Source organism: Enterovibrio calviensis DSM 14347 (genome assembly GCF_000621165.1).
Taxonomy (GTDB): Bacteria; Pseudomonadota; Gammaproteobacteria; order Enterobacterales; family Vibrionaceae; genus Enterovibrio; species Enterovibrio calviensis.
This window is the reverse complement of record NZ_JHZA01000022.1, coordinates 1-57,223: the sequence shown is the minus strand read 5'-3', so window position 1 is coordinate 57,223 and position 57,223 is coordinate 1. Positions and strand designations below refer to the sequence as shown.

Annotated in this window: 57 protein-coding genes and 7 tRNA genes (1 of these 64 cut by a window edge); 43 read left to right on the top strand and 21 right to left on the bottom strand. The window is 48.4% G+C overall.

The window, feature by feature from the left end; genetic code table 11:
* Positions 1-1,082 carry the 5' portion of a DNA polymerase III subunit beta gene (gene dnaN, locus Q365_RS0116845; protein ID WP_028024444.1) on the bottom strand. It extends 19 nt beyond the left edge of the window, so the window shows 1,082 of its 1,101 coding nt (coding positions 1-1,082); it begins with the start codon at positions 1,080-1,082; the stop codon falls past the left edge of the window.
* 1 nt (position 1,083) lies between these two features.
* Positions 1,084-2,472 carry a chromosomal replication initiator protein DnaA gene (gene dnaA, locus Q365_RS0116840; RefSeq protein ID WP_028024443.1) on the bottom strand — a complete coding sequence of 463 codons (1,389 nt, stop codon included), beginning with the start codon at positions 2,470-2,472 and terminating at the stop codon, positions 1,084-1,086.
* A gap of 544 nt (positions 2,473-3,016) precedes the next feature.
* On the opposite strand from dnaA, the gene rpmH reads away from it, so the two are divergent.
* From rpmH to Q365_RS0116685, 32 genes are all read left to right on the top strand, one after another.
* A complete protein-coding gene (rpmH, locus tag Q365_RS0116835; protein WP_002540783.1) occupies positions 3,017-3,151 on the top strand; it encodes a 50S ribosomal protein L34 in 135 nt (44 codons plus the stop codon).
* Between the two features lie 13 nt (positions 3,152-3,164).
* On the top strand, positions 3,165-3,524 hold the full coding sequence (gene rnpA, locus Q365_RS0116830) for a ribonuclease P protein component (protein ID WP_028024442.1): 360 nt from the start codon (positions 3,165-3,167) through the stop codon (positions 3,522-3,524).
* Positions 3,488-3,748, top strand: coding sequence for a membrane protein insertion efficiency factor YidD (gene yidD, locus Q365_RS26520; RefSeq protein WP_081796284.1), 261 nt, complete (start codon positions 3,488-3,490; stop codon positions 3,746-3,748). Before rnpA ends, yidD begins: the two co-directional genes overlap by 37 nt.
* Positions 3,749-3,750: 2 nt before the next feature.
* On the top strand, positions 3,751-5,370 hold the full coding sequence (gene yidC, locus Q365_RS0116825; protein ID WP_028024441.1) for a membrane protein insertase YidC: 1,620 nt from the start codon (positions 3,751-3,753) through the stop codon (positions 5,368-5,370).
* Positions 5,371-5,487: 117 nt separating this feature from the next.
* Positions 5,488-6,852 carry a tRNA uridine-5-carboxymethylaminomethyl(34) synthesis GTPase MnmE gene (gene mnmE, locus Q365_RS0116820; protein WP_028024440.1) on the top strand — a complete coding sequence of 455 codons (1,365 nt, stop codon included), beginning with the start codon at positions 5,488-5,490 and terminating at the stop codon, positions 6,850-6,852.
* 99 nt (positions 6,853-6,951) lie between these two features.
* A complete protein-coding gene (locus Q365_RS0116815) occupies positions 6,952-8,079 on the top strand; it encodes a GGDEF domain-containing protein (protein ID WP_245621571.1) in 1,128 nt (375 codons plus the stop codon).
* Positions 8,080-8,146: 67 nt separating this feature from the next.
* Positions 8,147-8,593, top strand: a complete 447-nt coding sequence (gene mioC / locus Q365_RS0116810) for an FMN-binding protein MioC (RefSeq protein ID WP_028024438.1) — start codon at positions 8,147-8,149, stop codon at positions 8,591-8,593.
* A gap of 417 nt (positions 8,594-9,010) precedes the next feature.
* Entirely contained in the window at positions 9,011-10,900 is a 1,890-nt protein-coding gene (mnmG, locus tag Q365_RS0116805; protein WP_028024437.1) for a tRNA uridine-5-carboxymethylaminomethyl(34) synthesis enzyme MnmG, read from the top strand.
* A gap of 6 nt (positions 10,901-10,906) precedes the next feature.
* On the top strand, positions 10,907-11,521 hold the full coding sequence (gene rsmG, locus Q365_RS0116800) for a 16S rRNA (guanine(527)-N(7))-methyltransferase RsmG (RefSeq protein ID WP_028024436.1): 615 nt from the start codon (positions 10,907-10,909) through the stop codon (positions 11,519-11,521).
* Between the two features lie 22 nt (positions 11,522-11,543).
* On the top strand, positions 11,544-12,344 hold the full coding sequence (locus Q365_RS0116795; RefSeq protein WP_028024435.1) for a ParA family protein: 801 nt from the start codon (positions 11,544-11,546) through the stop codon (positions 12,342-12,344).
* Between the two features lie 9 nt (positions 12,345-12,353).
* The gene (locus Q365_RS0116790) at positions 12,354-13,247 is read left to right on the top strand and encodes a ParB/RepB/Spo0J family partition protein (protein ID WP_028024434.1); all 894 of its coding nucleotides are present in this window, start codon (positions 12,354-12,356) and stop codon (positions 13,245-13,247) included.
* A gap of 180 nt (positions 13,248-13,427) precedes the next feature.
* Complete coding sequence (locus tag Q365_RS0116785) at positions 13,428-13,817, top strand: F0F1 ATP synthase subunit I (RefSeq protein ID WP_017010589.1); 390 nt, start codon at positions 13,428-13,430, stop codon at positions 13,815-13,817.
* 8 nt (positions 13,818-13,825) lie between these two features.
* Positions 13,826-14,629, top strand: coding sequence for a F0F1 ATP synthase subunit A (gene atpB, locus Q365_RS0116780; RefSeq protein WP_028024433.1), 804 nt, complete (start codon positions 13,826-13,828; stop codon positions 14,627-14,629).
* Positions 14,630-14,698: 69 nt separating this feature from the next.
* Positions 14,699-14,956, top strand: a complete 258-nt coding sequence (gene atpE, locus Q365_RS0116775) for a F0F1 ATP synthase subunit C (protein WP_005372317.1) — start codon at positions 14,699-14,701, stop codon at positions 14,954-14,956.
* A gap of 47 nt (positions 14,957-15,003) precedes the next feature.
* A complete protein-coding gene (gene atpF / locus Q365_RS0116770) occupies positions 15,004-15,474 on the top strand; it encodes a F0F1 ATP synthase subunit B (protein WP_028024432.1) in 471 nt (156 codons plus the stop codon).
* Positions 15,475-15,489: 15 nt separating this feature from the next.
* A complete protein-coding gene (atpH, locus tag Q365_RS0116765) occupies positions 15,490-16,023 on the top strand; it encodes a F0F1 ATP synthase subunit delta (RefSeq protein ID WP_028024431.1) in 534 nt (177 codons plus the stop codon).
* A 16-nt stretch (positions 16,024-16,039) separates the two neighbouring features.
* Positions 16,040-17,581, top strand: a complete 1,542-nt coding sequence (atpA, locus tag Q365_RS0116760; RefSeq protein WP_028024430.1) for a F0F1 ATP synthase subunit alpha — start codon at positions 16,040-16,042, stop codon at positions 17,579-17,581.
* Positions 17,582-17,627: 46 nt separating this feature from the next.
* Entirely contained in the window at positions 17,628-18,494 is an 867-nt protein-coding gene (atpG, locus tag Q365_RS0116755; protein ID WP_028024429.1) for a F0F1 ATP synthase subunit gamma, read from the top strand.
* A 36-nt stretch (positions 18,495-18,530) separates the two neighbouring features.
* Positions 18,531-19,934: a F0F1 ATP synthase subunit beta gene (gene atpD, locus Q365_RS0116750; protein ID WP_028024428.1), complete on the top strand. Its 1,404-nt coding sequence runs from the start codon at positions 18,531-18,533 to the stop codon at positions 19,932-19,934.
* Between the two features lie 18 nt (positions 19,935-19,952).
* Positions 19,953-20,375 (top strand): F0F1 ATP synthase subunit epsilon, encoded by a 423-nt coding sequence (locus Q365_RS0116745; RefSeq protein ID WP_028024427.1) that lies wholly within the window; start codon positions 19,953-19,955, stop codon positions 20,373-20,375.
* A gap of 212 nt (positions 20,376-20,587) precedes the next feature.
* Positions 20,588-21,949 carry a bifunctional UDP-N-acetylglucosamine diphosphorylase/glucosamine-1-phosphate N-acetyltransferase GlmU gene (gene glmU, locus Q365_RS0116740; RefSeq protein WP_028024426.1) on the top strand — a complete coding sequence of 454 codons (1,362 nt, stop codon included), beginning with the start codon at positions 20,588-20,590 and terminating at the stop codon, positions 21,947-21,949.
* A gap of 125 nt (positions 21,950-22,074) precedes the next feature.
* Positions 22,075-22,149 (top strand) — tRNA-Gln (locus tag Q365_RS0116735).
* A gap of 2 nt (positions 22,150-22,151) precedes the next feature.
* A tRNA-Arg gene (locus Q365_RS0116730) sits at positions 22,152-22,228 on the top strand.
* Positions 22,229-22,272: 44 nt separating this feature from the next.
* Positions 22,273-22,357, top strand: a tRNA-Leu gene (locus tag Q365_RS0116725).
* Positions 22,358-22,392: 35 nt separating this feature from the next.
* A tRNA-Gln gene (locus Q365_RS0116720) sits at positions 22,393-22,467 on the top strand.
* An 11-nt stretch (positions 22,468-22,478) separates the two neighbouring features.
* Positions 22,479-22,555, top strand: a tRNA-Met gene (locus Q365_RS0116715).
* Positions 22,556-22,655: 100 nt separating this feature from the next.
* Positions 22,656-22,742: transfer RNA gene (locus tag Q365_RS0116710), tRNA-Leu, on the top strand.
* Positions 22,743-22,785: 43 nt separating this feature from the next.
* Positions 22,786-22,870: transfer RNA gene (locus tag Q365_RS0116705), tRNA-Leu, on the top strand.
* 199 nt (positions 22,871-23,069) lie between these two features.
* Entirely contained in the window at positions 23,070-23,831 is a 762-nt protein-coding gene (locus Q365_RS0116700; protein WP_028024425.1) for a DeoR/GlpR family DNA-binding transcription regulator, read from the top strand.
* 18 nt (positions 23,832-23,849) lie between these two features.
* Positions 23,850-25,685: a glutamine--fructose-6-phosphate transaminase (isomerizing) gene (gene glmS / locus Q365_RS0116695; RefSeq protein WP_028024424.1), complete on the top strand. Its 1,836-nt coding sequence runs from the start codon at positions 23,850-23,852 to the stop codon at positions 25,683-25,685.
* 311 nt (positions 25,686-25,996) lie between these two features.
* Positions 25,997-26,368: a helix-turn-helix transcriptional regulator gene (locus Q365_RS0116690; RefSeq protein ID WP_016960921.1), complete on the top strand. Its 372-nt coding sequence runs from the start codon at positions 25,997-25,999 to the stop codon at positions 26,366-26,368.
* Positions 26,369-26,596: 228 nt separating this feature from the next.
* Positions 26,597-26,968, top strand: a complete 372-nt coding sequence (locus Q365_RS0116685; RefSeq protein WP_028024423.1) for a helix-turn-helix domain-containing protein — start codon at positions 26,597-26,599, stop codon at positions 26,966-26,968.
* 50 nt (positions 26,969-27,018) lie between these two features.
* On the opposite strand, the gene ilvA is transcribed toward Q365_RS0116685, so the two are convergent.
* The 5 genes from ilvA to ilvG are packed head-to-tail and all read right to left on the bottom strand — an operon-like array spanning position 27,019 to position 33,295.
* Complete coding sequence (gene ilvA / locus Q365_RS0116680; RefSeq protein ID WP_028024422.1) at positions 27,019-28,578, bottom strand: threonine ammonia-lyase, biosynthetic; 1,560 nt, start codon at positions 28,576-28,578, stop codon at positions 27,019-27,021.
* A gap of 2 nt (positions 28,579-28,580) precedes the next feature.
* Positions 28,581-30,422, bottom strand: a complete 1,842-nt coding sequence (ilvD, locus tag Q365_RS0116675) for a dihydroxy-acid dehydratase (protein ID WP_028024421.1) — start codon at positions 30,420-30,422, stop codon at positions 28,581-28,583.
* Positions 30,423-30,443: 21 nt separating this feature from the next.
* A complete protein-coding gene (locus Q365_RS0116670; protein ID WP_028024420.1) occupies positions 30,444-31,379 on the bottom strand; it encodes a branched-chain amino acid transaminase in 936 nt (311 codons plus the stop codon).
* A gap of 30 nt (positions 31,380-31,409) precedes the next feature.
* Positions 31,410-31,652, bottom strand: a complete 243-nt coding sequence (gene ilvM, locus Q365_RS0116665) for an acetolactate synthase 2 small subunit (protein ID WP_028024419.1) — start codon at positions 31,650-31,652, stop codon at positions 31,410-31,412.
* Positions 31,649-33,295, bottom strand: coding sequence for an acetolactate synthase 2 catalytic subunit (ilvG, locus tag Q365_RS0116660; protein WP_028024418.1), 1,647 nt, complete (start codon positions 33,293-33,295; stop codon positions 31,649-31,651). The genes ilvM and ilvG overlap by 4 nt, the downstream gene beginning before the upstream one ends.
* A 457-nt stretch (positions 33,296-33,752) precedes the next feature.
* Between ilvG and Q365_RS0116655 the strand changes: the two genes are divergently transcribed.
* The gene (locus Q365_RS0116655) at positions 33,753-35,279 is read left to right on the top strand and encodes a YifB family Mg chelatase-like AAA ATPase (RefSeq protein ID WP_028024417.1); all 1,527 of its coding nucleotides are present in this window, start codon (positions 33,753-33,755) and stop codon (positions 35,277-35,279) included.
* Between the two features lie 179 nt (positions 35,280-35,458).
* Here the strand turns inward: Q365_RS0116655 and Q365_RS0116645 are convergent, their stop codons facing one another.
* The 6 genes from Q365_RS0116645 to Q365_RS0116615 all read right to left on the bottom strand — a co-directional run bounded on the left by Q365_RS0116645 (position 35,459) and on the right by Q365_RS0116615 (position 40,704).
* The gene (locus Q365_RS0116645) at positions 35,459-36,061 is read right to left on the bottom strand and encodes a thiol:disulfide interchange protein DsbA/DsbL (protein WP_028024416.1); all 603 of its coding nucleotides are present in this window, start codon (positions 36,059-36,061) and stop codon (positions 35,459-35,461) included.
* A gap of 36 nt (positions 36,062-36,097) precedes the next feature.
* Positions 36,098-37,084: a serine/threonine protein kinase gene (locus Q365_RS0116640; RefSeq protein ID WP_028024415.1), complete on the bottom strand. Its 987-nt coding sequence runs from the start codon at positions 37,082-37,084 to the stop codon at positions 36,098-36,100.
* A 126-nt stretch (positions 37,085-37,210) separates the two neighbouring features.
* Positions 37,211-38,638: a cytochrome c oxidase accessory protein CcoG gene (gene ccoG, locus Q365_RS0116630; protein ID WP_028024414.1), complete on the bottom strand. Its 1,428-nt coding sequence runs from the start codon at positions 38,636-38,638 to the stop codon at positions 37,211-37,213.
* A 290-nt stretch (positions 38,639-38,928) separates the two neighbouring features.
* Entirely contained in the window at positions 38,929-39,195 is a 267-nt protein-coding gene (locus Q365_RS0116625; protein ID WP_028024413.1) for a YihD family protein, read from the bottom strand.
* Between the two features lie 105 nt (positions 39,196-39,300).
* Entirely contained in the window at positions 39,301-39,474 is a 174-nt protein-coding gene (locus Q365_RS27070) for a hypothetical protein (protein ID WP_211254264.1), read from the bottom strand.
* A gap of 204 nt (positions 39,475-39,678) precedes the next feature.
* Positions 39,679-40,704 (bottom strand): GGDEF domain-containing protein, encoded by a 1,026-nt coding sequence (locus Q365_RS0116615; protein WP_028024412.1) that lies wholly within the window; start codon positions 40,702-40,704, stop codon positions 39,679-39,681.
* Positions 40,705-40,873: 169 nt separating this feature from the next.
* Here Q365_RS0116615 and Q365_RS0116610 point away from each other — a divergent pair, with 169 nt between their 5' ends.
* Complete coding sequence (locus Q365_RS0116610; protein ID WP_028024411.1) at positions 40,874-41,668, top strand: sporulation protein; 795 nt, start codon at positions 40,874-40,876, stop codon at positions 41,666-41,668.
* A 96-nt stretch (positions 41,669-41,764) separates the two neighbouring features.
* Complete coding sequence (gene trhA, locus Q365_RS0116605) at positions 41,765-42,415, top strand: PAQR family membrane homeostasis protein TrhA (protein ID WP_028024410.1); 651 nt, start codon at positions 41,765-41,767, stop codon at positions 42,413-42,415.
* A 92-nt stretch (positions 42,416-42,507) separates the two neighbouring features.
* Here trhA and Q365_RS0116600 read toward each other — a convergent pair whose 3' ends face one another.
* The 5 genes from Q365_RS0116600 to def form a co-directional block, all read right to left on the bottom strand.
* Complete coding sequence (locus Q365_RS0116600) at positions 42,508-43,953, bottom strand: TrkH family potassium uptake protein (protein WP_028024409.1); 1,446 nt, start codon at positions 43,951-43,953, stop codon at positions 42,508-42,510.
* A 15-nt stretch (positions 43,954-43,968) separates the two neighbouring features.
* A complete protein-coding gene (gene trkA, locus Q365_RS0116595) occupies positions 43,969-45,345 on the bottom strand; it encodes a Trk system potassium transporter TrkA (RefSeq protein ID WP_028024408.1) in 1,377 nt (458 codons plus the stop codon).
* Between the two features lie 76 nt (positions 45,346-45,421).
* Entirely contained in the window at positions 45,422-46,699 is a 1,278-nt protein-coding gene (rsmB, locus tag Q365_RS0116590; RefSeq protein WP_028024407.1) for a 16S rRNA (cytosine(967)-C(5))-methyltransferase RsmB, read from the bottom strand.
* 99 nt (positions 46,700-46,798) lie between these two features.
* Entirely contained in the window at positions 46,799-47,755 is a 957-nt protein-coding gene (gene fmt, locus Q365_RS0116585) for a methionyl-tRNA formyltransferase (protein ID WP_028024406.1), read from the bottom strand.
* Positions 47,756-47,762: 7 nt separating this feature from the next.
* The gene (gene def, locus Q365_RS0116580; protein WP_028024405.1) at positions 47,763-48,275 is read right to left on the bottom strand and encodes a peptide deformylase; all 513 of its coding nucleotides are present in this window, start codon (positions 48,273-48,275) and stop codon (positions 47,763-47,765) included.
* A 119-nt stretch (positions 48,276-48,394) separates the two neighbouring features.
* On the opposite strand from def, the gene Q365_RS0116575 reads away from it, so the two are divergent.
* From Q365_RS0116575 to Q365_RS0116560, 4 genes are read left to right on the top strand one after another with little or no spacing between them, the layout of a single operon-like run.
* Positions 48,395-49,426, top strand: a complete 1,032-nt coding sequence (locus Q365_RS0116575; RefSeq protein ID WP_028024404.1) for a LysM peptidoglycan-binding domain-containing protein — start codon at positions 48,395-48,397, stop codon at positions 49,424-49,426.
* Between the two features lie 2 nt (positions 49,427-49,428).
* Entirely contained in the window at positions 49,429-50,526 is a 1,098-nt protein-coding gene (gene dprA, locus Q365_RS0116570) for a DNA-processing protein DprA (RefSeq protein WP_028024403.1), read from the top strand.
* A 2-nt stretch (positions 50,527-50,528) separates the two neighbouring features.
* A complete protein-coding gene (locus Q365_RS0116565) occupies positions 50,529-51,005 on the top strand; it encodes a DUF494 family protein (RefSeq protein ID WP_028024402.1) in 477 nt (158 codons plus the stop codon).
* 36 nt (positions 51,006-51,041) lie between these two features.
* Complete coding sequence (locus Q365_RS0116560) at positions 51,042-51,605, top strand: DNA topoisomerase family protein (protein WP_028024401.1); 564 nt, start codon at positions 51,042-51,044, stop codon at positions 51,603-51,605.
* 77 nt (positions 51,606-51,682) lie between these two features.
* Here the strand turns inward: Q365_RS0116560 and Q365_RS0116555 are convergent, their stop codons facing one another.
* The gene (locus Q365_RS0116555; protein ID WP_028024400.1) at positions 51,683-52,828 is read right to left on the bottom strand and encodes a 5-(carboxyamino)imidazole ribonucleotide synthase; all 1,146 of its coding nucleotides are present in this window, start codon (positions 52,826-52,828) and stop codon (positions 51,683-51,685) included.
* 2 nt (positions 52,829-52,830) lie between these two features.
* A complete protein-coding gene (purE, locus tag Q365_RS0116550) occupies positions 52,831-53,316 on the bottom strand; it encodes a 5-(carboxyamino)imidazole ribonucleotide mutase (protein ID WP_028024399.1) in 486 nt (161 codons plus the stop codon).
* A gap of 229 nt (positions 53,317-53,545) precedes the next feature.
* On the opposite strand from purE, the gene Q365_RS0116545 reads away from it, so the two are divergent.
* Genes Q365_RS0116545 through Q365_RS0116530 form a run of 4 tightly spaced genes read left to right on the top strand, consistent with a single transcriptional unit; the run spans position 53,546 to position 56,153 of the window.
* Positions 53,546-54,103, top strand: a complete 558-nt coding sequence (locus Q365_RS0116545) for an L-threonylcarbamoyladenylate synthase (RefSeq protein WP_028024398.1) — start codon at positions 53,546-53,548, stop codon at positions 54,101-54,103.
* A 30-nt stretch (positions 54,104-54,133) separates the two neighbouring features.
* A complete protein-coding gene (gene hemF, locus Q365_RS0116540; protein ID WP_028024397.1) occupies positions 54,134-55,051 on the top strand; it encodes an oxygen-dependent coproporphyrinogen oxidase in 918 nt (305 codons plus the stop codon).
* A gap of 14 nt (positions 55,052-55,065) precedes the next feature.
* Positions 55,066-55,887: a shikimate dehydrogenase gene (gene aroE / locus Q365_RS0116535; RefSeq protein ID WP_028024396.1), complete on the top strand. Its 822-nt coding sequence runs from the start codon at positions 55,066-55,068 to the stop codon at positions 55,885-55,887.
* A gap of 2 nt (positions 55,888-55,889) precedes the next feature.
* Complete coding sequence (locus Q365_RS0116530; protein ID WP_028024395.1) at positions 55,890-56,153, top strand: DUF1488 family protein; 264 nt, start codon at positions 55,890-55,892, stop codon at positions 56,151-56,153.
* Here Q365_RS0116530 and Q365_RS0116525 read toward each other — a convergent pair.
* On the bottom strand, positions 56,150-56,689 hold the full coding sequence (locus tag Q365_RS0116525; RefSeq protein WP_028024394.1) for a gamma carbonic anhydrase family protein: 540 nt from the start codon (positions 56,687-56,689) through the stop codon (positions 56,150-56,152). The genes Q365_RS0116530 and Q365_RS0116525 overlap by 4 nt on opposite strands.
* Positions 56,690-57,223: the final 534 nt, after the last annotated feature.

Sequence of the window (57,223 nt, the reverse complement as noted above, 5' to 3'; positions counted from 1 at the left end):
ACCACATACATGGCATCGTCGCTGTTACAGTCTTCAACAAGCGTACTTGCGGTACCATCCGACATTGAAAAACGGACTTGGTCACACTTCAAGGTATTAAGCACGTCGAGCACGTAACTGACGTTGAAACCGATCTCGAGATCGTCACCTTGATAGTCGACATCAACAAACTCTTCCGCTTCTTCCTGCTCTGGGTTATGAGCCGAAATACGCAATTGACCGTTGCTAACGTTCAGGCGCACGCCACGAAATTTCTCGTTTGATAGGATTGCGGCACGAGACAAAGCTTGGCGCAATTCATCACAGCCTGCTTCCATCGTCTTGTTAGTCGATTGCGGCATCACACGACGATAATCAGGGAAACGGCCATCAACCAGTTTTGAGGTAAAGATAAACTGGTTAACTTGCGCGCGAATATTCGCACTACCAATTTGAATGGTCACTGGCGCTTCTGGTTGATCAAGCAAACGCATCAACTCAGTCACGCCTTTACGTGGCACAATGACTTGCTGATTATCCAAACTCGTTTCTAGCGCTGTCGTGCCCACCGCCATGCGGTGGCCATCAGTCGCGACACTACGAAGTGTTGTATCGTCAGTTTCAAGCAACATGCCGTTCAAGAAATAACGCACGTCTTGGTTTGCCATCGAGAACGCAGTGCTCTCAATCAAAGCGCGTAGCTTACCTTGAGCCAAGGTGAACTCGACCGTGCTTTGCCAATCTTCAATGTTTGGAAAATCGTCAGCCGGCAAAGTGGACAGCGTGAAGCGACTACGACCCGAACGAATAACCGCGCGATCACCTTCTGCAGAGAAGCTGATCGGTGCGCTATCAGGCAAGCCACGACAAATATCGAGGAACTTGCGAGAAGGTACGGTAACCGCGCCGTCTTCTGATTCCACATCTAACGCAATAGATGCAATCAGTTCGACTTCAAGATCGGTACAGGTCATCGACAGCTGACCGGACTGAACCTTCAAAAGAATGTTACCGAGGATCGGCAGCGTTGGTCGTCCCCCTAATGCACCAGATACCTGCTGCAGGGGCTTCAAAAATTGGTCACGTGTAAGAGTAAATTTCATATTAAGACGACAGAGTCCGGATCAAGTTGGAATAATCTTCTTTTATATCGTGGCTTTCTTCGCGCAGCTGTTCAATCTTTCGGCACGCATGAAGTACCGTAGTATGATCTCGACCACCAAATGCGTCGCCAATTTCTGGAAGACTGTGGTTGGTGAGCTCTTTTGACAGAGCCATCGCCACTTGGCGAGGACGCGCGACAGAGCGACTGCGTCGTTTAGACAACAAGTCAGCCATCTTAATTTTATAGTACTCAGCGACAGTCTTCTGAATATTATCGATAGTCACGAGTTTTTCTTGTAACGCTAACAAGTCACGCAAAGCTTCACGAACGAAATCGATGGTAATCGCTCGGCCGGTGAAGTTAGCATTCGCTATCACTCGGTTAAGCGCCCCCTCTAGTTCTCGAACATTTGAACGTAGGCGTTTTGCGATGAAAAATGCCACTTCATCAGGCAGGCGAATATTATGTCCTTCCGCCTTCTTCATCAAAATCGCGACGCGAGTTTCAAGCTCTGGTGGCTCAATAGCGACCGTTAAGCCCCAACCAAAGCGAGACTTCAATCTGTCTTCTACCCCACTGATCTCTTTTGGATAGCGATCAGAGGTCAAAATGATTTGCTGATTACCTTCCAACAGCGCATTAAAGGTGTGGAAGAACTCTTCTTGAGAGCGCTCTTTGTTCGCGAAGAATTGGATGTCATCGATCAGCAATGCGTCAACGCTGCGGTAGTAGCGCTTAAATTCTTCAATCTGGTTATTCTGAAGCGCTTTTACCATGTCTTGAACAAAACGTTCAGAGTGCATGTAGACCACTCGCGCATCGACTTTACGATCGCTAATGGCATTGCCCACGGCATGAAGCAAGTGTGTTTTACCGAGACCAGTACCACCATAAAGAAATAGCGGGTTGTACGCAGCGCCAGGATTATCTGCCACTTGACGAGCAGCGGCGAGCGCGAGTTGGTTCGATTTACCCTCTACAAAGTTCGTGAACTTATGCTTAGGGTTAACATTTGATCTGTGATTAACATCAGATTGAACAGGTGATGGTGCAGGTTCCCAAGTACGACCCACACTCGGCTTTGCCACTGGAGCTGCAGGCGCGGGAGCAACGGGTTGACTTGGCGGCGCAACAGCAGCAACAGGTTTACTGCCTACTTCAAAGCGCAACATCGGCAAATCATTACCACAAAATTCGTTCAATAACTGATTAATACTATTCAGGTATTTATCGCGAACCCAATCCAAAACGAAACGGTTAGGCGCGAACAAAGTCAAAGTATTGTCATTTAACTCCGCCTGAAGCGGTCGAACCCACATGCTGAATTCTGTTGCAGGAAGATCTTCCTGAAGGCGCTGAAGGCACTGCAACCAAAGCGAAGATGACACGTCTGACTCCACACTTGATAAAGAAAAGGGAAGCAATTTTATACTTCTACGACAAGGATCGCTAGCGTGAAGATCTCTTTTGCAGTGAATAAGATCGAAGTTATACACACAGATCGCACATTTAACTGGCCGATCAGCACAGTATCTCCCCTACTTACTCACAGAATTAATCGAAAATAATATAAATTTGTGATGATCCGATCCTTGGTCTTTGGCATCAAACCCAAGTGTATAGCGGCTTGATCACTGCTCATTTTGATCATAAAAAATAAGTTATGCATGCGTTATCCCCCTACTACCCTTATAAAGCACACAGCTAACGCACATAATAAAGTGGATAAGATCGGTAAAGGATCCTTGCGATTGGCATTTGACCACGTATAATTGCGCGCCCTGAGGGAGGTATAAAACCATTCGTGGTTTTAACATTGACTATAAGTCAGTCAATGATTACAATCCGCCCTCTTTGTTGAGAGGCGTCGGACTTTAGTCCCACGTCGGGTTAACAAACCTAAAAACTGATCAGTAATTTAAGGTAGAAACCATGAAACGCACTTTTCAACCTTCAGTTCTAAAGCGTAAGCGCACTCACGGTTTCCGTGCGCGCATGGCAACTAAGAACGGTCGTAAGGTTATCGCCGCTCGCCGTGCGAAAGGCCGTAGCAAGCTTTCAAAATAATCCTAAGTGATTTGTGAATAAGCTAGCTTTTTCTCGGGAGTTACGTCTGTTAACTCCCGAACATTTCAACTCTGTCTTCCAGCAACCTCATCGCGCTGGCTCTCCACACTTAACTATACTTGCCCGCAAAAACACTCTTGACTGTCCACGTTTAGGTCAGGCTGTGCCAAAAAAACAAATCAAACTTGCTGTCGACCGTAATCGCTTTAAGCGACTCGTTCGTGAAAGTTTTCGTCTGCGTCAGCACTCGCTGCCAGCGAAGGATTTTGTTGTGATCGCAAAGAAAAGTGCTAACGAGCTCAGTAACGAAGAACTGAGAGTGCTGCTCGATAAGTTATGGCAACGTTTATCTCAACCACCGCGAAAAAAATAGTCGTAGGGCTATTTCGCGGGTACCAACTCCTCATTAGCCCTCTGCTAGGGCCTCGCTGTCGGTTCACACCGACATGCTCCCAATATGCCATAGAAGCGGTCACCCATCACGGTGTTGCAAAAGGGTGTTGGTTAGCGAGCAAACGTTTATTAAAATGCCATCCTCTTAATCATGGTGGGTACGATCCTGTGCCCCCGCGTCATCCTAATAATCGAGACAATTAGCAATGGATTCTCAACGTAATATTCTGTTGATTGCCCTTACGTTTGTTTCATTCATGTTGTACCTCAACTGGAATGAAGCAACCAACCCTCAACCACAGGGTCAAGGCGTAACACAGCAAGCACAACACAGTGGTGATGTACCTGCCGGATCAGATGCGTCTCAGCCTCTGACGCAGGATTCCGTCTCTAATAAGCTGATCACTATCCACAGTGACGTGCTGACTCTGACCGTTGATACACAAGGCGGTGACGTTGTTCATGCCGAATTGAACAAGTACGACGCGGAATTCGACTCGGAAAACAAGTTCGTTATACTGAAAAATCAACCAAATCATGTTTTCGTTGCACAAAGTGGTTTGATTGGCCCTGATGGCGTCGACACAGTTGATGGCCGCGCAGAGTTTTCGGTAAACGGTTCTGAGTTTTCTCTGGCTGACGGTCAAGAAGAACTTCGTGTACCGATGACGCTAGTGAAAGATGGCATTACTTACACCAAGACATTCATCTTAAAACGTGGTGACTATGCCGTTGATGTTGACTACACCGTCGACAACCAAAGCGGAAAAGCAGCCACGGTTCAAATGTATGCACAGCTAAAACAAAACTTGATGGATGACGGTGGCAGCCTAACGATGCCGACATACACAGGTGGCGCGTATTCTGCTGATGACACCAAATACAAAAAATACAGCTTCGATGATATGCAGGATAAGAACCTTAACCTGACTATCGCAAAAGACGGCTGGGCAGCCATGATGCAGCACTACTTTGTTGCTGCGTGGATCCCACACGCTGAAGGCGAAGCGAATCTGTACACGCGCACTAGCAATGGCCAAGGCTTCATTGGTGTTCGTTACCCAACCATGACTGTTGCGGCTGGCACCTCTGCCACCATGGATGCAACGTTGTGGGTCGGTCCGAAACTTCAAGACCAAATGGAAGCAACCGCACTTAACCTAAATCTGACCGTGGACTACGGTTGGTTATGGTTTATTGCAAGCCCACTGCACTGGCTACTGGCTACCATCCATGGCTTCGTTGGCAACTGGGGTGTGGCAATCATCATCCTTACCTTCATCGTTCGTGGTGTGATGTACCCGCTAACTAAAGCGCAGTACACCTCGATGGCGAAAATGCGCATGCTGCAGCCAAAGCTGGCTGAAATGCGTGAACGCATTGGTGATGACCGCCAGCGCATGAGCCAAGAAATGATGGAGCTATATAAGAAAGAGAAAGTGAACCCGCTGGGTGGCTGTCTTCCTCTTATCCTTCAAATGCCAATCTTCATTGCACTTTACTGGGCATTGATGGAATCGGTTGAGCTGCGCCATGCGCCGTTCATGCTTTGGATTCAAGATTTGTCAGCGCCGGATCCATACTACGTGCTGCCACTTCTGATGGGTGCATCTATGTTCCTTATCCAGAAGATGAGCCCGAGCACTGTCACCGACCCAATGCAGCAGAAGATCATGAACTTCATGCCTGTGATGTTTACCGTGTTCTTCCTGTGGTTCCCAGCAGGTCTGGTACTGTACTGGTTGGTATCGAACATCGTGACACTGATTCAACAGACGCTGATTTACCGCGCATTGGAGAAAAAAGGTCTCCATACCCGCAAGTAATCGCTCTAACAGTGACTAAGGCGGCCAATGGCCGCCTTTCTTCTTTATGCATGCGACACTGCCAATTCGTATAATTGGTATACACTAAGCAACATTTTCCGCAGCAGGTTTAGCTTCATGACTCATTCAGACACTATTGTTGCGCAGGCAACCCCACCAGGACGCGGCGGCGTAGGTATCATTCGCGTATCCGGACCTAAAGCAAAAGAAGTGGCCATTGCTGTCACTGGACGTGAGCTTCCTGTTCGTCGCGCCGAATACCTTCCATTTAAAGATGTCGAAGGCAACGCGCTGGATCAGGGCATTGCACTCTACTTTCAATCGCCAAACTCTTTTACTGGCGAGGATGTGCTAGAACTTCAAGGCCATGGTGGCCCAGTCATCATGGACATGTTGATCAAGCGTATCGTCGAGATTGAAGGCGTTCGCACCGCACGCCCTGGCGAATTCTCAGAACGTGCCTTTTTGAATGACAAACTCGACCTTGCGCAAGCTGAGGCCATTGCGGATTTAATCGATGCCAGTTCAGAACAGGCTGCAAAAAGTGCGCTTCAAAGCTTACAAGGTGCTTTCTCCACCAAAGTAAATTCTTTGGTGGAAGCACTCATCCACCTGCGCATCTATGTTGAAGCAGCCATTGACTTCCCTGATGAAGAAATTGATTTTCTTTCTGACGGAAAGGTCGCCAACGATCTGGATGGCATCATTAATACACTCAGTGGCGTCCGCAAAGAAGCCAATCAGGGCGCTATTATTCGTGAAGGGATGAAAGTCGTCATTGCAGGCCGCCCAAATGCGGGCAAATCTAGCCTGTTGAATGCGCTTTCAGGCAAAGAAAGCGCGATTGTCACCGACATTGCGGGTACGACCCGTGATGTGCTTCGTGAACATATACATATCGACGGCATGCCGCTACATATCATCGATACTGCCGGCCTTCGCGACGCGTCTGACGAAGTAGAACGCATTGGTATTGAGCGCGCGTGGGATGAAATAGCCCAAGCTGATCGCGTGTTGTTCATGGTAGATGGCACGACCACAGATGCCACATCACCAGAAGAAATTTGGCCTGAATTTATTGACCGACTGCCGCCGAATATGGGAATGACGGTGATACGCAATAAAGCTGACGTCACCGAAGAATCGCTGGGAATTTGTCACGCAAGTCAGCCTACGTTAATTCGTCTCAGTGCTAAATCAGGTGCTGGCGTAGATGCACTTCGTGAACATCTAAAAGCTTGTATGGGCTTCTCTGGCGCAACAGAGGGTGGCTTTATGGCCCGTCGTCGTCACTTAGAAGCTCTTGATGCTGCGTCGCGCCATCTTGACATCGGAAAAGACCAACTCGAAGGCTATATGGCGGGTGAAATTCTCGCGGAAGAGTTGCGTATCGCGCAGCAATACCTCAGTGAGATCACTGGCGAATTTAGCTCAGACGACCTATTAGGGCGGATATTTAGCTCATTTTGTATCGGAAAATAAAGTCCCTAAAGCTGCCAATCGGCAGCTTTTTTTATGCCATCACGCTTCATTTTTCATTTGCTACACTTATGGCTAGCCATCCTTTAATCAAGCCACTAGATGATCAATACCTTAAACCCTATCCTCAATCTGGGGATAGCACGTTGCGATAAACTTCAAGTCCATCACTTGCGCATGGTTAACCTATTAGCGGGTTTGTGTGCGGGTGGTACACTGCTGTTTTCTGCCCTGTTTGCTTTTGCATTTGGTAATGAAATATCGGCCTTACTCAATGGCTTATATGCTTTTCTCTACTTCATTACCTTTGTGCTCACGCGTGAGGGAATGCTAAGACTCGCCAAGTATTGGGTATTCATTGTCTTTTTCCTTCAGCAATTTACGCTTCCTCTTTTTGTTCTTTCGGACAACTTTGAAACAGAGCTGTTATTGCTGGTGGTACCAACTGCCGTTGTTTTGGTGTTCGATCCGAGCGACCGGCTTCCACGTTACGGTTTATCGCTAATCGCCATTATTTTACTGTTCTTAGCCAAAACCGTGCCTTCAACCGATCCTATCCTATCGATGACTGATGCAGATGCACGTGCTGCCTACCTGTGTGTCATTTTGGTACTCGTCATGGCTTCAGTGGCACTAACTGATTTCTATCTTATTGATTTGCATAAAATTGATGAATCTTCTCGCAAACTGGTTCATGAGGATCTCCTTACTGAAACCGCCAATAGCCAAAACCTTTATAAACAGGCAGATGATGCATTTTTTCGCGTACAAAGAAAAAAAAATGCGCTGTCAGTCATCGCTCTAAATGTCGATGGTTTTCGCCAAATCAATGAGATGCATGGGAGAACCACTGGGGATCAGGTACTGATCCATATCGCGACACTGCTACAAGAAAACCTGCCTAAAACAGCGATATTGGGAAGAATGCACGCAGATACTTTTGTAGTACTGCTGCGAAATACGACCGCTAATGAAGCTCTGCATACTGCAGAACAACTTAAAACTGCGATAAGCCGCAGCGTCGTTCTGCTCGACAATACGGCGATAAAGCGCACAGCAAGTTTTGGTGTTTCTACGTCAAATGAAAGTTGTTTAGCAGGCTATCAATTGATAGATACCGCTCTGGTCGCGGTTAGTCATGCTAAGAAGCGTGGTAAAAACAAAATACAAACGCTATCCCCTCAAGGCAACCATACCCTCTATAGAGACGAGTTCTGTCAACCAAGCTAACTTGACTTGCCTAACCGCTCACTTCAATACTAAGAGCCCGTATCTACACTGGTTTTGAGAATTGTATATGAGTGAAATTACCCTGATCACAGGAAGTACGCTCGGTGGCACCGAATATGTGGGCGATCATTTAGCCGATTTGCTTGAACAACAGGGCGTCACCGTCAAGGTCATTAATGAAGCTGAACTTTCCGATGTAACTGGATGTAAGCGCCTGTTACTAATCACCTCTACACATGGCGCTGGGGACTACCCTGATAACCTACAAAGTTTGATGGATGCCTTAAACCTCCAAAAGCCCGATCTCTCTGGATTAAAATATGCTGTTATTGGAATTGGGGACTCTAGTTATGACACTTTCTGTGGTGCGGGACGAAATGCTGATTCACAACTAAAAGAGCTCGGTGCTGAACGAATTATTGAGCGACTGGAAATCGATATTCTCTCCCATCCACTGCCTGAAGAACCCGCTGAAACATGGTTATCCCAGAACAAAAACCAGATCTGTGAATAAAATCATCTGCGAGAAGAGTAAATTTTATTCCATTTTGTGACATTCGCTTTGTGGATAACTATAGATCTAAACGGTGATCAACCTATAGTTATCCCAATAATAACTTTCCTCCCCTCTCCCCCCTGTGAATAACTAGCCATTTTGATCCCAGCTAGTACAGCGCTTGATCCAAGCTCACGCACAGTTAACGATCCTCCTTAACTGAATGATCATGTTGATCATTTATCAGTTATCCACAGAGATCGGCTTCCTTAATAATGATCAATACAAAGATCTATATAAAGATCTTTATATATATTTAAGAGCTTCCCACTCGATCAAAGATCACACTTTTGGTTCTCACTTTTCTTGAAAAGCGGTAGAATGATCCTCTTTTTTGAAATACCCCAATCAACCATTCCTTTTTGAGGTCACACCATGTTTTACCAGGATAACTTTGATGTCATCGTTGTTGGTGGTGGTCATGCAGGTACGGAAGCCGCATTGGCTGCTGCACGTATGGGTCAACAAACCCTTCTGCTGACGCATAACATCGATACATTGGGGCAAATGTCATGCAACCCAGCCATTGGCGGGATCGGAAAAGGACATCTGGTGAAAGAAGTCGACGCACTTGGTGGCCTAATGGCACGTGCAATCGACAAAGGTGGGATCCAATTTAGAACACTCAATGCATCCAAGGGCCCAGCGGTTCGTGCAACACGTGCTCAGGCTGACCGTGCTTTGTACAAGGCTGCAGTGCGTGAGACCTTGGAAAACCAACCCAATCTGATGTTATTTCAACAAGCTGTGATTGATTTGATCGTGGATCAAGATCAAGTCACCGGTGTTGTCACAGAAATGGGCCTTAAGTTTCGTGCAAAATCAGTGGTTCTGACCGTAGGAACCTTCCTTGGCGGAAAAATCCATATTGGTTTAGAGAATTACTCCGGCGGCAGAGCGGGCGATCCACCGTCTATCGCGTTGGCGGATCGTCTCCGTGAATTGCCTTTCCGTGTTGATCGCTTAAAAACAGGTACTCCGCCTCGTATCGACGCGCGTACTGTCGATTTTAGTGTGATGGAAACACAGCATGGCGATACACCTAGACCTGTATTTTCCTATATGGGAAATGCGGCTGATCATCCGCGTCAGGTGCCTTGCTATATCACCTACACCAATGAAAAAACGCATGATGTGATTCGTAATAACTTGGATCGCAGCCCTATGTATTCAGGTGTCATTGAAGGGATAGGCCCACGTTATTGCCCGTCGATTGAAGACAAGGTAATGCGCTTTGCGGACAAAGATAAACATCAGATCTTTGTAGAGCCTGAAGGTTTAACTACACACGAGTTATACCCTAATGGGATCTCCACCAGCCTGCCTTTTGATGTGCAAATGGGGATCATCCATTCGATCAAGGGATTTGAAAACGCGCGTGTGATCCGTCCAGGTTATGCGATCGAGTACGATTTCTTCGATCCACGCGATCTCAAACAAACGTTCGAAACCAAATTTATCAAAGGCTTGTTCTTTGCTGGCCAAATTAATGGCACTACAGGCTATGAAGAAGCGGCAGCGCAAGGCTTGCTTGCTGGTGCCAATGCCGCGTTGTTTGCTCAGGACAAGGAAGGTTGGTGCCCACGCCGTGATCAGGCGTACATGGGTGTATTGATTGACGATTTGTCGACCATGGGAACCAAAGAACCTTACCGCATGTTCACTTCTCGTGCGGAATATCGCCTGCTATTGCGTGAAGACAACGCTGACCTGCGCTTAACCGAAACTGGCCGTCAACTTGGCTTGGTCGATGATGAGCGTTGGGCGCGTTTCAATCAGAAATTGGAAAACATGGAACAGGAAGCTCAACGTCTTCGTGGTACGTGGATCCATCCAACGTCTGAGCATGCGCAAGCCCTTAACCAGATTCTTAAAGCGCCGTTGGCTCGTGAAGCGAATGGCGAAGAGCTCTTGCGTCGTCCGGAAGTGACGTATGACCAACTGGTGTTAAACCCAGTATTTGGTCCAGCACATGATGACCAGCAAGCGCGTGAGCAAGTGGAAACGCAAATTAAGTACGAAGGCTATATCAATCGTCAAAAAGACGAGATTGAAAAGTCTGTTCGTCATGAGAACACCTCTCTCCCTATTGAATTAGATTATAAACAAATCAAAGGGTTGTCTAACGAAGTGGTCGCGAAACTGCAGGACGCTCGTCCTGAAACAGTCGGCAAGGCGTCACGTATTTCAGGTATTACACCGGCGGCAATTTCTATCTTGCTGGTCCACCTGAAAAAACAAGGCATGCTCAAGAAGGGAGCCTGATTTTCTGTGAAACAACAACTTTCGAAACTCATTGAACAAGCAGGGATGGATATCCCTGCTCACCAACAAGACCAGTTGATTGGCTATGTTGAAATGCTCCACAAATGGAATAAAGCCTACAATTTGACCTCAGTGCGCGATCCTAACGAAATGATCATTAAGCATATTATGGATAGCATTGTAGTGAGCCAACACCTAGAAGGATCCACCTTCATCGATGTTGGCACTGGCCCAGGTTTGCCTGGTATTCCTTTAGCGATCATTAATCCAGAGAAATCATTTACCTTACTTGATAGTTTGGGCAAGCGTATTCGTTTCATCCGTCAGGTTGTTCATGAGCTTAAAATTAACAACGTGACAGCGGTACAAAGTCGTGTTGAAGACTTTCAACCAGAGGTTGGTTTTGACGGTGTATTAAGCCGCGCATTTGCCTCTATGAGTGATATGGTGAACTGGTGTCATCACTTACCAGCGGCGCACGGACACTTCCTTGCACTCAAAGGGCAAGTTGATCAAGTCGAGATTGATGAGCTTCCTTCAGATTGTTCTGTGACCGGTATCAAACCTTTGACTGTTCCCGGATTGGAAGGACAACGTCATCTAGTAATCTTGGCTAGATAGGATTACTCGACGAGGTCTACTTGTGGGAAAAGTCATAGCAATAGCAAACCAAAAAGGGGGCGTTGGTAAAACAACGACCTGTATTAATTTGGCTGCGTCGTTAGCGGCGACACAGCGTAAGGTGCTTGTTATAGACCTTGATCCACAAGGTAATGCCACCATGGCCAGTGGGGTGGACAAATATGATGTTCACGCCACTGCTTATGAGTTATTGGTGGAAGAAACCCCGTTTAATGATGTCGTAGTAACGGAAACGACGGGTGGATACCACCTGATCGCCGCCAATGGTGATGTTACTGCTGCTGAAATTAAACTCATGGAAGTGTTTGCTCGTGAAGTCAGGTTACGAAATGCGTTAGCTGACGTTCGTGAAAACTATGATTTCATCTTCATTGATTGTCCCCCTTCTCTTAACCTTCTTACAATCAACGCCATGACAGCCGCAAACTCGGTTCTGGTTCCAATGCAGTGTGAGTATTTTGCACTTGAGGGGCTGACCGCACTGATGGATACCATTAGTAAGCTTGCCAGTGTTGTTAACGCGGATTTGCATGTAGAAGGATTACTTCGAACCATGTACGATCCTCGTAATCGATTGGCCACCGAAGTATCTGATCAGATTAAGAAACATTTTGGTGATAAGGTGTACCGCACAGTTATCCCACGCAATGTTCGTCTTGCTGAAGCGCCAAGCCATGGCAAGCCTGCCATGTATTACGACAAGTACTCCAGTGGCGCAAAATCGTATTTGGCGTTGGCGGGTGAAATGTTGCGCCGTGAAGAGCAAGCCAAGCAAGCTGCTGATATTGCCAATGCGTCTTAAGGAAATTTAATGAACGCGACGAAACGTGGATTGGGCAAGGGGCTCGATGCTCTTCTTGCGACCAGTGCAAAAGCGCAGGCGCGTGTTGATCTCAATGTCGATACCCGTGAAGCTGTTAATAACAGTGAATTACAGCACTTATCACTGAGTGTGTTGCGTCCTGGTGTCTATCAGCCTCGCCAAGACATGGCGCCTGAGGCTCTTGATGAATTAGCGGAATCCATTAAAGCGCAAGGTATTATTCAGCCATTGGTTGTTCGTCAACTCGACAATCACCAATATGAAATTATTGCTGGAGAGCGTCGTTTTCGTGCGGCTAAACTCGCTGGACTTACCCATGTCCCTTGTTTGGTTCGTGAACTTAACGACAAAGCGGCCAGCGCCATTGCCTTGATTGAGAACATTCAACGTGAAGATCTCAATGCGATGGAAGAAGCTGAGGCGCTTAATCGACTCATTCAAGATTTTACGTTAACGCATCAGCAATTGGCTGAGGCGCTCGGTAAGTCTCGCACCACGATCAGTAATCTATTGAGATTGAATGGATTGGAAGTCGGTGTGAAAAAGCTGCTGGCAGGCCGTCAGATTGAAATGGGGCATGCTCGCGCATTACTGTCGCTAGAAGGTGAGGCGCAAATTGAAGCTGCGCTTGTGTCTGTGAATAAGAAACTCACAGTGAGACAAACTGAAGCGCTAGTGAAGAAATTGCTAACACCTGAGATAGAAAAGACGTCCGAGCCGTTATCTGACGATTTCATTGCATTGCAAGATAGGCTGTCAAATAAGCTTGGAACCAAGGTTTCTTTGTCTCAAGGAAAAAGTGGTAGCGGTAAACTCGTTATCAACTTTGATCAAAACGAAAAACTTATGCAAATCCTTGCAATTCTCGAAGAGAAATTGTGACGCAACGCGTTGGGTTTTTGTTACATATTTTTGCTTACTGTGATCAGGTTACCCTGTTGTAAAATTTAGCCTCTCTTTTTGCTGTCATGAGATTGCATTCAAAAGGGTGACCCGTATAATTTTCGCAGTTTTCCCAGCACGACGAAGGTGCTAAGAGGAAAGGAATCGAGGAACGAATACATGGTATCGACGCTCACGCGACCAGGTCGCAAGCTTGCGAAAAGGTTGCTGCTGTTACAGGTGTGCGTCGTGTTAGCAACGGCAATCTTGATGGTGACCACCATCAATGTCGACTGGGGAATTTCCGCACTCATAGGCGGTGGCATCTTTGTGGTAGCCAACGCAGCCTTTGCATTGTGTGCATTCCTATTTAGTGGAGCAAGAGCGGCCAAGCTTGTTGTAGCATCATTCTACAGCGGTGAAGTCCTCAAAATTCTACTGACCGTCGTTTTATTTTCCGTTGTTTACCTGTATGCCGAGGTGGAACTTGTTCCCCTCAAACTGACCTATTTGCTGGTACTTGGAATTAATATCCTTGCGCCAGTTTTATTCATTAACAACAACAAATAGGATGAGTTATGGCTGCGTCAGGTGAAGCGCTTACACCGTCAAGTTATATCTCTCACCACTTAACTAACTTGTCTACGGACAAATTAGGCTTAGTGGAAGAAGGTAGTTTTTGGGCGGTGCACATTGATAGCCTGTTTTTCTCTGTTTTGATCGGTGCAGGCTTTTTGTGGCTGTTCCGCTCAGTAGCAAAGAAAGCAACAACCGGAGTACCAGGCAAGCTTCAGTGTTTTGTGGAAATGTTGGTAGAGTTCGTTGATGAGAACGTTCGCGAAACCTTCCATGGAAAGAATCCACTGATTGCACCTCTGGCTCTCACCATTTTCGTTTGGATATTCTTGATGAATACGATGGACCTTGTTCCTATCGATTTTATTCCTTATCCAGCGGAACAGCTCGGTATTCCTTACATGAAGGTAGTACCTACGGCTGATGTAAACATCACCTTGGCAATGGCGCTAGGCGTTTTCTTCTTGATGATTTATTACAGCATCAAGATCAAAGGCTTGGGCGGCTTCGCGAAAGAACTGGCACTTCACCCGTTCAATCACCCAATTATGATTCCATTCAACCTGCTTCTTGAAGTGGTATCGCTGCTAGCGAAACCAATTTCACTGGGTATGCGTTTGTTCGGTAACATGTTTGCAGGTGAGGTGGTATTTATCCTTATTGCGGCGCTTCTGCCGTGGTGGGCGCAATGGTTGGGTTCATTACCGTGGGCAATCTTCCACATTTTGGTTATTACCATCCAAGCGTTCGTCTTTATGATGTTGACTATCGTGTACCTGTCTCAGGCACATGAAGAATCACATTAATACGTTTTAGTAAGCAACTTTGTTCGACCTTCCGGCATATAAGCCGACAACAAGAAACTGGAGATAGTGATGGAAACTTTATTGAGCTTTTCTGCAATTGCCGTTGGCATCATTGTAGGTCTTGCTTCCCTAGGTACTGCGATTGGCTTCGCACTGCTTGGTGGTAAATTCCTTGAGGGTGCTGCGCGTCAACCAGAAATGGCACCAATGCTGCAAGTTAAGATGTTCATCATCGCTGGTCTGCTTGATGCTGTACCTATGATCGGTATCGTAATTGCTTTGCTGTTCACTTTCGCAAACCCATTTGTAGGTCAACTGGCTGGCTAATTTAGCTGAACGGATCCTGTATAGCTAACTAGTGAGGAGTCGCTGTTGTGAATATAAACGCAACTCTGTTTGGTCAGGCAATCGCGTTTTTTATGTTTGTTGTGTTCTGCATGAAATATGTATGGCCACCAATCATGCAAGCGATTGAAGAGCGTCAGAAGAAAATTGCTGACGGTCTAGCAGCCGCTGAACGTGCTGCAAAAGACCTGAACTTGGCCCAGGCGAATGCTTCCGATCAATTGAAAGAAGCAAAGCGCTCTGCAACTGAGATCATCGAACAGGCAAACAAGCGTAAAGCACAAATTATCGACCAAGCCCGCGAAGAAGCTACTGCTGAACGCGCAAATATCCTTAACCAAGGACAGGCTGAACTCGAAGCTGAACGTAACCGTGCCCGTGATGAACTGCGTAAACAAGTTGCAACTCTGGCCGTGATCGGTGCCGAGAAGATCCTGGAGCGCTCTATTGATGAGTCTGCTCATAGAGATATTCTCGATAAAATCACTGCAGAACTTTAAGAAGGAGGGGCCGCAATGTCTGAATTGACAACTATCGCACGCCCCTACGCTAAAGCAGCCTTCGATTTAGCAGTAGAGAAAGGCGAATTGGACCAATGGTCTGAGATGCTGACATTTGCTGCAGAAGTTGCCCGCAATGAAACCATCGTTGATTACATCGGTGGTATGCATTCAGCTGAGAAGTTGACTGAGATATTTGTCTCTGTGTGTGGCGAACAGCTCAATGAACTTGGCCAAAACCTGATTAAGGTAATGGCTGAGAATGGTCGCCTCAAAGCGTTACCAGAAGTATGTACCCAGTTTTTGGCTCTTCGCCAAGAATATGAGAAGCAGGTAGATGTTGATGTCTTTTCTGCTGTCGCGCTTGATCAAGCGCAACTGGATACTATCGCCGGTAAACTTGAAGCCCGCCTTGAGCGCAAAGTGAAGCTGAACTGTAGTGTAGACGAGACCCTGGTTGCCGGGGTTGTGATTCGAGCTGGAGACTTGGTCATCGATAACTCAGTAAGCGGTCGTATCCGCCGTCTGAGCGATGCATTGCAGTCTTGATTTGGGGAATTGGAGCATGCAACTTAATTCCACGGAAATTAGCGATCTGATCAAACAACGTATTGAAAAATTCAACGTTGTAAGTGAAGCACGCAACGAAGGTACCATCGTGTCAGTCAGTGACGGTATCATTCGCATCCATGGCCTTGCAGATGCTATGCAAGGGGAAATGATTGAACTACCTGGCAACCGTTTTGCACTCGCGCTTAACCTTGAGCGTGATTCTGTAGGTGCGGTTGTCATGGGTCCTTATGCCGACCTTCAGGAAGGCATGAAAGTGACCGGTACTGGCCGCATTCTTGAAGTGCCAGTAGGTCCTGAACTGTTAGGCCGTGTCGTGAACACTCTCGGCGAGCCTATTGATGGTAAAGGTCCAATCGACGCGAAATTGACTTCTCCTGTAGAAGTGATTGCACCGGGTGTAATCGCTCGTCAATCGGTCGATCAACCGGTACAAACTGGTTATAAAGCAGTCGATGCTATGATCCCAATCGGCCGTGGTCAGCGTGAGCTGGTTATCGGTGACCGCCAGACAGGTAAAACTGCAATGGCAATCGATGCGATCATCAACCAGAAAAACTCGGGTATCTTCTCTATCTATGTGGCTATCGGCCAGAAAGCGTCAACCATTGCTAACGTGGTTCGCAAACTGGAAGAGCACGATGCACTGAAAAACACCGTCGTTGTTGTTGCGTCAGCGTCTGAAGCTGCTGCACTGCAATACCTTGCTCCTTATGCAGGTTGTGCGATGGGTGAATACTTCCGTGACCGCGGTGAAGATGCGCTGATCGTATATGATGATCTGTCTAAGCAAGCTGTTGCTTACCGTCAGATTTCTCTATTGCTACGTCGTCCACCAGGCCGTGAAGCATTCCCAGGTGATGTTTTCTATCTCCACTCACGTTTGCTTGAGCGTGCAGCACGTGTAAATGCTGACTACGTTGAAAAGTTCACCAACGGTGAAGTGAAAGGTAAAACCGGTTCTTTGACCGCGCTACCTATCATTGAAACCCAAGCGGGTGACGTATCTGCATTCGTACCAACCAACGTTATCTCGATCACTGATGGTCAGATCTTCCTACAGTCTGAACTGTTCAACTCTGGTATTCGTCCAGCGGTTGACCCAGGTATTTCAGTATCTCGTGTAGGTGGTTCTGCTCAGACCAAGATCATTAAGAAACTGTCTGGTGGTATCCGTACGGCATTGGCACAGTACCGTGAATTGGCGGCATTCGCGCAATTCTCGTCTGACCTTGATGAAGCAACGAAGAAACAGCTTGATCACGGCCAGAAAGTGACTGAGTTGATGAAGCAGAAGCAATACGCACCAATGTCTGTTTTTGAACAAGGCGTGGTGATTTTTGCAGCAGAAAAAGGCTATTTGACAGACGTTGCTCTGGATAAGCTGGCTGATTTCGAAGCTGCTCTGCTTGCATATGCTAAGGCACAGTATGCCGAGCTGGTTGCTCTGATCGATGAGAAGGGTGATTACAACAGCGATATTGAAGCGCAACTGACTAAGTTGGTTGAAGACTTCAAGGCAACTCAAACCTGGTAATGCGTAGAAGGCCGCCTTTGCGGCCTTCTAACAACGGAGAGTAACGATGGCCGGCGCAAAAGAAATTCGTAACAAGATCGGAAGTGTGAAAAGCACACAGAAGATCACCAAAGCGATGGAAATGGTTGCCGCTTCTAAAATGCGTCGTTCGCAAGACGCTATGGAAGCCTCCCGTCCATACGCGACTACTATGCGCAAAGTGATCGGTCATGTCGCCCTTGGTAAATTAGAGTATCGCCATCCATATCTGGAAGAGCGAGAAGCCAAGCGCGTCGGTTACATCATCGTATCTTCAGATCGTGGTCTGTGTGGTGGCTTGAACATTAACTTGTTCAAACGTGCCATCAATGGGATGCAGGAGTGGACTCAAAATGGTGCAGACGTTGATACTGCCCTGATTGGTTCTAAAGCTTCAGCATTCTTTGGCAGCTACGGTGCGCAAGTATCCGCTCAAACTTCGGGTCTAGGTGATAACCCAGCACTTGAGGATTTGATTGGTACTGTTGGCGTTATGCTGAAGAAATATGATGAAGGCCAGCTGGATCGCTTGTATCTGGTGTACAACAAGTTTGTAAACACCATGACGCAAGAGCCAGTGATCGATCAATTGCTGCCTTTGCCTAAGTCAGAAGACGAAGAAATGAAACGCAGCCACTCTTGGGATTATATCTATGAGCCCGAGCCAAAACCGCTGCTAGATACCTTGTTGGTTCGCTATGTCGAATCTCAAGTTTATCAAGGTGTGGTTGAGAACTTAGCGTGCGAACAAGCGGCGCGAATGGTTGCGATGAAGGCTGCAACAGATAATGCAGGTGACATCATTGATGATCTGCAACTGGTGTATAACAAAGCCCGTCAGACTGCAATTACACAAGAGCTCTCGGAGATTGTCTCCGGTGCAGCTGCGGTGTAAGGCAAGGGCCAACGAAATATTTTTAGAGGAATAACGATGGCTACAGGTAAGATCGTTCAGATCATCGGTGCGGTAGTCGACGTAGAGTTTCCACAGGAGTCGGTACCTCAGGTATATGACGCCCTGGACGTGAAACGTGAAGGCGAGCGTCTGGTGCTGGAAGTTCAGCAGCAGCTGGGTGGTGGTATCGTCCGTACCATCGCGATGGGTTCGTCAGATGGTCTGCGTCGTGGACTGGAAGTAGAGAACACAGGCAAGCCAATTGAAGTACCAGTAGGTACTGCAACCCTAGGTCGTATCATGAACGTTCTAGGTGACTCAATCGACGAGCGTGGCGAGATTGGTGAAGAAGAGCGTTACTCTATTCACCGTGAAGCGCCAAGCTACGAAGAACAATCAAACGCGACTGAACTGCTGGAAACCGGCGTTAAAGTTATCGATTTGATGTGTCCGTTCGCCAAAGGCGGTAAAATCGGTCTGTTCGGTGGTGCTGGTGTAGGTAAGACCGTTAACATGATGGAACTTATCAACAACATCGCACTTCAGCACTCTGGTTTATCAGTGTTTGCAGGCGTAGGTGAGCGTACTCGTGAGGGTAACGACTTCTACTTTGAAATGCAGGAAGCCGGTGTTGTAAACATCGAGAACCCAGCAGAATCAAAAGTAGCCATGGTTTACGGTCAGATGAACGAGCCACCAGGTAACCGTCTGCGCGTAGCGTTGACTGGCCTGACTATGGCAGAGAAGTTCCGTGACGAAGGTCGTGACGTACTTCTGTTCGTTGATAACATCTATCGTTACACCTTGGCAGGTACTGAAGTATCAGCACTGCTAGGTCGTATGCCTTCTGCGGTAGGCTACCAGCCTACGCTAGCGGAAGAGATGGGTGTTCTTCAAGAGCGTATCACGTCAACCAAGAGTGGTTCTATCACATCTGTTCAGGCCGTATACGTTCCTGCGGATGACTTGACTGACCCATCTCCTGCGACCACGTTTGCACACTTGGATGCAACCGTTGTTCTTTCACGTAACATCGCCTCTATGGGTATGTATCCAGCAATCGATCCACTGGATTCAACATCTCGTATGTTGGACCCACTGGTAGTTGGTCAAGAGCATTATGATGTTGCCCGTGGCGTGCAGTCTGTACTGCAGCGCTATAAAGAGCTGAAAGACATCATTGCTATCCTAGGTATGGATGAGCTGTCAGAAGACGATAAGCTGGCCGTATCTCGTGCGCGTAAGATTGAGCGTTTCTTGACTCAGCCTTACCATGTAGCGGAAGTCTTTACTGGTCAACCAGGTGTTTACGTTTCGCTGAAAGACACCATCTCTGGCTTTAAAGGCATGATGAGTGGCGAGTATGACGATATCCCCGAGCAGGCATTCCTGTACTGTGGCGCTATCGAAGAAGTCCTCGAAAAAGCGAAGAACCTGTAACGGTTGTTAGGAGGCGATATGGCAGCGATGACCTTCCATCTGGATGTGGTAAGCGCGGAAAAGCAAATGTTTTCTGGTCGAGCTGAAGCTATTCAGGTAACTGGTAGCGAAGGTGAGCTGGGTATTTACCCAAGCCACACCCCGCTGCTGACCGCCATTACGCCAGGCATGATCCGCATCACTAAACAACATGGCCATGAAGAGGTAATTTACCTTTCTGGTGGTATGTTGGAAGTGCAGCCAAACACAGTCACTGTGTTGGCTGACACCGCGATTCGCGGTGACGATTTGGATCAAGCAAAGGCAGAAGAAGCGAAGCGCCGTGCAGAGGATCGCATCCTCAATAAACACGGTGATATGGACTTTGCTCAGGCGGCCAGTGATCTGGCCAAAGCGATTGCCCAGCTTCGAGTGATCGAGCTGACCAAAAAGGCACGCTAATATCCGGTCGGATAAACAAGCCAAAAATAAAAGGCGACCAAGTTGGTCGCCTTTTTTATGAACAAATGTCTCAAAGTTGCTGGTTTATTGAGACATAGTGACGGAAATATTTCTTATTTTTGTAATTTGAATCCCGTCTCTTACGCTAAATCGCTACAATGCACGACAATTAAACTTGAAGTTGATACTGAGCAATAAGGATACCTCTTCTCATGAATTTCAGCGCTGTGATTCTTGCCGCGGGTAAAGGAACCCGCATGTACTCTAATTTGCCTAAAGTGCTGCACACTTTGGCAGGCAAGCCTATGGTCAAACACGTCATCGATACGTGTTGCTCGCTTGGTGCTCAAGACTTGCATCTGGTTTATGGGCATGGTGGTGATGACATGAAAGCCGCTTTGGCAGAAGAGCCTGTCAATTGGGTGCTCCAGGCTGAGCAGCTGGGTACTGGGCATGCAGTCAATCAAGCCGCATCAGAATTTAAAGATGACGAACAAATCCTTATTCTTTATGGGGATGTCCCGCTGATTTCAGAGCAGACCGTTGAAAACTTGCTAGACGCCCAACCTAACGGTGGCATAGCGCTTCTGACTGTGGTGCTTGACGATCCGTCTGGTTACGGACGAATTGTTCGTCGTAACGGTCCCGTGGTTGCAATTGTTGAAGACAAAGATGCTTCTCAAGAGCAGAAGCTGATCAAGGAAATTAACACTGGCGTGATGGTCGCAACAGGACGTGATTTACGTCGCTGGCTATCGGCGCTTAAGAACGAGAACGCACAAGGTGAATACTACCTTACTGACGTGATAGCGATTGCTCACGACGAAGGTCGCGCTGTAGAAGCTGTTCACCCTGAAAGTGCCATTGAAGTAGAAGGCGTCAATAACCGTATTCAGCTTGCTCGTCTAGAGCGAGCTTTCCAAGCGGCGCAAGCCGAGAAATTATTGGAAAGTGGCGTGATGCTGCGTGACCCAGCGCGTTTCGATCTTCGTGGTCAGCTTCAATGCGGCACCGATGTTGAAATCGATGTAAACGTGGTCATTGAAGGCACTGTAACCTTGGGCGACAACGTGGTTATTGGTGCTGGCTGTGTGCTCAAAGATTGTGAAATTGATGATAATACCGTGGTTCGACCTTACAGCGTGATTGAGGGAGCCTCTGTGGGTGAAGAGTGCACCGTTGGGCCGTTTGCACGTTTACGTCCAGGCGCTGAACTGGTGGGCGACTCTCACGTTGGTAACTTTGTTGAAGTGAAAAATACACGCCTAGGCAAAGGGTCAAAAGCTAATCACTTGACATACCTCGGTGATGCAGATATTGGCGATCGTGTGAATATTGGCGCAGGCACCATCACTTGCAACTATGACGGCGCAAACAAATTCAAGACTGTTATTGAAGATGATGTGTTTGTGGGCTCTGACAGCCAATTGGTTGCCCCTGTAACCATTAAAAAAGGCGCAACGATTGGTGCTGGCACAACAGTGACCGCGAGTGTTGATGAAGGGCAGCTAGTCATTACACGCGCCAAGTCCCGAGCAATTGATGGTTGGAAGCGTCCAACGAAGCAAAAATAAGCCCGGTTAATACCCGAAAAACACCGCATTTGCGGTGTTTTTTTGTTTGGTTGTTCAAAACATCGGCAAACGAAAAATAGGGGGTTGACGCCTTTCCTATTCCGCAATACTATACGCGCCTCAGTTGGGATATCGCCAAGCGGTAAGGCAGCGGCTTTTGATGCCGCCATTCCCTGGTTCGAATCCAGGTATCCCAGCCAATGCGCGCGTAGCTCAGCTGGATAGAGTACCTGGCTACGAACCAGGCGGTCGGAGGTTCGAATCCTCCCGCGCGCACCATCTTTTTCCTTTATCGGAAAAGATGAGAGAGTAAAACTAGGTTTGCGGAAGTGGCGAAATTGGTAGACGCACCAGATTTAGGTTCTGGCGCCGCAAGGTGTGAGAGTTCAAGTCTCTCCTTCCGCACCATTTATTAAAGGGTCATGCTTTTAGCGTGACGCTGTTGGGATATCGCCAAGCGGTAAGGCAGCGGCTTTTGATGCCGCCATTCCCTGGTTCGAATCCAGGTATCCCAGCCATATTTTGGCAAGGCTACGTAGCTCAGTTGGTTAGAGCACATCACTCATAATGATGGGGTCACAGGTTCGAATCCCGTCGTAGCCACCATTTATTCTGAAAATAATGAGTCGATAGACTTATTACTTTCAAACAGACTGACACACTACCAAGTGTCTAGAGTGCTAAACTCAGAGTCTGAGCAAAACATGCGGTGGTGGCGGAATTGGTAGACGCGCTAGCTTCAGGTGCTAGTGTCCTAACGGATGTGAGGGTTCAAGTCCCTCCCTCCGCACCAGATTTACTATTCTTTTAGAGAAAGAATAGGCAAAAAGAAATACGCGGAAGTGGCGAAATTGGTAGACGCACCAGATTTAGGTTCTGGCGCCGCAAGGTGTGAGAGTTCAAGTCTCTCCTTCCGCACCATATTAAAGAGCAGGCTAATAGCCTGCTCTTTTTTTTGCCTATTTTTTGCGTCCAAATCCCTGCCTTCATTATGTAATCTCTCGGTATAATTATATTTTTTGTGGAGCCGATCATTGTAGTGGTGATTTGTCTCGCATTTCAGCCTTGAAATTTATTCTATTACGCATATTATCTTTCGAAACGAAAGTTTGGTGGTTACATGTCGAAACGTAACACTCAGCAACGTCGCCATATGATTGTCGCTAAGTTGAACGAACAGGGGAAAGTGAGTGTTGATGAGCTCTCATCGCTGTTTGAAACCTCAGAAGTCACGATACGCAAAGATCTTGCTGAGCTTGAGAAAAATGGAATATTGCTTCGTCGTTATGGTGGTGCAGTCCCTATTCCTCATGAAATGGTTTCGGAAAGCTCGATAAAAGTTTCGGATCAAAAGCTAGCCATTGCAAAAATGGCGGCAAGTCGGATCCGCGACCATAATCGAATAGTGGTGGATAGTGGTTCAACAACCGCTGCACTGATCCCGTTGTTAAACCAAAAACGTGGATTGGTGGTAATGACTAACTCTTTGAATGTGGCACAAGCTATCAAGGAGTTGGAAAACGAACCAACGCTTTTGATGACAGGCGGCACCTGGGATCCCCATTCTGAGGCATTTCAGGGACAAGTCGCAGAGCAAGCATTACGTGCCTATGATTTTGACCAGTTGTTTATTGGTGCTGATGGCATTGATGTGAATCGCGGCACGACGACGTTCAACGAGATTGTTGGTCTCAGCCGCGTCATGTCAGAAGTGTCCAGAGAAGTGGTGGTGTTGATCGAATCCGAAAAAATCGGTCGAAAAATCCCTAACCTAGAACTTCCTTGGGACGTTATTACAACGGTTATTACCGACAGCAGCATAGACTCCACCACCAAACTCGCCATTGAGAAAATGGGCACAGAGGTGATCTGCGCCCCCTAATTGAATACGGGGAAAGCTATGTGTGGAATTGTTGGCGCGGTGGCGCAAAGGGATGTGGCGGAAATACTTCTAGAAGGTTTACGCCGATTAGAATATCGCGGGTATGACTCCGCAGGTTTAGCTGTGATCGATGCCGATCATCAACTCAACCGCCTCCGCCGACTAGGCAAAGTAAAAATGTTGTCTGATGCGCTCGACGATCACCCGCTCGCTGGTGGCACAGGGATCGCACACACCCGCTGGGCAACACATGGCGAACCGAGTGAAGAAAATGCCCACCCACATATGTCAGGTGAGAACATTGCGGTGGTCCATAATGGCATTATTGAAAATCACGAATCGCTTCGAGAAATGCTTCAAGGCCGTGGTTATGAATTTACTTCGCAAACTGATACAGAAGTCATCGCTCATCTCGTTCATTGGGAGCTCGAGCAAGGTGGCTCATTGCTTGAAGCATTTCAACGCACCGTCAGTCAGTTGAAAGGCGCTTACGGCACCGTGGTGATGGACAGGCGTGACTCAGAAAGATTGATTGCCGCTCGCTCTGGTAGCCCATTGGTTATTGGTTTAGGGATTGGTGAGAATTTCCTTGCCTCAGACCAACTCGCCCTCCTTAACGTGACACGTCGTTTCCTTTTCCTTGAAGAAGGCGATATTGCCGAAATTACCCGCCGTAACGTGGATATCTATGATGTTGAAGGCAACGCTGTAGAACGCAGCATCAATGAATCGTCTGCAGAGCACGATGCTGCTGATAAAGGCATCTATCGTCACTACATGCAGAAAGAAACGTTTGAGCAGCCATCTGCGATTATCAGCACCCTTGAGGGACGTATTGATGCGAACTCTGTGCTAGTTGATAGCTTAGGGCATGGTGCAAAAGACATTCTTCAGAAAGCCGAACATATTCAGATCATTGCTTGTGGCACGTCTTACAACGCAGGTATGGTGGCGCGCTATTGGTTTGAGTCCATTGCTGGCGTGAGCTGCGATGTAGAGATTGCTTCTGAATTTCGTTATCGCAACTTTGTGACGCGTCCACACAGTGTACTGATTACACTGTCGCAATCGGGTGAGACGGCAGATACGCTTGCAGCACTTCGTCTAGCGAAAGAGCGCGGTTTTATGGCTGCAATAACAGTATGTAACGTGGCCGGTTCATCGCTCGTTCGCGAATCCGACATTGCGATTATGACGCGAGCAGGCACTGAAATCGGCGTGGCATCAACCAAGGCCTTTACGACACAGCTGACATCTCTTCTGATGATGGTAACGGCATTGGGTAAGCAAAAAGGCACGGTAAGTGCTGATAAAGAAGCTGAGATTGTAAAAGCATTGCAACGTCTGCCTGCACATATCGAACAGGCTCTGACGTTTGATAAGCACATTGAGGCGCTCGCTGAAGATTTTGCAGATAAGCATCACGCTCTATTTCTTGGTCGTGGTGAGTTTTATCCCATCGCCATGGAAGCGTCTCTCAAGCTCAAAGAGATTTCTTACATTCACGCGGAAGCTTATGCCGCTGGCGAGCTTAAACATGGTCCTCTTGCCTTGATTGACGCAGATATGCCCGTCATTGTCATTGCGCCGAATAATGAGCTGCTAGAGAAGCTTAAATCCAACATCGAAGAAGTGCGTGCACGTGGTGGTCAGCTGTACGTGTTTGCTGATGAATCTGCTGGGTTCCAAGAAAGTGATGGCATGACAATTATTCCTATGCCGTCAGTTGATGAAGTATGCGCTCCTATTTTTTATACGGTGCCAATGCAGCTGCTGTCATATCATGTCGCCCTGATAAAAGGGACAGACGTCGACCAGCCTCGTAATTTGGCAAAAGCAGTGACTGTCGAGTAGTTACCTGATTTTATACCGACGTTTGTGACAAAAAAGGAGCTCCGGCTCCTTTTTTGTCACATTATGCATGTTGTTTTACATCCGTTGCTATTTGCAACTTGGAAACCCATCACGATATTTGCATTTTGCAAATCATTTCGCATCTATAACAAGACACCTCGCCTAGAAAGATAAGCATGATAATTCGTAGTGGCTATAAATATATGATTTAAAAGGTTATTTTATTTGTCTAAATAGTTGGCGCACATTGTGCATATTGTCGATAAAGCAGCACAACAACAACCAAAGCTGTAAGTCGTAGGGAGTGAAGTATGATCGACTCGAAATCACAAGTAGCAAAACGCATCAAAGAAGCCCGTGAGTGGAAAGGGATCACTCAGGTGAAAATGGCAAAACTACTGGATGTAGCGCGCCAAACGTATTTAGACATTGAAACAGGCAAAACAGAACCTCGTGTTCGTATGTTGTCTGAAATCGCCGAGATTACCGAACGCCCACTGGTTTGGTTTGTGTATGGTGACGCGGACGTTGAGCTGCATGATGTGCAGTACAAGCAAGACGTTAACCGTCTTCTTGAGCACTTTTCAAAATTGCCTCACGAAGCGCGTACCGCGATTCTTAACCAGAGCGTTAACATGGCATCTTTCTTGGTTAATTACTCCAAGTCAGCTCAAAGAGGTTAAGCACTCACTTACTTGGTAGGCTTCGCCCAGCCTTGCCTGCCAAAATAGGTATTGCATTAAAGCCTTGTCATTTGGCTTAGGCAACAACAGCCTAGATTCACAATTCAACAATGCTTTACATGTGAACATGACTGCGCTGTGCATAATGCAGGATCTAGCAGTAGAGAGTGTGACGGTGAAAAGGGTTAAAACCTGACACTGTGACGAAGAGTTGTGGGGCAAGATACGATGTTGATTGTCAAATCTCACGTTGCACAGCGCATCAGAGAAGCGCGAGAGTATCGAGAGATCACGCAAGTGGAAATGGCGCAGCATCTTGATGTTGCGCGGCAGACTTATTTAGATATTGAGTCAGGCAAGACGGAACCTAAAGTCTCTTCACTTGCTACTATAGCCGACGTAACTGGTCGTCCGTTAAATTGGTTTTTATACGGCGAAAGTACGAGAAGTGATATCGCGTTTACACACAGAGATGACTTGAATAATTTGTTATTTTTATTCAATCAACTCCCGCTTTCGGCGCGTAATCTCGTGATGGATCAGGCTTTGTTGTTGGCAGAGTACATGGTGATCATGAAGTCATCGGATACCGATGCTTAAAAATAGAAAGCCCAGCGAATGCTGGGCTTTTTGCTAACGGCTTCTTCGGACTATTGCTTAGCAAGGAAAAAGCGATAGGACGGGTTTTCCGTCTCGTCTTTCCATGAATAGCCAAGCTCTCGCAAGTGAGCCGTAAACGACAGCAAGTCTTTTTCTTCCAGTTCGAATCCACACAATACACGGCCATAATCGGCGCCGTGGTTTCGATAGTTAAAGATACTGATGTTCCAGTGTGTGCCTAACGTTTCTAAGAAACGAATAAGCGCTCCTGGGTACTCAGGAAACTCAAAGCTGTATAGACGCTCTTTCATGGCTTTAGCTGGGCGTCCGCCAATCATGTAGCGTACGTGAACTTTTGCCATTTCGTCGTCTGACAAGTCTTCAACGTCATAGCCACCTTGTCGAAGATCGGCAATGATGCCGTCCAACTCTTGTTGCCCGTTCATTAAGCGAACACCAACAAAAATGTTTGCTAACGCGTCATCACTGTAACGGTAGTTAAACTCGGTAACGGCGCGTCCACCGAGTATCTGGCAGAACTCCAGGAAGGCTCCTGTGCGCTCCGGGATAGTCACTGCCAGTAAACCTTCACGTTTCTCACCAAGTTCAGCTCGCTCAGAGACGTAGCGTAGCGTATGGAAATTCAAGTTGGCTCCTGACAGGATAGCCGCCATGTTTTTCCCTTTAAGCTGGTGCAGCTCTCCGTAGCGTTTTAGCCCAGCGAGCGATAAAGCACCTGATGGCTCTGAGATAGCGCGAGTATCTTCGAAGATGTCTTTCATCGCCGCACAGATTTCATCACTGGATACCGTGATGATCGCGTCGAGGTGCTGCTGGCACACTCGAAACGTTTCATCACCAATGCGCTTAACCGCAACACCATCCGCAAACGTTCCCACATTGTCGAGGGTGACAGGCTCACCGGCGTCCATGGCCGCTTTCAAACATGCTGAATCTTCCGCTTCAACACCAATCACCGTGATATGGGGCATCAGTTGTTTAACGATGACTGATACGCCCGCAGCGATACCACCGCCGCCAACAGGGAGAAAGATGTAATCGAGATGGCCATTTTGTTGAAGTAACTCCAACCCAATGGTGCCTTGGCCTGCAATGATGGAAGGGTGGTCAAACGGCGCGACAAAGGTATAACCATGCTCATCAGCAAGTTCGATGGCTTTGGCTTTGGCTTCATCAAAATTATTACCATGCAGCACCACATTGCCACCAAACCCACGAACCCCAGAGACTTTAATATCTGGCGTAGTACGTGGCATGACAATGGTGGCGTTGATCCCAAGCTTTTGGCCAGACATAGCAACGCCTTGAGCATGGTTTCCCGCAGAGGCCGCAATAACGCCGGCCTTTTTTTGGTCTTCCGTAAGTTGCGCCATCATGTTGTAGGCGCCACGCAACTTGAACGAATGCACCGGTTGGCGGTCTTCACGCTTCAGTTGAATGGTATTACCCAATCGTTGGGAAATTCGCGGCATGTCCTGCAAAGGACTCACAATCGCCACTTCATACACTGGAGCGCGGAGAATATCGCGCAGGTAATCTGCATTACTGAGCGGTGCATCGTTTAGAGTCTGTTGGTGGGCCTGCGTCATGATTACCCCTCCAGTTTGCTTTTATCTCGAACAGCACCTTTATCGGCACTGGTCGCAAGGCTTGCATAGGCTTTTAGCGCTAAGGAAACAACACGTTCACGTGAAACAGGTTTCCAGCCACGTGCATCTGTTTCGGCGCGACGGGCAGCCAGTTCTGCGTCATCCACTTCCAGCACAATCGAACGGTTAGGGATATCAATGGCAATGATGTCGCCTTGCTTCACTAAACCGATCGTGCCGCCGCTCGCCGCTTCTGGTGAAACGTGACCGATAGACAAACCACTGGTACCGCCAGAGAAGCGACCATCAGTGATTAACGCACACGCTTTGCCTAAACCCATCGATTTCAGGTAGGTGGTTGGGTAGAGCATTTCTTGCATACCAGGGCCGCCTTTGGGGCCTTCGTAGCGAATGACTACTACTTCGCCCGCTTTCACTGCGCCTGACAGAATGCCGTTAACCGCATCTTCTTGTGCTTCGAAGACATGGGCAGGGCCGCGGAAGACGAGGTTCTCTTCGTCTACGCCTGCGGTTTTAACAATACAACCGTCTGCAGCGAGGTTGCCACTGAGGACAGCAAGGCCGCCTTCTTGGCTAAACGCATTTTCACGAGTACGAATACAACCGTTAACGCGGTCATCATCGACGGTGTCCCAACGACAACTTTGTGAGAAGGCTTTAGTGGTGCGAATGCCCGCAGGGCCAGCACGGAAGAAGGTTTTTACGTCTTCATCTTCGGTGACCATGATGTCGTATTGTGCAATGGTGTCAGCCATGGTTTGGCCCAATACGGTCGGTACATCGGTATTGAGTAGATCGGCACGTGCCAATTCGCCCAAGATGGCGATAACGCCACCCGCACGGTGAACATCTTCCATGTGGTATTGCTGAGTAGACGGCGCCACTTTACAAAGGTGAGGAACACGACGAGACATGCGGTCGATATCATCCATGTCGAAATCAATCTCACCTTCTTGCGCGGCAGCAATAAGGTGAAGCACCGTGTTGCTTGAACCGCCCATGGCGATATCTAGCGCGGTGGCGTTTTCAAACGCTGCACGGCTCGCGATGTTACGAGGCAGCACGGATGCATCGTCTTGTTCATAGTAACGCTTAGTCAAATCAACAATGCGCTGACCTGCTTTTAGGAACAATTGTTCGCGATCAGCGTGCGTTGCTAGCATTGAGCCGTTACCGGGTTGGCTAAGACCCAAGGCTTCAGTCAAACAGTTCATGGAGTTGGCGGTGAACATACCTGAACAAGAACCACAGGTTGGACACGCTGATCGTTCGATCTGCTCGCTCTGTTCGTCTGAGACTTTTGGATCGGCGCCTTGGATCATGGCATCCACCAGATCTAGCTTTAAGATCTGATCAGAAAGCTTGGTTTTACCTGCTTCCATTGGACCGCCTGAAACAAAGATCACAGGGATGTTGATGCGCATGGCAGCCATCAGCATTCCTGGGGTGATTTTGTCACAGTTCGAAATACAGACCATGGCATCAGCACAGTGTGCGTTGACCATGTATTCCACGGAATCAGCAATCAGTTCACGTGATGGCAGGCTATACAGCATGCCGCCGTGACCCATTGCGATCCCATCGTCGACGGCGATAGTGTTGAATTCTTTGGCGATACCGCCTGCTTCTTCAATCTCGCGTGCAACAAGTTGGCCCATGTCTTTTAGGTGAACGTGTCCCGGTACGAACTGGGTAAAAGAGTTCACGACGGCAATGATGGGTTTTCCGAAATCTTCATCTTTCACGCCAGTGGCACGCCAAAGGGCGCGTGCGCCGGCCATGTTACGACCGTGAGTGGTGGTGGCTGAACGATACTTAGGCATTTCCTTGTCCTCTTTTACTGCTTATTTGGCTTCCGGAGAGACCGGATCGAGCCATCCCCACTTGTCTTGTGTTTGGCCGTTGAACAGGCCAAAGAATGCGGATTGCACTTTTTCTGTGATTGGGCCGCGTGCACCTTCACCGACGGTGATTTGGTCAACGCTGCGAACCGGTACGATTTCAGCGGCTGTGCCTGTCATGAAGACTTCATCGGCAAGGTACAGCGCTTCACGTGCGATGTTTTCTTCGCGCACTTCATAACCCATGTCTCGTGCAAGGATCATGATGGAATCGCGAGTAATACCTGGCAATATTGCGCTGGTGGCTGGCGGTGTGGAAATCACACCATTTCGTACCACAAACAAGTTCTCGCCTGCGCCTTCTGATAGGTAGCCATCAACACTCAATGCGATACCTTCAGCATAGCCATGGCGACGTGCTTCACCACCAACGAGCAAGCTAGATAGGTAGTTACCGCCCGCTTTAGCTGCTGTTGGAATGGTGTTTGGTGCTGCGCGGTTCCAGCTTGAAATCATCGCATCTACACCATTTGCCAGCGCTTCTTCGCCGAGGTATGAACCCCAACCGAACGCCGCTATGATCAAATCCATTTCAGTTTCTGGCGGTGGGCAAACCCCTAAACCCACATTGCCTACAAAGCCTAATGGGCGAATGTAAGCCGAGTTCAGTTTGTTGGCACGAAGGGTTTCACGACAGGCTTCCATCAGCTCATCAACGCTGTATGGGATCGGGAAACGGTAGATTTTTGCACTGTCTTTCAGACGCTGCATGTGCTCACGATGGCGGAAAACGATAGGGCCGTTCGGCGTGTCGTAGCAACGAATGCCTTCGAACACCGAGGTACCATAATGCATCGCGTGAGTCAGAACGTGAACCGTGGCATCTTGCCAAGGAATGAGCTCACCGTTAGACCAAATATAATCCGCTGTGTTTGCCATGTATTAATCCTTTTTAGTAACGCACTACAGTTATTCTTGCGGGAGCAGACGTACGTGTGAGACATCCCATAATTTGTCTAATTGGCTGTGAAGGTTGGCAACAGGGCGAGTGCTCTCCACCTTCAAGGTAATTTCAACCACATCATTGCTGTCTGTATGATGCATGTCTAAGTGGGTGAGGCGAAAGCCACGGTGACGCACAATGCGAAGCAATCGCTCCAACAATTCTGGTTTATCTTCCGCTTCAATAAGTAGGGTATGTGATTGGCTCATGTTCTCTCCAACATATCCTGGTTGGCGGCGCCGGGTGGAACCAGCGGCCATACGTTCTCTTCCTCTGAGATAGCAACATGCAGCAAATAGGCTGTGTCACTGGCCATCATCTCTTGCAGGGCAGGGATGACCTCTTTTTTACAGGTAATGGTCTTGCCTGGGATGTTAAATGCGCTCGCGAGTCTGACAAAATCCGGGTTGTCAGACAAGTTGGTCTCACTGAAGCGTTTGTCGAAAAACAGCTCCTGCCATTGGCGAACCATTCCTAAGCGTTGATTATCCAACAGCACCATTTTGACCGGTATATTACGTCGTTTTAAGGTTCCTAGCTCTTGAACGTTCATCATAAATGAACCATCTCCCGAAACTAATACAACCTGATCTTCCGGGCGTGCCATTTTTGCGCCCATGGCAGCTGGCAAGCCAAACCCCATGGTGCCCAGACCCGCTGATGTCAGAAGATTTTCAGGGCGGCGAGGTTCAACATGTTGCGCCACCCACATTTGGTGTTGGCCCACGTCGGTAGCGACCACGGTAGAATCCGGCATTATGTCAGAAAGTTGCTTTAACAGCAGCGGCGCATAGATGGCATCGCCCGGGTGATCGTAACGCCAACCGAAATCTTTCATCATGGTGTCGATATTGTGCTGCCATTCAGAAATATCTGCTGGTTCGCCAAGCTGTGGAAGCACCGTATTGAGCTCGCCGCGAAGAGGCACATTGGCGCGGCGCAGTTTATTAAACTCTGCTGCGTCTATATCGATATGAACCACGGTCGCATTCGGGGCGAAAGTATCGAGTTTACCTGTCACGCGGTCATCAAATCGCGCGCCAATCGCAATCAATAGGTCGGATTGTTGAACCGCGAGGTTAGCGGCTTTGGTGCCGTGCATGCCTAACATACCCAAGTAGTACGGGTAATCGCGATGGACCGATCCTAGTCCTTTCAGGGTGCAGGTCGCTGGGATTTGGCTGTGATTAAGAAATTGGCGGAGCGTGTCTGTTGCGCGCGCCAATTGAACGCCACCACCAACATACACGATAGGCTGCTTGCTGGCAGCAATCAGTGCATTGGCTTCTTGCAGTGACGTGATGGACACTTCAGGTGCCGATGGCTGAGAAATAGCTGGTGCAACGGGGTTGTCTATTTGACCAAGTTGGACATCTTTCGCGATATCCACCAGCACAGGGCCGGGGCGGCCTTCTTTCGCTACCACGAAAGCTTCTGCTAGGGTTTTGGCTAACTCACGTTGGTCAGTCACCAGAAAGCTGTGTTTGGTACACGCAAGGGAAAGTCCGAGAACATCGACTTCTTGAAACGCATCGGTACCGATAAGGGGGCTGGCGACTTGACCTGTGATGGCGACGATAGGCACAGAGTCCATCATGGCATCCGCAAGGCCAGTGATCAGGTTGGTTGCGCCTGGGCCAGAAGTGGCAAGGCACACACCCACACCCCCCGTTGAACGTGCATAACCGATGGCCGCCATGGCTGCGCCTTGTTCGTGTCGACACAGAACATGGTCAACACCGCCATCATAAAGGGCGTCGTAGACGGGCATGATCGCCCCGCCTGGGTATCCGAAGATGGTTTCTACGCCTTGCTCGCGCAATGCGCTTACCACTAATTGTGCACCTGTCATCCTTGCTTCCTCCCTGTCGGCATTGGAGAGAAAAGCTGCTGCTCTGCTTCCTGTGGTGTTTCCATACCGCGTTTTCCTTATGCGTTTACAACCGGACTTCCAATGTTAAAAAGCCCCCGAACCTTTCGATGCGGGGGCTGGTTGCGATGTTGTTGTTACTTTCTAAACGTCGCTGCCCCTCGCGGTAGTACCACCACGATAATTGAAATAATAATGACGAGGGCGCGAGTTGATAAATTCATTTTTTCTCTTACGTTCGCCGCCAAATGTTAAGTGGCGGTCGTTTATGTCAACGTTTGTTTGCATACTTGTTGTCTGCCCTTAGTGGTATCACAGACGTTCGTCGCATGACAAGTAAAAACTGACCAGTTTTTACATTTTTAGCATCGTAATGCAGTAATACTATCTCTTTATGCATATAACTAGTTGATAGTTAAATAGATAGCTACAGAGTGTTATGAATCTTGCCATTATCCAAAGCCGAGCCTGTGTGGGCGTCGGCGCACCACAAGTGACCGTAGAAGTGCATATTAGTAACGGTCTTCCCGCGTTTAATTTGGTTGGATTAGCCGAGACTACGGTCAAAGAATCGCGAGATCGTGTTCGCAGTGCCATCGTCAATTCAGGCTTTGAGTTTCCTGCTCGGCGCATCACCGTCAATCTCGCGCCAGCTGATTTACCCAAAGATGGTGGGCGATTTGATTTGCCCATTGCGCTTGGTGTTCTGGCGGCTTCTGGTCAAATACCGATGACCACACTCAACCAACATGAATTTGTTGGAGAGCTGGCGTTATCTGGGCAGCTTCGTGCAGTCAAAGGCACATTGCCAGCCGCCGTTGTTTGTCGTGAAGCGGGGAGGCGTTTGGTGGTGCCTGATGATAACGGCGGTCAAGTTGCGCTGGTGGGGCGAGATACGCATTTATCCGCGCCTGATCTTAATGCCGTATGCCGACACCTCAGTGGTCAAGGTCACTTATCGTTAAAAGAGCCAGACAACATGGAAGCCGTCACGCACGAGAACCATCGTTGTCTGCAAGACATTATTGGCCAGCAACAAGGTAAGCGAGCGTTAGAGATCTCTGCGGCAGGTTCACATAATTTGCTGTTTTTGGGCCCGCCAGGAACAGGAAAAACCATGTTGGCCTCGAGAATGGCCGATTTGCTTCCGCCCATGAGTGATACTGAGGCGCTGGAAACGGCTGCCATTACCTCCCTGACCGAGCGTCCACTGCATGAAGGCAATTGGCGTCAGCGTCCGTTTCGTTCGCCTCACCACTCTAGTTCGATGGCTGCGCTGGTGGGGGGAGGTACGATACCGAAACCGGGCGAAATCTCTCTGGCGCATAACGGTATTTTATTTCTTGATGAAATGCCTGAGTTCGAACGAAAAGTCTTAGATTCGTTGAGAGAGCCGTTAGAGTCTGGCGAAGTCATGATCTCTCGCGCCAACAGTAAAACCCTTTTCCCTTCGCGGTTTCAGTTAGTGGGGGCGCTTAACCCAAGCCCTACAGGTCATTATGAAGGGCAAATGGCGCGCTCCAATCCGCAAGCGACGTTGCGCTATTTGAATCGTTTGTCTGGCCCGTTTTTGGATCGTTTCGATTTATCGATAGAGATCCCTGCTTTGCCTCGCGGCACCTTGGCGGAAGGGGGCGATCGCGGTGAACCGACCTGCGTGGTTAAAGCGCGAATCGAACGGGCGCGCGCAGTCATGCTAGCTCGTGCAGGTAAGGTCAATTGCTTGCTATCGAGTCGTGAAATTGAAACCTATTGTCCGTTATCAAAAGCAGATGCGGATTTTCTTGAAACCGCTTTACATCGCCTTGGGCTGTCAATTCGTGCCTATCACCGTATCATCAAAGTGGCGCGCACCATTGCCGATCTTTCTGGTGAGACTGATATTCAACGTGGGCACTTAGCCGAGGCGCTAGGTTATCGAGCCATGGATAGATTACTCAAGCAACTGACCTCATTGGCAAGCTAAAAAAACGAGCTGGGTATTGTGGGTCTGGGCAATGCTCAATCATAAAATGCCAAACCTGGCCTTTTCCGTAGAATGGGACGTGCAAGGCTCAGAATCTATTAGTAAAGATGGCGGGTACTTGCTGAACAAGATACAAAAAAAGGGCCAATCGGCCCTTTTTGCGTTTGCGTTGATGCTTCTTATTGCGTGAGCAGGAAGTTTACCAGCGCGAAGTAATCATCAGTAGATTTGATGGTCTTCGGCGTTACATGGTATTTGCCGTTCACGATAACAGCAGGAACGCCACGAAGGCCTGATGCTTGGAACGCTTTATCAAAGCGGTTTGCCATCGCATTGGCGGCAAAGCTGTTGTAAGTACCGTCAAATTTATCACCGTCGACACCTTCGTCGATGAACATTTGGCGCACTTCTTCTTCGCTACGAGGTGGCTTTTGAAGCAAATGAATACGGTTGAAAATCACCGGTACCATTTTGTCTTCCACATCAAGCATGACAGATGCCGCATAGGCTTTGCTCAAGGCTTTGCCCATGTTACCACCCATGAATGACACGTGGTTCTTTAAGAAGGTCGCGTTTTCAGGGATTTGCTTTTTCAGCTCCTCCATCAAACCTTGGCTTTTGTTGCAATGCGGGCAGTAGAAAGAGAAGAACTCAGTCACGGTTGGTGTGTCAGTTTTGGCGAGATCCAAAACTTGGTAATCTTCACCTGCATTAAAACGCGCTGCGTGTGCCGAAAAGGCCAGCATCGTTGCTGCCGCTAAGGCAAACAGTTTCTTCAACATAACGTTCTTTCTCCCTGAGTATTGTTATTAGTTGGTCTACCATTGAGGCGTCAGTGACAGCACGGGCTCCTCAAGTGCCGCCAATTGTTCTTTAAAGGCGAGGACCTGATTTTCCCAGTATTTTGCCTCAGCAAACCAAGGAAATGCACGAGGAAATGCAGGATCTTGCCAACGTTTTGCCAGCCACGCCATGTAATGCACCATTCTGAGACCACGTAAAGGTTCAATAAGTTGCAACTGTTGGTGCGGAAAATCGTGGAATTCCGAGTAGGCTTCCGCAATCGTGTCGAGTTGAGCAAGCCTATCCCCGCGATCGCCATTGAGTAGCATCCAAATATCTTGAACTGCTGGGCCGTTTCGCGCATCGTCGAGATCGACAAACATTGGGCCATCTCGCCACAAGATGTTGCTTGGGTGACAGTCACCATGAAGACGAATGCTCGGCCATTGATTGCTCCATTGCGATGTCAGTACGCCAATCAACCGATCGAGATCAGAAAAAAAACTGTTTTCGAGGTGCATTGGGATAAAGCTGCTGTTTTCGAGCTCGCGACGCGGCTGCAATACATACTCTTCTAGGCCCAATGTTGGGCGATGAATAAACGGATTGCTTGTGCCGACTTGGTGAATACGACCAAGAAAGCGGCCCACCATTTCGAGCTGATCCCAGTTATCCACTTCAAACGAACGTCCGCCCACACTAGGGAAAACCGCAAAGCGATAGCCATCATAGTTGAACAAGGTGGTGCCATTGAGCTTCATGGGTGCGGCGACAGGAATGTCAGCCTCTTGCAAGTCGAGCGCATATTGGTGTTCTTCGAGAATTTGAGCATCGCTCCAGCGCTGCGGGCGATAGAACTTGGTCACTAAACGGCGACGCTCTTCATCTTGGAACTGATAGACGCGGTTTTCATAGCTGTTGAGTGCCAGTAAGCCAGACTCTGGACGAATACCGACCGACTCCAGTGCATTGAGCAGCGTGTCGGGGGTCAGTTGTTGGTAGTTAAATTGCGCGTCGCTCATAGGATCACTTCGTGTTGGTGATGATACGTGATGGTATCAGAGAAAATGGAGCGGGTGACGATTGCAGTGAAAAATGTGCGGCAACAAAAAAGGGCGCATCAAGCGCCCTTTTTGTGGTCGTCGCGCTTACAGTTTGCTGAAGAAGCGGCTTTCCGTTTCAACGGATTTTTGATCGTCACCAGATTGTCGTTCCAGCACGAACATGATGTTGGTGACTGGAGTGGTGAGTTCATACGGGTCGATCGCGAGGCTGACAGGCAGGGTGAAGATTTCGCCTGCTTTGAGTGAGACCTCTTGTTTGCCATACCATTCAATGCCATCAATCCCAGTCACTGAAAGGTTGTAGGTTTCAGGTTGCTGGGTTTTATTGAGTATTTTCAGGGTATATGTATTTTCGATGAGTCCATCGCTGTTGGTCTTAAACAGCTGGGCTCTGTCTCTGATGACATCAAGGCGCATCGGCTGCACGGCAGACAACAGATAGAAGAACAATACGCACATTGCCACCATGACCGCGCCATAGCCCAAGAGCTTAGGTCGCATGATATCGACTTTGTGCCCTTCGAGTTTGTGTTCAGTGGTATAGCTGATCAGGCCTTTGGCGTAGTTCATGCGCTCCATGGTGGCATCACATGCATCGACACAGGCTCCGCAGTTAATGCACTCATATTGCAAGCCATCACGAATATCGATGCCGGTAGGACACACTTGCACACAGAGATTACAGTCAATGCAATCACCCAACCCAAGCTCTTTCGGGTCTTTCTTGCGAGGGCGAGGGCCACGACTTTCACCACGTTCAGTATCATAGCCAACAATAAAGGTGTCTTTATCAAACATCGCTGATTGGAAGCGGGCGTACGGACACATGTGAATACACATGATGGAACGCATCCAACCTGCATTGCCATAGGTGCACACGCTGAAAAACAGCACCCAGAAGGTCACCCAAAAGGCGCTATTTAATGTGAAAAACTCAATGAAAAGCGTTTTGACGGGTACAAAATAGCCGACAAAAGTAAGGCCCGTCAGCAGCGCCACGGCAAACCAGCAAAGGTGCTTGATGGTTTTTCTGACCAATAGGTTTGGTGTTATGGATTTTTGATCTTGAGCGCGCCGTTTGTTGGCGGGGCCTTCTAGTTTTTCTTCAAACCAAATATAGATGAAGGTCCACACCGTTTGCGGGCAAAGGTAGCCACACCAGACACGGCCTAAGAATGTGGTGATGAAGAAGAGGCCAAAGGCGGCAATCATTAATACCGATGCCAGCAATGTCAGATCTTGTGGCCACAAGGTTGTGCCGAAGAAATTAAATTGTTGTTTGCCAATATCAATCAAGATGGCTTGTCTATCGCCATATGAAATCCAAGGTGTTAACACGAACAGCAGCATGAAAAACCAGCCCATTTTCTGGCGGAGTTTCTGGTATACCCCTTTGGCTTCTCGCACATAAATACGATTACTGGGATTAAAGCGATCGCCCCCGCCTTTGTGGGTTTTGGGATTAAACTCTTTGGCCGTGACGTCTTTGACGTCTATTTTGTCCTTGCTCATGACACCTGCATTCCTTGGGTCAAACGGGTTTCCCCGATCAATCTGCGTAGGTACGTTGCCCACGCATCTTTTGATTGAAATGTACTTCAATATTAGACCGTAGATTATACCGTAGTGGATGCAAGGATTTCTGTGCGGATGGTGGAAAATTGGCCGATGTATGTGCAGATGACGTGTAACAAATGATTGTATACCCAGACAATCCTCCAACATCAGGTTGCTTGGAGATGTAGAAATAAAAAAGCGAAGCCATATGGCTTCGCTTTTCTGTCTGGAATTCTTGAGCGTGATTAGCTGATGATGCCACGCGCTCGCAAGATGGCGGTTTTGAAGTCGTTTTCGCAGTCTTTAGCAAGACCTGGGATCATTTCATCTTTGCTGCTATTACGCATTTTAAGGTGATAGATCAGCACATCATCGGTGAGTGCGTCGAGTTGACCTTCATAGCCTGCTTCTTCGGCGAGTTTGCTGATCATTTGCATCAGATTCAGCTCGGGTTCTTTCTGCCACTCAGGGTGAAGCAGTTCGATCAGTTCGTTAACGCGATGACATTTCATTGAAGACTCCAATTTGGGCTAAGACAGTATGAGAAAATAGCCTTGGTTTTTATATGGCTTATAGGCCTTACAGTACCAGAATCACTATGTTCTCGCTATGTTGCCTTAAGCCGCTTCGCCAGCCGGTTCTTCAGTGTTCATTACCGGATTTGGACGGATCAGTGTCAAATCAGGTTTCGATGTTTTTGATGACGCTTTGAACGTTGGAGCAAACGAAGTAGAACGCATACGTGCTGGTGTACGAGTAACGCGGACGGTGCGAACAGTAACAGGGCGCATTTAAGTTTCTCAGTTTTCGCGCATCCATGACGAGGTTAATAGCAGAGTGATTCAGGGGTTCCAATGGCTGATAGCCTAACTGTTTTTCACTCTGGAATGAAATTTCCCGCGGAGCATAGCAAAAAAAAATCGTTTAAAAAAGCACCGAATATAAAAAATAAAAAAAGCCGCGTATGCGGCTTTTTTCGAATAGTTTGAATGGCCCTAAGGGATTGGCATGACGCGGTTTCTACCTAGGTTTTTTGCCTCATACAGCTGCGCATCTGCCCGAGCTATCATGCTGCGTATTGTGTCGCCTTTTTCAAACTGCGCCACACCGATAGATACGGCGATATTGTCTAGCTTTGTACTGGTTTTCTTGTCCTTGATGACTAGCCTGTCGATGCTTGCTCGAATGGTTTCCGCGACGCGACACGCGCTTTTCAATGGTCGATTCGGTACAAGCAGCGCAAATTCTTCGCCACCGTAGCGAAAGGCTTGGATACCTTCTCGGCAGTATTCGGACAATCGCTTTGCGGTGAGCTTCAACACCTGGTCGCCCATTAGGTGTCCGTAGGTATCGTTAAAATTCTTAAAATGGTCAAGGTCGCAAAGCAGCAATGAAAACCCTTTTGGCGGCGGGCTGTTGGCCAGCGTACTTAACTCTGAGTCAAATGCTCGTCGATTGAATATACCTGTTAGCGCATCATGCAACGCATCTTCGTTAGCTTGATCCAACGTCTCCTTGAGGCGTTCGATTTCTTTTTGCGCATCAGCCAGCTGGTTTTTAAAGAAGCTTGTTGATTGGCGTATCTCGTTTGACCCTTTGACGGCACTTCGAACAACGGCGATCGTTTCATCCATCGACAAGGTCTCCTCTCCGACACGAGATAGCTGAGAAAAAGTTTTGTCTAAGGTGCTTTGGAAGTTGTCAGTGTCTTTGAGTGTGTCTTCCATGGTGTTGCCCATTTCCAACGCCAAAGCTTGCAAGCTTTGCTGGAAATCATCGGCTTCTTTCACTTTCTTGTCGGCAAAATGAGATTGGTATAACTGCTCACATTGTGTTTCGCTAAGTGTGCCGGTCGCTTGAATCGATTCGTTGATGAGCAGTGAAAGATCGGTGTCTGAATCTGCGACATAGGTATACCACAAGGCATAATTTGTCGGGGTCGCAGGCACCTGATATTTCATCAGTAAAGGAACAACTTTTTTCAAATATCCTGTAGATAGCGCAAAATTATCTTTTGACATAGCTGGCTTTCTCTCCGTTGTATCAAGCGAGATAAGTATCGTCACTGATTACCAGTTTTATAATATTAGTTGAATTTAAGAAGATGATGTGACCGCTTCGTCGATGATGAATGTCTTAAAGGATTGATACGCACGATTAACAAGGAAGTAAAAAGCAGGAGCAATAACAATGGGATGGTTTAATAAAGTGCTCGCGAAAGTCGGAGTAGGCAGCGCAGAAGTTGCACTCTCCATGTCCAAAGAATCGTTCATGCAAGGCGAAACGGCCGCAATGAAAGTGACGGTTTCGGGCGGCAAGACACCGCAGTCGATTGATACGATTTCGTTTGAGCTGCGTTGTGATTACATGGGGTGGGAGCAGCTTCGCGCAAATGATGAGCAGGGACGTAAACGCCAGAGGCGTCGGTTGAGCCACACTCTTGTAAAGTGGCAATTGCCTGACACCTTTACGCTGCAACCAGGAGAAGTGCGTCAATTTGAAACGCAGTGCGAAATTCCCCTTGGTACGCCGCTCACAATGGGGGATGGCAAAGTCTGGCTGTCGGCGAACCTTGATATCCCAATGGCCAAAGATGCTTCTTGTAAAACGCTGATATCTATCAGCCCAAGTACGGATTTGAATGCTGTACTGGAAGGGTTCGAAGAAGCAGGGCTGCGAATTGATAAAGTCGGCAATCAAGACGTTGAGCGATCGTCATTGCCTTTTGAGCAGCGTATTGAGCTGGCTCCAATCTCAGGTCGTTTCTTGGGTGTTTTACAGCGTATCGAGTTAGTCGTGTGTAGCGATGAAGAAGGGTTACAACTCGGGCTGACCATGCTTCGACAAGGGGAAGGCATGGGTGATGCGCTGGGGCGTTTGGTTGGGGCAAATAAGGTGAAACGCTCGCTAGCCATTGCGCACAACACTTCGTCTGAGCGTATTCGCAGAGATATTGGCGAGCTCTTGGACAAGGTTGAGAAATAATTTAAGCTTACACGTGTACGCTTAAATATGTCATACTCGTTTTCAGTATTGTTGATGCTGTAGTTTCAACGTGTTTGCGAGAAGGACGATGAACTGATGACAACGTGTGCCCCCGTTTCGCCCTCTTATTCTGTCAAAGAAGAAATAGCCAGCAGCATCAGCCATGGGCTGGGTGTCGTGTTTGGTGTGGTAGCGCTGATCCTGTTGATGTTAAAAGCGATGGGAGAGCAGGCCGATACGCTGACGTTTGTTAGCTACGGTGTGTACGGCGCCAGTATTATTATCTTGTATCTCGCCTCCACCTTGTACCACGCTATTCCTTCTGAAAAGGCGAAACGCGCCTTGAAGACCTTCGATCACTGTGCGATATATTTGTTGATAGCAGGGACATATACCCCTTTCATGCTGATCGGCTTAAACACGCCGTTAGCGATTGGTGTCATGGCGCTAATTTGGGGAATCGCCTTTGTTGGTATCATTCTGAAGATAGCCTTTGTTTATCGTTGTAAATCACTCTCTCTCGCGACCTATTTAGCCATGGGATGGTTGTCTATCGTGGTGATTTATCAACTGGCTTATGCCATCCCAACGGCAGGTTTGGTGTTACTCGCGCTGGGTGGCTTGGTGTATTCGCTGGGTGTGATTTTCTATGTTAAGCACGCAATTCCCTACAACCATGCGATTTGGCACCTGTTTGTATTAGGTGGCACTGTGCTTCATTTTCTTGCGATCTATTTCTACGTCTAGCGTGGTATATATCAAACGGCTCTTGGCATACTAAAAAAGCCAGCAGGGAGGCTATCCACTGCTGGCTTTTTTAATGCTATCGAGGGTTAAGATTAGTCACGCCAGAACACAGGAAATAACAACACCAATACGGTGAGTATTTCCAACCTTCCCATCAACATGCCGATAGACAGCGCCCACTTAGCGGTATCTGAAAGGCTGGCGAAGTTACCTGTTGGGCCAATCACGGTTCCCATTCCTGGGCCCACATTGGCCACCGCAGTCATGGCGCCGCTAAGGCTGGTGATCCCATCCAACCCCGTTGCTGCCAATATCATCGCTAACACAATAATGGTGAGCAGATAGGTGATGGCGAAGGCAACCACAGAACGCACGATGTCTTCATTCACAGGGCGGCCGTTGTAGCGCTGAATAAACACGCCCGATGGATGAACCAGTTGCTGAATGTGTTTCTTCAATAGTGCCAGTGCGACTTGGAATCGAAAGATTTTTGCCCCGCCAGAGGTTGAGCCTGAGCAGCCACCCACTAACAACATAAATGCAAAAATCACCGACGCAAAAGGACCCCATGCAGTGAAATCATCAAGGCCAAAGCCAGTGGTGGTGACAACCGAGACGATGTTAAATGCGGAGACCCGAATCGCATCGGCGATGGCGTAATCTTTGGTGAGCACAAGCCAAACACTGACCATGGCGGAGGTCACGATCACCAGATAGGTAAACCCTCGTATTTGTGCATCTTTGAAGAGCAACGAAGGGCTGCGTCGTCTGAGAGACTGGATCATAAGCAAGAACGGCAAGCCGCCCGCAAACATAAACACCGTGCCCACCCATTGCGCCGAATGAGAAAAGCGATTCATGGACGAGTCGGATGTCGAGTACCCTCCTGTTGATAGGGTAGTCATAGCATGGTTTACCGCTTCAAAAGGTGTCATCCCCGTGAGCCAGTAGCTGATAAAGCACAAACCAGACAAGAAGACGTAAACCAGCATGATGCTGATGGCGACGTTCTTGGTGCGTGGGCTCGATTTGGCAGACCAATCAGAAGATTCAGTTTGGAACAGCTTCATCCCGCCGACGTTGAGAAATGGCAAGATGGCCACACCCATGACGATAAAGCCCACGCCACCGAGCCACTGCAAGATAGATCGCCAAAGCAAAATGGCCGGTGCCATCTGATCTAAGCCACTGAGGACGGTTGAACCCGTGGTGGTGATGCCGGACATGGTTTCAAAGTAGGCATCGGTGAAGCTGATATGGTTGATAAACACAAAAGGCAGTGCGGCAAAGGCGCTGGCGATGAGCCAAACCAAGGTGGTAATGAGGAACATATCGCGGGCGTTGAGTCGAAAATTGTCTGTTTTACCTAGGGACAGACACAGAAATGCAGCGACGTGAGTAATGATGACCGACAGGCCAAAATCGAGAAACCCTGCCGTACCGGTGAAAAATGCGGTCAGGGTGGGGACGTACATGAAAAGGGCGATCTTTGATAAGACCAGCCCGATAACGAAAAGTACGGGTCTAAAATTTACCATTTTCCGTGATGCTAATTAGAGGAAGAATGGACTCGGCTGGAACAGCCTTTCCACATCCGGAATATACTTTTTATCCACCAAGAACATCACGACATGGTCATCTTGTTGGATAACGGTTTTGTCGTGAGCGATAAGTACTTCGTCTTCCCTAACGATGGCACCAATGGTGGTACCTGGGGGGAGTTTGATTTCCCCAATGGCGCGACCAACCACTTTTGATGTGTTGGAGTCGCCATGTGCAATCGCCTCAATGGCTTCTGCAGCGCCACGGCGAAGTGACGATACGTTAACGATGTCTGCTTTACGTACATGTGTCAGCAGTGCTGAAATCGTGGCTTGCTGCGGTGAAATAGCGATATCAATCGCGCCACCTTGAACCAAGTCGACATAAGCGCCGCGTTGGATAAGCACCATGACTTTCTTCGCGCCAAGGCGTTTTGCCAGCATGGCTGACATGATGTTGGCTTCGTCTTCGTTGGTGACTGCGATGAAAACGTCAATCTGGTCGATATGCTCTTCACTGAGCAATTCCTGATCTGACGCGTCACCACAGAATACGATGGTGTTTTCGAGAATCTCTGACAGCTGCTCTGCACGGCGAGGATTTCGTTCTATCAACTTCACGCTGTAGGCGCGCTCAAGACTGCGTGCGAGACCTGCACCAATGTTACCGCCGCCCACAATCATAATGCGCTTGTAAGGCTTCTCAAGGCGTTGGAGTTCACTCATCACGGAGCGAATGTGGTTGCTGGCGGCCACGAAGAACACTTCATCATCAGCTTCGATGATAGTGGTACCTTGTGGGCGAATAGGACGATCGCGACGGAATATGGCCGCAACACGTGTATCCACATGGGGCATGTGCTCGCGCAGTGCAGACAGTGCATTACCCACCAAAGGCCCGCCGTAGTAGGCTTTAACCGCGACCAGACCGACTTTGTTGTCGGCAAAGTTGACCACCTGCAAAGCGCCTGGGTATTCAATCAAGCGATGGATATAACGCGTGACCAATTCTTCAGGGGCGATCAGGTGATCGACCGGACAGGCATCTGTTTGGAACAGTTGGTCTTTGGCGGCGAGATATTCAGGGCTACGGATCCGAGCAACACGGTTGGGGGTGTTGTAGAGTGTGAAGGCAACTTGGCAAGCAATCATGTTGGTTTCGTCTGAGTTGGTGACGGCAACCAGCATGTCCGCATCTTGTGCGCCCGCTTCAAGGAGTGTCGGAGGGTGACTGGCGTAACCTTGTACCACCCTTAAATCGTATTTGTCTTGTAACTCTCTGAGGCGCTCAGGGTTTTTATCGACGATAGTGATGTCATTGTTTTCGCCAACCAGATTCTCGGCCAACGTACCGCCGACTTGACCAGCCCCCAAGATGATAATTTTCATAACGTCTGCCTGAACCTCAGTTCATTGTTATTGGTTTTGTTAACGGGCAGCACACTGGCTACCCGTTTTGGTGCCATTACGCTTTTTTAAGTTCGGCGTAATAGAATCCATCCATGTTTTCTTCACCCGGTAAAATTTGGCGACCAGGGCGATCGGCGGTACCTGTTACAAGTGTTGCGTCAGAGGTTCGTGCAAGGAATGCCTTCACTTGCTCGCTGTTCTCCTGTGGCGTGATTGAACAGGTGGCGTAAACCATGGTGCCCCCGGATTTTAGCTGCGCCCACATGGCATCAAGGATCTCTGATTGTAGTGCCACAAGCTGGTCAATATCGTCAGCGCGTCGTAACCATTTGATGTCAGGGTGACGGCGAATAACGCCGGTTGCCGAGCACGGTGCGTCCAGCAGAATACGATCAAACTGTTCACCCTGCCACCAATCTGCAGGATAACGTGCATCACCGCAAATCACTTGTGCATTCAGTTGTAAACGCTGAAGGTTTTCTTTCACGCGAAGTAAGCGCGTTGCATCCACATCCATGGCGACCACGTTGGCGTCGGCTTTGTGTTCAAGGATGTGGCAGGTCTTTCCGCCCGGTGCGGCGCAGCAATCAAGAATGAGTTCGCCAGATTGTGGCTGAAGATAATTGATAGAAAGCTGCGCGGCAGCGTCTTGAACAGACACCCAACCGTCAGCAAAGCCTGGTAACGCAGTCACATCACATGGTGACGCAAGTTTGAGTGCGTCTTCCGCGTCAGAATGAACGTCGGTATCAATGCCATTTTCAGTCAACAATGCACGGTAGCTGTCGCGAGTGTGGTGTGTGCGGTTAACGCGCAGCCACATTGGCGCTTTCTCGTGGTTGGCTTCAACCACTTGTTCCCACTGTTCAGGGTAGGCTTTTTGTAAAAGCTTGAGCAACCAGCTTGGATGGCCGTACTTTCCTGCATCATGGGCTACCGCAGCAGCATCAAGTGTTTCTTGTTGACGTTGGTAGCTGCGCAATACAGCGTTAACAAGTCCGCGAAGTTGCGGCTTTTTCAGAACTTTGGTCGCATCAACGGTTTCAGCCACCGCCGCGTGAGCGGGAATGCGCATGAAGCTGATTTGGTACAGTCCCACCAAAATAAGGTGGTGGAATACGCGTTGCTTTCCTTTTAACGGCTTGTCCATCAGGCTTTGGGTGATAGATTCAAGGCGAGGAAGCCAGCGTAATACGCCATAGCAGATCTCTTGCAGCAGTGCGCCGTCTCGTGGTGCCACTTTTTGCTGAGCAGGAGGAAGTGCCGCAGACAGAGACTGTCCTTGGTCTACCACCTGATAGATAACCTGTGCAGCCACAGCTCTTACATTCATGAAGGTACCTTGGTCACGATGTGGTACATGTTGTAAATATCATGTACCACGAAACGTGTTACTAACGACTAAAAAAGGCCAGCAAGCTGGCCTCTGACATTAAAGGGTATTGCCAGGTTCAAACCAGTCTCGGCGAGAGTTCAGCATATCTGCTGCGCTCATGGCTTTTTTGCCAGGTGGCTGCAGCGACGTTAAGCGCAATACGCCATCGCCCGTTGCCACACGAATGCCCGTTTTATCCGCAGATAGAATGGTGCCTGGTGCTTTGTCACTTTGCTCAGCGTCAACGTCGGCACTCCACACTTTGATATTGTGCTCGGTGTCGTTTGCCGTCAGCGAGAAGTAGCTCATTGGCCAAGGGTTAAACGCTCGAATGCAGCGCTCAAGTTCAATGGCACTTAGCGTCCAATCGACTAATGCTTCTTCTTTGCTTAGCTTTTTCGCATAGTTGGCTTGCTCGTCGTTTTGCTTTTCAGCGACGTTGCGACCTGCTGCGATGTCATCTAGGCAATCAACCAGTGCGTCTGGGCCCAGTTCAGCCAGTCGCTCATAAAGCGTGGCACTGGTTTCTTTCGCATCAATGCTCAGGGTTGCGATTTTCAGCATATCGCCAGTATCTAGACCTTCATCCATCTGCATGATGGTGACGCCAGTTTCTTCGTCGCCTGCCCAAATAGCGCGCTGAATAGGCGCTGCACCACGCCAGCGAGGAAGAATAGAACCGTGAACGTTGATACAGCCCAAACGTGGTGTGTCTAACACCGCTTTAGGCAGCAGTAGCCCGTAGGCAACAACGACCATGATGTCTGCATCGATAGCGGCCAACTCTTGTTGAGCCTCTTCTGACTTCAAGCTAGCTGGCTGATAGACGGGAATATCATGCTCAAGCGCCAACATTTTTACTGGGCTTGCGGTCAATTTTTTCCCGCGCCCAGCAGGACGGTCTGGCTGCGAATAAACAGCAACCACGTCATGGTGCGAAGACAACAACGCCGCCATGTGACGGGCGGCGAAGTCCGGCGTACCGGCAAATACAATACGTAGTGATTGGCTCAAGGAAACCTCAGCTGACTTTTTCGTTAGCGCGTTTGATTTTTTCGAGCTTTTGTTTGATGCGCTGTTGCTTAAGTGGCGACAGGTAATCAACAAACAGTTTGCCTTCAAGGTGGTCTAATTCGTGTTGAACACAAATCGCCAGCAGATCGTCAGCCTCGAACTGGAATTCGTTGCCATCGCGATCTAGGGCTTTCACTGTGACTTCTGATGCGCGAGCAACAAGAGCACGTGCACCTGGAACAGACAAACAGCCTTCTTCGATACCATCTTCACCGCGTTTCTCGATGATTTCTGGGTTGATCAGTACCATGGGTTCGTCACGAGAATCCGAGATATCAATCACGACAATGCGTTGGTGAACATCAACTTGCGTTGCTGCAAGGCCAATGCCTTCTTCGTCGTACATGGTTTCTAGCATGTCATCGACAATTTTCAGAATTTCTGGTGTGACGCTTTCAACCGGTTTCGCCACCGTGCGTAGGCGATCGTCCGGGAAGGTCAAAACCTGTAATACACTCATAAACGTCTCTTAAAATTATTGAACTGCGCCGTATCCGGCTTTGGTAATTGGGCTAATTCTAGACATTTTGCCCTTCAAATGACAGCATCCAAACGAAAGTATGCTTTTGGAGACAAGGGATGTTTAAAAAGCTAATCACATTTTGTATAGCAGGTTTACTGTCAGCAACATCTGTAGCGGCAAGCATTGAGGTTGCTTCCGATGCACCTTCTTCTTATACCGTGCGTAAAGGGGATACGCTTTGGGACATTGCGGGGATTTACCTGTCGAACCCGTGGCAATGGCCTAAGTTGTGGAAACAAAACCCTGATATTGAAAACCCTCACCTAATTTACCCTGGTGATGTTCTGAGTTTGAATTGGACATCAGGCAAGCCTACCTTGTCGCTGACATCGGGCTCTCGTCTTGTCGACCAGCTTCCTGTTAGTGCAACATCACAGTCTGTCTTTAAGCAGTATTTGACGTTTGATACATTAATTAGCGAGGCCGAACTGGGCTTGGCTCCTCGTGTTTTAGGCAGTCAGGAGGGCTGGAGCTATATTTCTAAGCGCACGCCGTTCTTTATTGATGCGTCGGTTGAGACCGAAAATTGGTTTGTATATCGCACCGTGACAAAGTTTGAGCGTATCGATGACGAGCAAACCATAAAGATGTTCAGCCTTAAGAAGGTTGCCGAAGCTAAGTTAGTTCGGGCGCTGGACGACATGTCTGAATTTAAGTTGGTCAGGCAGTCTCAGGAAGTGAAGCCGAATGACATTTTGTTGCCTGCTTTGGGTAAAAAGACAGGGAATGTGTTTCATCCACAAGCCGCACCAGCAGCCTTAGACGGCAACTTGGTTGGGCACCTTTACGGTAGTAAGTATGTTGGCCTAAAACAAATCGTGGTGGTCGACAGAGGTGCTAAAGATGGGGTCGAAGCGGGTCATGCACTTTCGGTACAGCAGGAAGGCGCATTGTTGAAAGGCACCAAAGGAAAGATGCGTTACGACAGCGGCATTGATAATACCGCGATTAAGGTGACGTCATTGCCTGATCAGCGTGTTGGCGTGTTGTTGGTGATAAAAAGTTATCCATACTTTAGTTTAGCGATGGTGGTTGATGCTGCGCAGCCTCTTTCTGCGCCTATGCCAGTGATCTCTGTAGAAGGTTAATGGTGGATGCTTCGCTTGAGTCTTGGTTGCGGCTTGCTGCTGTGCCAAGACTTGGCGGCAATGCCGTCAGTAAAATAATCAGTAAATACCCGCCGGAAAAACTCATTGCACTTGATGACATGACGTTATCGACGTTGGGGCTCAAGCCTGCGCAAATACAGGCGCTTAGGTCTCCTGATATGTCGGTTATTGATAAGTGTATGACGTGGTGTGAAGCCGAAAATAATCACATCATTAGCCTCACCGATACCCGCTACCCTTATCTTCTCAAGCAGATCTCTGGTGCGCCGCCCCTCCTTTTCGTTCAAGGCAAACCTGAAGTTTTGTCGTTACCGCAAATCGCGATTGTTGGTAGCCGAGATGCCAGTGCTGAAGGACTAGCAATGGCGCATGAATTTGCGTTGTCATTGGTCAAGCATGATGTGGTTGTTACCAGTGGTCTGGCATTAGGGATAGACGGTCGAGCCCACCGCGGTGCGCTCGACGGCGGTGGCAGCACGATTGCGGTATTAGGCTCTGGGCTTGAAAGAGTGTACCCTGCTCGCCATCGTGATTTGGCTGAAGATGTCATATCGAATGGTGCACTGGTATCAGAGCTTTGGCCATGGTCACCACCCAAACCTGCATTTTTTCCGAGAAGAAATCGAATTATCAGCGGTCTATCTACTGGGGTGCTGGTTGTCGAAGCCGCGATGAAAAGCGGTTCATTGATCACTGCTCGCCTTGCGTTAGAGCAAGGGCGTGATGTATTTGCTCTGCCTGGCTCCATTCATAACCCATATGCTAAAGGCAGCAATGGCCTCATTAAGCAAGGCGCGTTTTTGGTCGAGTCTGTTGAGGAAATATTGGAGCAAGTGGGTGCGCTGGCGGGTTGTGCAATAAACCATCAATTAGACATCGCTCCGGCGCAAGTTTCACAAGAAGAATTGCCATTTCCTGAAGTGTTGGCTAACGTAGGAAATGAAGCAAGGTGTGTCGATGTGCTAGCAGAAATCTGCAATCAGCCCGTTCACGAAATCATGATGAAGTTGTTAGAACTAGAGCTACTGGGGCTTGTTGCAGCAGTACCCGGTGGTTATGTCAGAGCGAGGAGGGGATAGCCATGATGGACATCTTAATGTACCTGTTTGAAACTTACATCCATAGTGATGTCGAGTTGCTGGTAGATCAGGACGAATTGGCTGATGAACTCTCCAGAGCAGGGTTTCATCAGGAAGATATATATAAAGCGTTAAATTGGCTTGAGAAGCTGGCGCTACTTCAAGATGCCGACAAATCTCCTTACTTAACAGGGAGTGCGTTGACGTCCATGCGTATCTTTACGCCAAGTGAAATGGATCGTCTGGATACAGAGAGCCGAGGCTTCCTTATTTTCCTCGAACAAATCAGTGTGCTGAGTCCAGAAACGCGTGAAATGGTTATCGATCGTGTCATGGAGTTGGAAACGCAGGAATTTGTGCTGGAAGATCTTAAGTGGGTGATCTTGATGGTGCTGTTTAATGTGCCTGGGAATGAGCGCGCATATGATCAGATGGAAGACTTGCTCTATAGCACAGCAGAAGACGAGTACCTTCACTAAGGCGGCTCACCCATAAGTTGTTGAGGCTAATCTGTTTTGGCTGGAAAAATTGACGAATCGCTTTTCAGTGCACATGAACATGCGCTGGAGCAAGAAGAACGCTGCCCCAAATGTGGCAGCGTTCTTGTTATTAAACACAGCAAACGCGGGCCATTTAAGGCGTGCACAGGCTACCCAGCCTGTGATTTTGTTGAATCGCTGAACCATAATGATGGTCATGTGGTTAAAGAGTTAGGGCTACCTTGCCCTGAGTGTGGCAATGAACTGGTTCTTCGCCAAGGGCGTTTTGGTATGTTCATTGGCTGCTCGGCGTATCCAGAGTGCCTGCACATCGAAAAGCGCGACCAAGAGCCGGTTAGCGAAGGTGTTGATGTTGCGTGCCCTGAGTGTGGGAAAGGCCAACTTCACGAGAAAAAATCACGTTTTGGTAAAGCGTTTTATGCCTGTGATGCGTACCCAAAGTGTAAGTTCGCCGTAAACCTTAAACCACTAAAAGGAAGCTGCGAAGTGTGTGGTTTTGCGTTGTTATTAGAGAAGCAAACCGCCGCAGGGACGGTCAAGGTGTGTGCAAGTAAAAAGTGTCAGCATAGACAAGGTTGAGTGCTGGCGCTAAGTTACGGTGATCAGATAAAAGAAAAGCCGCACGCGCGGCTTTTTTTGTGCGTGTAAAACGAAATTTATGCCGATTCATTGAGCTTTTCAGCTGCTTCTAACAATGCAGGGAACTCATCATCTGACAAGTGAGCAGACAGCCCTTTTAGGTGTTTACCCAGCTCGCTCTTCGTGCTGGCACACACGTTGATGTGACCAATCTTTCGACCGGGTCTTGGCGCTTTGTCATACCAGTGGACGTGAGCCATAGGCATGATGCTGGTGGGAACAGTCACTTCACCAATGATGTTAACCATTGCTGTCGGACGAACGCGTTTTGCGCTGCCTAACGGCAATCCGCACACGGCACGAAGGTGGTTTTCAAATTGGCAAACATCCGCACCTTGTTGTGTCCAATGGCCAGAGTTATGAACGCGAGGTGCGATTTCATTTATCATCAGCGTGCCATTCACGTCGAAGAACTCAATCGCAAGCACACCAATGTAATCAAGCGCGGATGCAACCGCGTCAAACATCGATTCAGCTTGGGCTTGTAGGGCTGCGTTCTCATTGGCAGAAACGGACACACTCAAAATACCATCGGTATGGATATTTTCAGTTAATGGGTAGATCGCAAGGCTGCCGTCTTGTCCGCGAGCACCAATCAATGACACTTCGCGATCAAAGGAAACAAACTCTTCTGCGATAACGCATTGGCGATCAGCTTGATGAGACGCAGCAAGGAACGCTTCGATGTCTTGCCATACGTCATCGACTTGATCGGCAGACTTAAGTCGCCATTGGCCTTTACCGTCATACCCGTCCAAGGCGCTTTTCAAAATCATCGGCAAGCCAATGCGTTTAATAGCGTTATCAAAATCAGCGCGATTTTCGATGACTTGGTAGCGAGCATTGTTAACGCCTGCGTTATCTAGCAGGGCTTTCTCTTTGCGGCGATCGCCACCGGTTAAAATGGCTTCTTCGCCCGGATAGAATTTTCCGCTTTCTTGGCAAAGACGAAGCACATCGGGAGCAATGTGTTCAAATTCAGCGGTAATGACGTCAGCTTTGGCGATGCCATTTTCTAGCCCATGACCAAGTACTTCTAGCGTCACAGGATGAACGATGTTGCCTGAGCGAACATCATAAGCACTGATGGTGAGATTCAATGGTGCGCCCGCAAGCGCCATCATGCGCGCTAATTGGCCTGCACCAAGTACCAATACATTCATGATTACTCTACCGAGGGGTCTGGGTGTGCCAATACTGTGTCGGTTTGGTTCTGACGGAAGATGTCGATTTTAGTCATTAGCTCGTCATCACTCGTTGCAAGAATTTGTGCAGCAAGTAAACCAGCATTTGCAGCGCCAGCATCGCCAATGGCCAGTGTGCCAACAGCAACGCCTTTTGGCATTTGTACGATAGACAGCAAAGAATCCATGCCTTTCAGTGCTTTTGATTGCACGGGAACACCCAAAACAGGAAGGCTGGTGAATGCCGCCGTCATGCCTGGAAGGTGGGCTGCACCGCCTGCACCTGCGATGATTACCTTGATACCTTGAGCAGCAGCGTTGCTGGCATATTCTGCAAGCAGTTGAGGGGTTCGGTGTGCGGAAACCACTTTTGTTTCATACGCAATGCCGAAATGCTCAAGCATGTCTGCTGCGTTTTTCATGGTTGGCCAATCTGATTTTGAACCCATGATGATGCCGACTTTCATAACTGCTCCTGTAACTACCATGTACTGCGAAGTGAGATTGCGCGTCATTATATCGGTAAAAAATCACAAGGAAAACGTTTGCGTCGATGCATTTCTCGCGAAACAGGGTGTTTTTACTTTCTCGCGAAAACTAACCAGTGTGTTTCTAAGTGTGACAAAAATGTTGAGTCAGCCACGCTTAATTCGTCATAGTATGCAAAAGCGTAAGAAGAAAATGCGGAGAAAAACATTGGCCAACGTAGAGCAATGTGTAAAAGCCCTATCTCAAGGTGGCGTAATCGCGTACCCGACTGAAGGCGTGTTTGGTGTGGGATGCGATCCTGATAATGCGCAGGCCATTCAAGCCTTACTGGGTGTGAAAGAGCGCGATCGCGCAAAAGGTCTGATTTTAATTGCTGCCGATCTTACCCAGCTTGATGGGTATATCGACATGAGCCGATTAAGCGAAAAAACAAAAGCGGATGTATTGGCAAGTTGGCCTGGCCCTGTGACGTGGGTGATGCCTGCTGGCGATAAAATCACAGATTGGGTCACGGGACAATTTGAAACCGTTGCCGTGCGAGTGTCTGATCATCCCGATGTGCAAGCCTTGTGCGCGGCTTTCGGTAAACCAGTTACATCGACCAGTGCGAACTTGAGTGGTGAAGAGCCGTGTCGCTCAGTAGCAGAAGTTGAAGTACAACTTGGCGATCGTGTTGCTTGTATTTTAGAAGGAAAAACGGGGGGTCTTGAGAGGCCAACCGAGATCCGCGATGCACGTTCTGGTAAGGTGCTTCGACAAGGTTAAGTAAAATCGTTGGAATTAGAAGGAACGCCTGTGCAAGACCACACCCAGCCAGTTGATAAAGACGCCGTAAAACGCTTCCTCCTTTCGTTGCAAGACAACATATGTGATGCATTATATCTTCAAGATGGTGCTGGTACGTTCGTTGAAGATGCATGGGAGCGAGAAGCCGGTGGCGGTGGTCGCAGTCGTGTCCTCCGTGACGGTGCTGTCTTTGAACAAGCAGGCGTGAATTTCTCGCACGTGTTTGGCGATAAGATGCCGGGCTCCGCAACGGCACACCGACCAGAGCTTGCAGGACGCAGCTTTGAAGCCATGGGCGTGTCTTTGGTGGTTCACCCGAAAAACCCACACATTCCGACGTCTCATGCCAATGTGCGTTTCTTCATCGCCGAAAAAGAAGGCGAAGCGCCTGTTTGGTGGTTTGGTGGTGGGTTCGACCTTACTCCTTTCTATCCTGTCGAAGAAGATTGCCTTCATTGGCACAATACCGCGAAAGTGATTTGTCAGCCGTTTGGTGATGCCGTCTATGCCGAGCACAAAGCGTGGTGTGACCGCTATTTCTTCCTTCCGCACAGAAATGAAACCCGTGGCGTTGGTGGTCTTTTCTTTGATGATCTCAATGCGTGGGGGTTTGATGCGTCTTTTAACTATATAAAGGCGGTCGGAGAAGGGTTCCTCGATGCTTACTTGCCTATCGTTCAAAAACGAAAGGACAAGGCTTACTCAGAGCATGAGCGTCAGTTCCAGCTCTATCGTCGTGGCCGCTATGTTGAATTTAATCTGGTGTATGACCGTGGCACCCTATTCGGATTGCAAAGCGGTGGGCGAACAGAATCGATTTTGATGTCCATGCCTCCGCTTGTGAGATGGGAGTATGGGTTTGAGCCTCAAGCGGGCTCACCTGAAGCAATACTTTATAATGACTATTTAACGCCAAGGGATTGGTAAGGTTTAGAAAGTAGATGGATAAATACGTCGTTGTCGGGAATCCGATTTCACACAGCAAGTCTCCTTTTATACACACGCTGTTTGCTCGACAAACGGGCCAGCCGATGACTTATGAAATATTTGAAGTATCAATTGGTGACTTTGATAGAGCGATCTCGACATTTTTTGCTGAGGGCGGCAAAGGGTGCAACGTGACTGTCCCGTTTAAAGAAGATGCTTTTGCCTTTGCTACTATGTTGACTGAGCGAGCCAAACTTGCCGGTGCCGTCAATACGCTGAAAAAGCTCGATGACGGCGGTATTCTCGGTGACAACACCGATGGTGAAGGGCTAGTACAAGATCTTATCGGTCATCATGTGATGCTAGAAGGTGCAAAAGTCTTACTTCTGGGCGCTGGCGGTGCTGCCAGAGGCGTAATACTGCCACTGCTCAAGCACTCATTGGCTTCACTTGTCGTGGCGAATCGAACGGTGAGTAAAGCGGAAACACTCGCGACCTTATTCTCTCAATACGGCAATGTGTCGGCGAAGGGGTTTGATGAACTGGGTGACACAACCTTTGATATCATCATCAATTCAACATCTGCTAGCCTTTCTAGTGAATACCCAGATATCCCATCGTCAGTGATAAATGAAGACACCGTTGTCTATGACATGGTGTACGGCTCGGGCGTAACGAGCAGCAACCAGTGGGCTAAGTCTCATGGTGCGGCGCATGTTATCGATGGTTTGGGTATGCTGGTGGGGCAGGCCGCAGAAAGCTTTACTATTTGGCGTGGCATTCGACCGGGCACAGGGCAAGTGTTGCGGGAGCTTCGTCGTAACTTGGCTGAGTGACAATGAACCAAAGCATTATATTCCCAGATCATCAAGACATAGATAAAGACAAACATGCCGTTTGTTTTCATGCTCAGCAATCAGGGGCGCTGATTGTTTGTTATGTTTCAATAGATGACATTAGCAAACGTCACAAGTGTGCATTGGAAGAAGATGAGGCGATACTGTCGGCGTTCGATCAGCATCGCTTTGACTTCGAAGATCTCGCAGAAGTGGCCATTGAGGAAGAAAGCTTCAATGACCAAGGCGAGATTTGGGTGAGTTAACCCTCAGCGATATAGTCGTTTTTAGTGGCGACGTAGTTATCAGATGATTTCTGTAAAAAGGCACGCTCGGCTTCTTTCAGTGGTCGAGCTTGTTTTACAGGGCTTCCAACGTAGAGATATCCCGACTCTAATCGTTTCCCTGGTGGAACGAGACTTCCCGCACCTATCATCACTTCGTCTTCAATGACGGCACCGTCTAAAACAATGGCACCCATGCCAACCAATACTCGATCGCCAATCACGCAACCGTGCAGCATAACCTTGTGACCCACGGTGACGTCTTTACCTATAATAAGAGGGAATCCATCGGGGTTGTCTTTGTTCTTATGGGTGACGTGTAGTACCGAGCCATCTTGAATATTAGAGCGCTCACCAATAATGATGTGGTTAACATCACCACGCGCAGCCACTAAAGGCCAAATACTCACATCATCGCCTAGAGTAATGTCTCCTACCATCACGGAAGTTGGGTCTAGATAAACACGCTTACCCACATTAGGAAAGATACCCTTATAACTTCGAAGTACTGTTTGCATTTGTAATGTCCTAAAGGATTATTTGAATTCAAGCCTATATGGATGCGAAAAATAGTGCAATTCATCACCAATGTTTCATGCAAGTAGCCCTGTTTGGTTAATTGCTGAACGAACGCGCTGTTTTTTACATAAAACCATGCAAAAAGCCTTGCCAAGATCTGAAGCCTCCCTATAATGCGACCTCACTGACACGGCGACCTACTCCACACGGAACTGGCCACCCAATCAGTACGGCGAAAACGGCTTCAAACTTGATTGAAAATAAACGCTTGACGTTAACGACTCAATCAGTAGAATGCCCGCCTACTTCAACGGAAAAGCCCAGTGCTTATCGCGGTTGAAGGGAGTCAACAAGACGTTTTGAAGGTTGCGAAAGCAACGTTGAAAAATCTCAAAATTTCTTCTTGACTTCATCGCCTGGCAGCGTAGAATTCGCAGCCCTGACGATGAGAAGCAAACGCTTCTGCAGTCAACGTTCTTTAACAATTTGACCTATACAATCTGTGTGGGCACTCGCACTTGATAGACATAAGA

What these genes read in the sequence shown, in the direction of transcription:
- Q365_RS0116610 (WP_028024411.1), top strand. Translation starts at nt 40,874, where the DNA reads ATGGGATGGTTTAATAAAGTGCTCGCGAAAGTCGGAGTAGGCAGCGCA.
- ilvG (WP_028024418.1), bottom strand. Translation starts at nt 33,295, where the DNA reads ATGACAGGTGCACAATTAGTGGTAAGCGCATTGCGCGAGCAAGGCGTA.
- Q365_RS0116615 (WP_028024412.1), bottom strand. Translation starts at nt 40,704, where the DNA reads ATGTCAAAAGATAATTTTGCGCTATCTACAGGATATTTGAAAAAAGTT.
- Q365_RS0116745 (WP_028024427.1), top strand. Translation starts at nt 19,953, where the DNA reads ATGGCAGCGATGACCTTCCATCTGGATGTGGTAAGCGCGGAAAAGCAA.
- atpD (WP_028024428.1), top strand. Translation starts at nt 18,531, where the DNA reads ATGGCTACAGGTAAGATCGTTCAGATCATCGGTGCGGTAGTCGACGTA.
- Q365_RS0116685 (WP_028024423.1), top strand. Translation starts at nt 26,597, where the DNA reads ATGTTGATTGTCAAATCTCACGTTGCACAGCGCATCAGAGAAGCGCGA.
- atpG (WP_028024429.1), top strand. Translation starts at nt 17,628, where the DNA reads ATGGCCGGCGCAAAAGAAATTCGTAACAAGATCGGAAGTGTGAAAAGC.
- Q365_RS0116655 (WP_028024417.1), top strand. Translation starts at nt 33,753, where the DNA reads ATGAATCTTGCCATTATCCAAAGCCGAGCCTGTGTGGGCGTCGGCGCA.
- def (WP_028024405.1), bottom strand. Translation starts at nt 48,275, where the DNA reads ATGAGTGTATTACAGGTTTTGACCTTCCCGGACGATCGCCTACGCACG.
- Q365_RS27070 (WP_211254264.1), bottom strand. Translation starts at nt 39,474, where the DNA reads ATGCGCCCTGTTACTGTTCGCACCGTCCGCGTTACTCGTACACCAGCA.
- yidC (WP_028024441.1), top strand. Translation starts at nt 3,751, where the DNA reads ATGGATTCTCAACGTAATATTCTGTTGATTGCCCTTACGTTTGTTTCA.
- Q365_RS0116600 (WP_028024409.1), bottom strand. Translation starts at nt 43,953, where the DNA reads ATGGTAAATTTTAGACCCGTACTTTTCGTTATCGGGCTGGTCTTATCA.
- Q365_RS0116525 (WP_028024394.1), bottom strand. Translation starts at nt 56,689, where the DNA reads ATGCAAACAGTACTTCGAAGTTATAAGGGTATCTTTCCTAATGTGGGT.
- rsmB (WP_028024407.1), bottom strand. Translation starts at nt 46,699, where the DNA reads ATGAATGTAAGAGCTGTGGCTGCACAGGTTATCTATCAGGTGGTAGAC.
- atpA (WP_028024430.1), top strand. Translation starts at nt 16,040, where the DNA reads ATGCAACTTAATTCCACGGAAATTAGCGATCTGATCAAACAACGTATT.
- Q365_RS0116700 (WP_028024425.1), top strand. Translation starts at nt 23,070, where the DNA reads ATGTCGAAACGTAACACTCAGCAACGTCGCCATATGATTGTCGCTAAG.
- Q365_RS0116785 (WP_017010589.1), top strand. Translation starts at nt 13,428, where the DNA reads ATGGTATCGACGCTCACGCGACCAGGTCGCAAGCTTGCGAAAAGGTTG.
- ccoG (WP_028024414.1), bottom strand. Translation starts at nt 38,638, where the DNA reads ATGAGCAAGGACAAAATAGACGTCAAAGACGTCACGGCCAAAGAGTTT.
- Q365_RS0116640 (WP_028024415.1), bottom strand. Translation starts at nt 37,084, where the DNA reads ATGAGCGACGCGCAATTTAACTACCAACAACTGACCCCCGACACGCTG.
- ilvA (WP_028024422.1), bottom strand. Translation starts at nt 28,578, where the DNA reads ATGACGCAGGCCCACCAACAGACTCTAAACGATGCACCGCTCAGTAAT.
- Q365_RS0116530 (WP_028024395.1), top strand. Translation starts at nt 55,890, where the DNA reads ATGAACCAAAGCATTATATTCCCAGATCATCAAGACATAGATAAAGAC.
- ilvD (WP_028024421.1), bottom strand. Translation starts at nt 30,422, where the DNA reads ATGCCTAAGTATCGTTCAGCCACCACCACTCACGGTCGTAACATGGCC.
- yidD (WP_081796284.1), top strand. Translation starts at nt 3,488, where the DNA reads ATGGCAACGTTTATCTCAACCACCGCGAAAAAAATAGTCGTAGGGCTA.
- Q365_RS0116575 (WP_028024404.1), top strand. Translation starts at nt 48,395, where the DNA reads ATGTTTAAAAAGCTAATCACATTTTGTATAGCAGGTTTACTGTCAGCA.
- purE (WP_028024399.1), bottom strand. Translation starts at nt 53,316, where the DNA reads ATGAAAGTCGGCATCATCATGGGTTCAAAATCAGATTGGCCAACCATG.
- trhA (WP_028024410.1), top strand. Translation starts at nt 41,765, where the DNA reads ATGACAACGTGTGCCCCCGTTTCGCCCTCTTATTCTGTCAAAGAAGAA.
- atpB (WP_028024433.1), top strand. Translation starts at nt 13,826, where the DNA reads ATGGCTGCGTCAGGTGAAGCGCTTACACCGTCAAGTTATATCTCTCAC.
- atpE (WP_005372317.1), top strand. Translation starts at nt 14,699, where the DNA reads ATGGAAACTTTATTGAGCTTTTCTGCAATTGCCGTTGGCATCATTGTA.
- Q365_RS0116790 (WP_028024434.1), top strand. Translation starts at nt 12,354, where the DNA reads ATGAACGCGACGAAACGTGGATTGGGCAAGGGGCTCGATGCTCTTCTT.
- Q365_RS0116645 (WP_028024416.1), bottom strand. Translation starts at nt 36,061, where the DNA reads ATGTTGAAGAAACTGTTTGCCTTAGCGGCAGCAACGATGCTGGCCTTT.
- mnmG (WP_028024437.1), top strand. Translation starts at nt 9,011, where the DNA reads ATGTTTTACCAGGATAACTTTGATGTCATCGTTGTTGGTGGTGGTCAT.
- glmS (WP_028024424.1), top strand. Translation starts at nt 23,850, where the DNA reads ATGTGTGGAATTGTTGGCGCGGTGGCGCAAAGGGATGTGGCGGAAATA.
- mnmE (WP_028024440.1), top strand. Translation starts at nt 5,488, where the DNA reads ATGACTCATTCAGACACTATTGTTGCGCAGGCAACCCCACCAGGACGC.
- ilvM (WP_028024419.1), bottom strand. Translation starts at nt 31,652, where the DNA reads ATGAGCCAATCACATACCCTACTTATTGAAGCGGAAGATAAACCAGAA.
- Q365_RS0116555 (WP_028024400.1), bottom strand. Translation starts at nt 52,828, where the DNA reads ATGAATGTATTGGTACTTGGTGCAGGCCAATTAGCGCGCATGATGGCG.
- atpH (WP_028024431.1), top strand. Translation starts at nt 15,490, where the DNA reads ATGTCTGAATTGACAACTATCGCACGCCCCTACGCTAAAGCAGCCTTC.
- Q365_RS0116815 (WP_245621571.1), top strand. Translation starts at nt 6,952, where the DNA reads ATGATCAATACCTTAAACCCTATCCTCAATCTGGGGATAGCACGTTGC.
- Q365_RS0116565 (WP_028024402.1), top strand. Translation starts at nt 50,529, where the DNA reads ATGATGGACATCTTAATGTACCTGTTTGAAACTTACATCCATAGTGAT.
- glmU (WP_028024426.1), top strand. Translation starts at nt 20,588, where the DNA reads ATGAATTTCAGCGCTGTGATTCTTGCCGCGGGTAAAGGAACCCGCATG.
- Q365_RS0116690 (WP_016960921.1), top strand. Translation starts at nt 25,997, where the DNA reads ATGATCGACTCGAAATCACAAGTAGCAAAACGCATCAAAGAAGCCCGT.
- mioC (WP_028024438.1), top strand. Translation starts at nt 8,147, where the DNA reads ATGAGTGAAATTACCCTGATCACAGGAAGTACGCTCGGTGGCACCGAA.
- rpmH (WP_002540783.1), top strand. Translation starts at nt 3,017, where the DNA reads ATGAAACGCACTTTTCAACCTTCAGTTCTAAAGCGTAAGCGCACTCAC.
- aroE (WP_028024396.1), top strand. Translation starts at nt 55,066, where the DNA reads ATGGATAAATACGTCGTTGTCGGGAATCCGATTTCACACAGCAAGTCT.
- trkA (WP_028024408.1), bottom strand. Translation starts at nt 45,345, where the DNA reads ATGAAAATTATCATCTTGGGGGCTGGTCAAGTCGGCGGTACGTTGGCC.
- Q365_RS0116625 (WP_028024413.1), bottom strand. Translation starts at nt 39,195, where the DNA reads ATGAAATGTCATCGCGTTAACGAACTGATCGAACTGCTTCACCCTGAG.
- Q365_RS0116670 (WP_028024420.1), bottom strand. Translation starts at nt 31,379, where the DNA reads ATGGCAAACACAGCGGATTATATTTGGTCTAACGGTGAGCTCATTCCT.